The following is a 56,027-nucleotide window of genomic DNA, read 5'->3' on the forward strand; positions in this document are numbered from 1 at the left end:
TTTGGTCCTCTGCTTCGATGGATATGGTCCCCTGGTCTCTCCCGCCGCACCGGCAGATGCGGCGGGAATCCGGCGACATTGTTGCCTGATCCGGATCGCGGCGCGGCTTTAGAACTTCGCGGTCGTGATCAGGTAGAAGGCGCGGCCCGGCGCGACCGCCGTGAACGGCACGTTGCTGCGATAGAAGGTGTCGTAATAGAGCTGGTTGGTGAGGTTCTGGGCATAGACCTTCATGCTCCAGTTCTTGTCGATCTGCTTCTCGATGAAGGCGTCGAAGCGCCAGTAGCTCGGCAGCTCGTTGCCGGTGTTGGCCGCAAACGTGCCGCCGAACACCTTCGAGCGGTACACCGCCTGGCCGCCGATCTCCCAGCCGTTGTCGAGCTTGTATTTCGACAGCACGCTGAGCGACTGGTGCGCGATATTGGCGAGTTGCAGGCCGGCGTTGGCGGCGACGCCGCTCTGGGTGACCTTCGACTGCATCAGCACGAGGCCGCCGAAGATGCTCCAGCGATCGGTGATCTTGCCCTCGGCCTCGATGTCGATGCCCTGGATCCGGTAGGCAGCGCCGGAGGTCAGCAGGCCGTTGACGGTCTCGCGCGCATTCTCCTTGACGGTCTGGAACAGCGCGCCGGTCACCAGCAGGTGGCGGTCGAACAGCTCCCATTTGGTGCCGATCTCGGCGCCCTTGTTGCGCTCCGGCCCGAGGATGATGGTGCTGTTCGGCGGAATGCCGCCGTAGTCCGTCGCGGTGCCGTCGAGCTCCGAGCCAAACGGGTTGGCCGAGGTCGCATAGGCGGCATAGAGGCTGCCGATCGGCAGCGGCTTGTAGACCAGGCCGAGATTGTAGTTGATCAGGTCGGAATCCACCGTCGCCGACGCCGTGTTGTTGGATGAGCGCATCGCGTAGCCGTCATAGCGCAGACCGCCGGTGAAGATGATGGTGTCGCGCCAGTTCGCGGTGTCGATGACATAGGCGCTCTTGCTGTCGACGTCGTAGCGCGTCGGGTTGCCGGTCAGATATGGCACCGTCGTGAACGGCAGGTTGGTATAGCCCGGGCTGAACATGTTCTGGTTCGTCAACCCGCCGCCGGTGGTGCCCTGCGAGCCGAACGCCTCCGAGGTCAGGCCCGCATAGCGGTCGATCGAGATGTTCTCCTTGGAGAACTCCGTGCCCATCACCGTCGTGTGCTTGATCGCGCCGGTGTCGTACTTGAGCGTGAGGTCGTTCTGGTTGGTCCAGTTGTCGACGGTCTGATAGCGGCTTTGCGCACTGGCGTTGAAGAACCATTTGGTCGGATCGGCGCTTGCCGTGCCGGCCACGCTCGCATTGGGCAAGGTGCCGATGTAGTTCAGCTCGGAATGCTCGCCGCGCAGCTTGCTGGTGAAGGTCACGCTGTCGCTGAGCTTGAGCTCGGCCGCCAGCGTGCCGAAATCCTGCCGCGCCGCCTGGAAGTCGCGGTTGAGGAAGCCGTACCAATTGTTGCGCGGGATGCCGGCCGAGGTCGCCGGGATGTTGCCCTGCTTGTAGAACGGCACGCCGAAATCAGGATAGCCGGAGAGATCGGTGTGGACGTAGTTGGTCGTGACCTTCAGCGAATCGCTCGGCGTCCACTTCGTCGAGATGAAGCCGCCCCAGCGATCGTCGGTGACGTGGTCGCGGCCGGCGACATTGGCGTCCTGGAACAGGCCGCCGGTGCGCACCGAGAAGGTCGGCGAGATCGTCTGGTTGACGTCGAGCGTCACGCGCTTGGTCTGGTCGGTGCCGAGCGTCGACTCCGCGTTGTAGAAATTGCGGTCGCCGGCCTGCTTGGTGATGATGTTGATGGCGCCGCCGGCGGTGCCGCGTCCGGCATAGGCCGAGGCGGGGCCGCGCAGGATCTCGACCTGCTCGGTGAAGAAGTTCTCGCGCACCGAGACGGCGGGATCGCGGATGCCGTCGATGAAGATGTCGTTGCGCGCGTCGAAGCCGCGGATGAAGAAGCGGTCGCCGAAGGCGTTGCCGCCCTCGCCGGAGCCGAGCGTGACGCCTGCGGTCGAGCGCCCGACCTCCTTCAGGGTGGTGATGTGCTTGTCCTCCATCACCTCCTTGCTCATCACGGTGATGGTCTTCGGCGTGTTGACCAGTTTCTCGGTGAACTTGCCGGAGGCGACGCGGTCGACCTTATAGGGCGCGGCTGCGTCCGCGTAGGGATTGGCGTCCGGCGGAGTCTGCGGCCCGGTTGGCGCCGGCTGCTGCTGCGGCTGGCGGGCGGCGCGGCGCATCGCGCTGCGGGCGCGCACCTGGTCGGCCGTCGGCCGCGACGCCGCCGGCCTGGCCCGTGCCGCCGGGGCGTCGACGTTCACCGATGGCAGCGGCGCCTGCTGCGCCTCGGCGCTGGAGAACGACGCCACCGCGATCAGGCCGGCCACTGCCGACACCTTCATCCCGGTGATGTCCTTCCCCGCCATGTTGGAGGACGGATCCCCGCGATGCGCGACCCCCGCGCGCAGGCTTGCTGGAAAGACGGCTTGTCCCATATTCGACCACCCCATTGGCTACGCAAGAACTGAACTTTGGTTCTTTGGTTCGGCAACTGGCCCGTTCCAATTGCGAACGGCTCTCAACAAGTCGCCGAAATGGGACCAAAGCTGGTTCCACCCGTGGCCTGACTGGGAAGATCGTACCTAATGCATGTGATAATCAGTCGCATGTGGTATGAAGGTGACATCAAGAGGTTGTATGGCACCTCTTAACCTGCCCCATCGGTGGCGGCCCGCGTCCTTCCGCGACCGTCCGTTCGGTTTTCTCAGTCGCGCCGGGCGATGACGGCGACCGGGCCGCCGCCGTCCGGGCCCTGGTGCTCGGCACCGCCGGAGACGAACAGGTCGGTGAAGCCGAACAGCCCGGCCAGCGCGCCGCCGACGAAGGCCCGCGCATGCCGCGTCGAGGAGACGTCGCTGTCGTCGAGCATCGTGTGCCGGTGTCCGCGCACCCTGCCGCTTTGCGCCGCTTCCGCCTTGGCCAGCACCGCGGCGATGCGGCCGCGCTCGGCCGCGGGGACCTGGCCGGCCACGTTCAAGCCGAGCCGGGCCAAGGCGGCCCGCGCCGGCTCGGTGTCGATGCCATCGGCCATCACGGCGTGGTCGATGGCCAGCGGGCCGGTCCAGTCTGCGGACATGCCGGCCACCAGGATCTCGTGATCGAGCAGTTCGACGCCGCCCGAAGTGGCCGCGCGCTCGCTGTAGCGCGCGTAGTCCGCGCAGATCATCTGGTCGGACAGGTCGGACGAGGCCAGCTCGCCGAGCGCCACGGCAACTCCGAGCGCCGAGGCGCCGCGGGAAAATCCCATCGACTTCAGCGTATCGCGTACTGCGGTGCGCTGTCCCCGCGCCTCGGCCGCCTCGATCCGCTCCATCGTCAGCAGCGGGCATTTCACCTGGACGTAGTGGACGTCGGCAGGATCGGTGATGCCGGCATCGGCCATCGCCACCTGCACGCCGGCGGCGACCTGCTCGACCTGCGGCATCCGGCCGAGATGCTCGCTCGCGAGCTCCGGCGTCCGCGCCCGTCCCAGCGCCAGCGACTTTGCATGAGCGCGCGGCGTGTCATTGTCCGCCTCGCGCGCCTCGAACACGATCATGTGCGGCGACAGCGCGCCCTCGGTGCCGCCCGACATCACCATGGCGATCTGCCGGACGGCGTCGGATGCGAGATGCCTGCCGAGCAGCGCCTCGAGCGAGCGCACGGCAAAGGCGCGGGTGAAATCATTGACGCAGCCATTGCCCTCGGTCTTGCCGAGAATGGCGACGATGCCGGCCGGCGCGATCGTGCCTTGGGCGATCGCCGTCGCCAGCGCGCTGACGTCATCGGGGCTGCGCATCGGCAGGCGGTGGACGAAGGCGTGGCGCGAGGCGGTCGGCATGTCGTAAGCTCCTGTCGGTCTGTCGCGCCACACTAGGCAATCACGAAGCCGCGCGCGACGCTGTCGCGGGATGGGCGGCATGCTAATCTCATCATTCGCGACTTCCGACGGATGGTGATTCATGCCCCTCTGGACCTGCCTTCAATGCGGTGCGCAGTTCCCCGACACGCCGGCGCCCCCTGGCCACTGCGTGGTCTGCGAGGACGAGCGGCAGTATGTGAACTGGAGCGGCCAGAGCTTCCTCAGCCGTGACGAGCTTGCCGCGCGGCATCGGGTGGTCTGGCGCGAGGATGACGGCCTGACGGGTCTTGCCCTGGAGCCGGGCTTTGCAATCGGCCAGCGCGCGCTGCTCATTCCCCAGCCCGACGGCTGCGTGATGTGGGACTGCATCCCGTTGGCGACGGATGCGGCGATCGCCCATGTCCGCGCGCTCGGCGGATTGAAGGCGATCGCGGTGTCGCATCCGCACTACTATGGCGCGGTCGCCGATTGGAGCGCGGCGTTCGGCAACGCGCCGGTCTATCTGCATGGCGACGACGCGGCCTTCGTCACCCGGCCGCATCCCGCCATCGTGCCGTGGACCGGCGATCGCCTCGCCATCTCCGACGACGTCGTGCTGCTGCGGACCGGCGGGCACTTCGCCGGCGCCACCATCCTGCATTGGCGCAAGGGCGCTGAGGGCAGGGGCGCGCTGTTGACGGGTGACATCGCCATGGTCGCGATGGACCGCCGCCACGTCAGCTTCATGTATTCCTATCCGAACTACATCCCGCTGGGCGCCACCGCGGTGCGCCGCATCGCCGATGCCGTGGCGCCGCTCGCGTTCGACCGCATCTACGGCGCATGGTGGCAGAAGAACATCGCTGATGATGCGAAGCGCGCGTTCGACCGCTCGGTGACGCGCTATCTCGCGGCGATCGCCTGAGCTGGATGCTTTTCCTGACTGATCCCCATCGATGAGCCGCTCGTTATCTCAATGACGGCGGCCGAGCCGTCGCGCAGGAGAGATCACATGCAGCGCATCGCGCCGGGGCCGGGACAGGAATCGGTGTGGGACTATCCGCGGCCGCCACGGCTGGAGCGCTGCGCGGCGCGGCTGCGCGTCGTGTTCGCCGGCGTCACCATTGCCGACAGCCATGACGGCTACCGTGTGCTCGAGACCAGCCACCCGCCGGTCTACTACCTCCCGCCGCAGCATATTGCGATGCAGTGGCTGCGTCCTGCGCCGGGCCGGTCGTTCTGCGAGTTCAAGGGCGTCGCTGGCTATTGGACGCTGGAGGTCGACGGCCGCGTCTCCGAGCAGGCGGCCTGGAGCTACGAGCAGCCGACGCCGGCCTTCGCGCCGATCGCCGCGCATCTCGCCTTCTATGCCTCGCGTGTAGACGACTGCTTCGTCGGCGACGAGCGTGTCGCGGCGCAACAGGGCGACTTCTATGGCGGCTGGATCACCTCGGGCGTGGTCGGTCCCTTCAAGGGGGCGCCGGGCACGCGGCATTGGTAGATCGCAACATCGGCTGAACCGCGGCGGCGGGTTGATCGTATAGTACAGTGTGGCCGGCGCGTGCCGTTGCACCGCGGCCCATCATGGGTGGGACCGGCAGGACGCCGGACGCCCGTCCCGACTTCCACCTTCGCGACGCCCGGGGGGAATGCCATGCGACGGCTGATGAAGTTCCTGCACACGATGGGCGCGATCGGCATGATGGGAGCCATGGCGTGCCTCGTCGTGCTGCTTGGCCTCATTCCACAGCCTTCGGTGTCGCTGGCGCATTACGCCGAGATGCGGGCGGCCATGGGCGCGATCGTGCGCTACGTCTTCTTCCCCTCGCTCGGCCTGACCCTGATCGCCGGACTGCTCGCCATCGCCGTCAACCGCGCGCTGCACAGCGCGGGCTGGGCGCTCGCCAAGCTCGCCTCCGGCATCCTCGTGTTCGAATGGGGCTTCGCCGCCGTGCAGGGCCCAATGCAGGAAGCGGCCGAGGAGGCCGCCCGCGCCGTCGCCGGCCAGATCGATCCGGCGACGCTCGCCCCCAATTTCGGCACCGAGCAGGGCGCGATCTGGGTCATGCTCGGTGTCGCCACGGTGAACGTGATCCTGGGCGTGTGGCGGCCGCGGTTTACGAACTTGCCGGATTGAGGCGGGCCGGGCAGATATCTGTTGAGTAGTTCTGATGCCACAGCGGGGGCGGTGCTCGTGACTGCGCCCTCGCCCCTTGTGGGAGAGGGCATGTAGGACAGCGCAACGGGCGCGGTTGGGTGAGGGGTCTCCATCCACGCGCGTCGCTCGCGGAGAGAACCCCTCACCCAACCGCGCTTGAGGATCGGCCGGCGCTGCCCTCTCCCACAAGGGGCGAGGGCACTGTATTGAGCCCGGTGCGGAGGCGACAGCCGTTTTGACTGAGCGTTTTATCGGGCATCATCCGTGGTGGAGCAATGGCCATCGCCCCGTCGATATTCTGGAAAAAATAAACATCTTGCTCTTTTACAGAAATCATGCTTTCCTCCACCCATCCCGCCTCGAGCATGAGGGACGTACGCGTCGTCACGAACGTGGAGGTGGGCTGCGATGGACGTGACGGCGGCGCCCGACGAGCGCTTGGCCGGTGCGGACGGCGAAGTCGTGTGGTCCTGACCTCTCGGCGCTGAGGTCAAGCGCGCTGCGATGCTGTGACGGCTCGCGCGGGCGATGGGGGCAAGAAAGCCGATCCCCAGGGAGAGCACGAAGGACACCGTAAAACCATTGCGCGGGGGAGGCCGCTTGGTGGCCCGACCTGTGGTGACTGCCGCCTGCTTTCCTTGTTGCAGGCGGGCCATGGGCCGTGGTCAGCACCCGGCCTTCCCCGCGCCCTCTCGTTTCACGAGGGCTGACGACCGCATCACCCGGGCACGTCGTGCCGCGGGATCGCGAGCGCGCATGCCGATCACTCCCTCATCAACCGGATCTGCCGCCGCGGAAATCGACGACATGGATGCCATTCCATCACAGGCGACGGCAGCACCGGTGCGGGGCTGTCGTCGTCGCGATCGACGCGTTCAGAGCTGGGTTGCGCGCAGCTCGATCGTCACCGGCGTCGCGGTGCGCCTGGTCGCCGGATCGGCCGGCATCTGCAGCACGCGGGCGCGCTGCCCGGTCGCGAGGTCGGTGAGCTTGACGATGCGGCCGTTGGAGAATTCGAGCGCGTCGTGGTGCTCCATCGGCTTGTTGATGTCGACCTGGCGGAAGCGGGCGAGATGGGCGCCGACCTTGCGGCGGAAGAAGAAACCCTTGATGCGGACGTCGCCTTCGAAGGCGAGCTCGGTGCCCGGACGCAGGCACACGGCCGTCAACGGATCATCCTTGGTCGAGAAGCCGCGTGTTTCCGTGCCGGGAAAGCGACAGGAGACCAGCACGTCGTCGATCTTGGCATCACGGGAAGATACAGTATGGAGGCTGTAGTCACACATGGAAAGCTCCTGAAGGCCACCAGCACCGAGGCCGCAACGGCGCAGCAGAGAAGTCGTTCCATGATGTGGAAGGTGACGCTTGGTTCCACCGCCCGCCTGGCGGGCGGTGGCAGCGCGAGAGGCCCGTCAGGTGAGATGCGCGGCCTCCTCGGCGTCCTCATCGTCGGCGGTGGCGCCCCAATGCGCGGCGTCCTTGATGGTCGGGTCGATCAGCTCGCCGCGCAGCAGCGCCAGCGGAGATTTCCAGTACAGCGCGATGTTGTGCAGCGGGTCGGTCAGCACCTTGAACGCCCAGATCAGACCGGTCGCGACATCCTGCGTCGCAAACAGCTGGACGACGCGGAAGAGACCGCCGCCGATGCCGACCGCGAGCCAGAGCACGCCGACGTGACGGACGAACTCCATCCGGCTCGCTGGCGCATCGAACAGCCCGAACATGGTCGGGAAAACGAACAGCGCGACCGGCACCAGCCCCCATACCGTGAGCAGCACGATCTTGCGGGTCTGATTGTAGCCGACCTTCACCGCTTCCTTGTAGTCGTTGGTCACGTCATTGACGTGGTCATAGCCGCTCGGCTCGAAGAAGAAGTGCCCGGTCTGGCGAGTCAGCATCGCCAGCCAGCCGACGAGGCCGGCCATTGCCGCGTCCTTGAACAAGAGCGCGTAGCAGACGAGGAAGATCACGGCGCTGATCAGGTGCAGCGTCTGATTGATCCGGCTCTGATGATAGTAGCGATAGTCGTCGAAGCGCTGGGTCTGCAGGGTCTTGTAGTAGCGCGGCATGCGAATCCCCGTTCGTTTGTGGAACGAGGTGGAGACGTAGAGAGCCTCGGTGAAGGTGGCGTGACATTATGATGTTGTCACAATGAAACCGACCGGCTGCAATTCAGGTCACGCTGTGAACGCGAGCATGCTGCTCCTGTGCCGGCGCGCGGGTCGCCTGCGGGTCTCTCTCCCTGCCAGAGAAAGCGCGCGCGCGGCTTTGATCGGGATCAAAACCGCCGCGAATATCGAACAAGGACCGCCGCTTCGGTCAGCCGCCCGGCGCGCGCGCCAGCCGGATGGCCTCGCTCAGGACCGTGCGGTCGCCGATGTGGTTGGCGAGCAGCAGCACGAGTCTCGCATTCATGCGCAGGGCGTCGTCCTCGCTCAGCTCGCGCTGGCTGCCGATCAGTTCGGCATAGAAACCGTCGGGATCGCTGATGTTCGGCGTCAGGGTCAGACTCATGCGGCAAGCTCCTGCTGCACCGTGCCGGTCTTGCCGCAGGCGCGCCGGACCGCGGCGGCGATCGCGGCTTCGTCGAACTGCGGGAAGCGGGCGGTGACATATTGATCCGGTCGGAACACATAGGTCGTGCCTTCAGCGGCGCCGTAGCGCTCCGCGAGCAGACCCCTGGCGTCGGCGATATCGCGTCCGACGACGAGCACGCGCGCCGCGATGCCGTCGACGCTGAGCTCCTTGGCCGCAACGGCGTCGTCGAAGGTGAGCACCGTGAAGCCGCCGCCGAGGCCATTCAGCAACCAGCCGGGCTGCCCCGCCCTGGTCACGGGCGCATCGGCCGCATTTGTGCCGGGAGTCATGGCGCCGCTATCAGGCGCGCCATCGGGCGTATTCAGCGACGACGTGACATAGGGCGTCGGCGTCGACAGCCGGCCGCTGTTGACCAGCGGTCGCGCGAAGGCGTGATGCTGCGCGAGGTCGAGCACGGCATCGCGAAAATGCCGGCTGACTTGCGTCTTCGGCGTGATGAAGTCGGTGGCGCGCGTCGAGTTCAGGATGTTGTCGTCGGCGGCAAAGGCTCGCTCCTCGTGATAGCTGTCGATCAGGCTGTCGGGGGCCTCGCCATGCAGCACCAGCGAAAGTTTCCAGGCGAGATTGTCGATGTCCTGCACGCCGGTATTGGCGCCGCGGGCGCCGAACGGCGACACCTGATGTGCCGCGTCGCCGGCGAACAGCACGCGTCCATGACGGAATTGATCGATCCTCCGGCAGGCGAACTGATAGATCGACACCCATTCGAGCTCGAAATCGGCACTCTCGCCGAGCATCGCCCGGATGCGCGGGATCACACGCTCGGGCTTCTTCTCCTCGTCGGGATTGGCGTCCCAGCCGAGCTGGAAGTCGATGCGCCAGATGTTGTCGGACTGGCGATGCAGCAGCACCGATTGTCCCGGATGGAACGGCGGGTCGAACCAGAACCAGCGCTCGGTCGGGAAGTCGGCCTTCATTTTGACGTCGGCGATCAGGAAGCGGTCCTGGAAGAACTGGCCCTTGAACTCGGCGCCGACCATGCGGCGGGTGTCCGAATTGGCGCCGTCGCAGGCGATCACCCATTGCGCCTCCATGGTGAAGATGCCGTCCGGCGTCTCTACCGCGAGCTGCGCGTGGTCGTCGGTCTGCTTGAGGCTGACGAGGCGGTGCTTCCAGCGCAGGTCGACCAGCGGGCTCCTGCTGCAGGCGTCGACCAGGATCTCTTCGAGATGATATTGCTGCAGGTTGATCATCGCCGGCCAGCGATGGTCTGGCTCGGGCAAGAGGTCGAATTGATAGGACAGCTGGTCGCGGAAGAACACCTTGCCGATGTTCCAGCTGACCCCCTTGTCGACCATCGGCGCGGCGCAGCCGAGCCGGTCCCAGATTTCCAGCGGCCGCTTGGCGTAGCACACGGCGCGGGAGCCGATGCTGACGGTGTCGTTGTCGTCGAGCACGACCACCGGCTGGCCGCGGGCGGCGAGATCGAGCGCCGCGGTGAGGCCGATCGGTCCGGCGCCGATCACGACCACCGGGTGACGTCGGGTCTCGCCGCTGCGCTGCTCCGCCGAGCAGACATAGGGAAACCGCGGATAGACATAGTTGCTCATGGCTGCCTCGCTTGGCGCAACCTGACTTGGCGCGTTGCGGTCGGAACTTCGGGGACGAGCGGTGGCTCAGTCGGCGCCGGCGAATTCCTTTTCATGCATCCATGCGGTGTGGCGCGGCGGCTTCTTGGTCGTGGCCCATTCGTCGACCATGGCGTGGGCGACCGACTTCATCCGGGCGATCTGCTCGGGGGTGGCGGTCCAGGTCGCGATCTCCAGGCGGTGGCCACTCGGATCATGGAAATAGATCGACTTGAAGATGGTGTGGTCGGTGATCCCGACGACGTCGAGCCCGGCGGCCTCCGCGCGCGCCTTGGCCTCTTCCAGCTCCTCCATGTCCTTGACCTGAAAAGCGATGTGCTGGGTCCATTCCGGGGTGTTCGGATCCCGTCCCATCGGCGGCGAGTTCGGCAACTCGAAGAAGGCAAGAATGTTGCCGTTTCCGGCATCGAGGAAGATGTGCATGTAGGGATCGGGTGCCTTGGTCGAGGGCACGCGGTCTTCGGCAATCGCGCCGAGCAGGTCCATGTTCAGGACCTTCTTGTAGAATTCGACGGTGGCCTTGGCGTCGACGCAGCGATAGGCGACGTGATGGATCTTCTCGATCTGCATGATGGTCCTCCCATGATCGTTGTTGGCAAAATAGTAACGGATGATACGATCTTGGCTTTGATCCAGATCAACACGATCAGGATCGGATCGAGGCGCCGGGATCGTTGGAAGGGCGAGGGGCAGAGGACGCAATGACAAAGACGGTCACCGACATGCGCGATCGCAAGCAAGGGGAGGCGGCCACGGAGCGCGAGCTCCGGCTGCAGCATTATTTCCCTTACCGGCTGGCCCGCCTCGCCGAGCAGGTGTCGCTGGCCGTGGCGGAGGTCTATGCCGACCGGTTTGCGCTGTCGCGCCAGGAATGGCGGATCCTGGCGGCGCTCGGCGAGCAGCCGCGGCTGCCGACCAAGCAGATCGGCCGGCTGACGACGCTCGACAAGATGAACGTCAGCCGCGCCATGCAGAGCCTGGAGGCGCGCGGGATCGTCAGCCGCAGCCGCGATCCGGAGGACGGCCGCGAGCGGATCGTGACGCTGACGGCCGCCGGGCGGGCGCTGTATCGCAGGATCGTGCCCTATGCGCTGGCGCGCGAGGCCGATCTGCTGGGCGTGCTTTCGGCCGCCGAGATCGCCACCCTGGACGCGGCGATCGACAAGCTGCTCGCCGCCGCCGAACGATCGGCGGGTGATCCCCCCGCTCGGAAGGCTTGATCGGTGCCGCCGCCGCGCTATATCGACGGTCTCTCTCCACCCCTGATAGCATGGGCCAACGTCCGACGATGACCGACACCGCCACCGTTAGCCATTCCTTCCAGGCCGAAGTCTCCGAGCTGCTGCATCTGATGGTGCACTCGGTCTATTCCGAGACCGACATCTTCCTGCGCGAGTTGATTTCCAACGCCTCCGACGCCTGTGACAAGCTGCGTTATGAGGCGATCGCCAGGCCCGAGCTGATCGGCGACGGCGAGCCGCCGCAGATCCGCATCATTCCTGACAAGACCGCCAACACCCTGACCATTGCCGACAGCGGCATCGGCATGGACCGTCAGGAGCTGATCGACCATCTCGGCACCATCGCCCGCTCCGGGACCAAGGCGTTCGTGCAGAAGCTCGCCGAGGCGAAGGACGGCACCGGCCTGATCGGCCAGTTCGGTGTCGGCTTCTATTCCGCCTTCATGGTCGCCGACCGCATTACCGTGATCAGCCGCCGTGCCGGCGGCAGCGAGGTCTGGACCTGGACCTCGTCGGGCGGCGCCGGCTTCGAGGTCGCGCCGAGCTCGGAGGAGGATGCCAACCGGGTGACGCGCGGCACCGAGATCGTGCTGCATCTCAAGGACGACGCCAAGAAATATCTCGAAACCTACGAGATCGAGCGCATCGTCACGGCCTATTCCGACAACATCCAGTTCCCGATCATGCTGGTCCAGCCGGAAGGCGAGCCGCGCCAGATCAATTCGGCGAGCGCGCTGTGGCAGCGCTCGAAATCAGAGCTGTCGGCGGAGGACTACGCCAAGGCCTACAAGTCGATCGCCAACGCCTTCGACGAGCCGGCGATGACGCTGCACTACCGCGCCGAAGGCCGCTATTCCTACGCCGTGCTGCTGTTCGCGCCCTCGACCAAGCCGTTCGACCTGTTCGAGCCGGCGCGCAAGGGCAAGGTCAAGCTCTATGTCCGCCGCGTCTTCATCACCGATGATGCCGACCTGATGCCGGCGTACTTGCGCTTCATCCGCGGCGTGATCGACAGCGAGGATTTGCCGCTCAATCTGTCGCGCGAGATGCTGCAGAACAATCCGCAGCTGGCGCAGATCCGGAGAGCGGTGACGACCCGCGTGATCAGCGAGCTGGAGCAGCTCGCCGAGAAGGACGCCGAGAATTTCGACAAGATCTGGGAGTCGTTCGGCGCCGTCATCAAGGAAGGGCTCTACGAGGATTTCGAGCGCCGCGACAAGCTGCTGGCGCTGGCGCGGTTCACCACGACATCGGGCGAGAAGCGCTCGCTGAAGCAGTATGTCGAGGGCCTCAAGGAGAATCAGACCGAGATCTACTTCCTGGTCGGCGACAGCATCGAGCGGCTGAAGTCCAATCCGCGGCTCGAGGCGGCCAAGGCGCGCGGCGTCGAGGTGCTGCTGCTGACCGATCCGGTCGATGCGTTCTGGACCTCGGCGCGGCTCGAATTCGACGGCAAGCCGCTGAAGTCGCTGAGCCAGGGCGACATCAATTTCGACCCGATCCCGGTCACCGAGTCGACGCCAGCGGACGAGGCGCAGCCGGCGGCCGACGAGGCCAATACGATCGCGCTGATCAAGGCGAGCCTCGGCGACCACGTCACCGACGTGAAGGTCTCGACCCGGCTCACCACCAGCGCCTCGTGCCTCGTCGCCGGCAGCCATGGGCCCGATCGTGAGCTGGAGCGGATCCTGTCGCAGCAGGCGCGCGGCGCCCGCACCAAGCCGATCCTCGAGATCAACCTGCGCCATCCGCTGGTCGTGGCGGTCGCAAAGGCCGCGGCCGACAAGGCCAAGGTCGACGATCTGTCGTTCCTGCTGCTCGAGCAGGCGCAGATCCTCGATGGCGAATTGCCGGAAGACCCGGCGGGGTTTGCGGCGCGGCTCAACCGGCTGGTGCTGCAGGGCGTGGCGGGGGCCTGAGGCGCCGGGATGCGGGCGCGGAGATCAGTTCTTCGCGCTCGTCTGCGGGACCAGCTTGCGCCAATGCATGATCTCGGCGCGGTAGGTCGCGGCGTAGATGCCGGTATCGCCGGGGATCGGCGTGGCGCCGACCTCGGCGAACTGCTTGCTGATCTCGGGATCCAGCAGCGCCGCGTTGATCTCGCGATTGAGCAGCTCGACGATCGGCTGCGGGGTGCCGTGCGGTACGGCGACGCCGTAGAAGCCGGAGGTCTCGAACGCCGGCAGTACGTCGGCGACCGGCGGGATATCGGGGAAAGCTGCGGCGCGATCGCGTGTCGACACCGCCAGCGCCCTGACCTTGCCGCTGCGCAGCAGGTCGACGGCGGCCGCGGTGTTGTCGAACATCGCGTGGATGTGGCCGGAGGCGAGGTCGATCAGCGCCGGGCCCGAGCCGCGATACTGGACCACGGACCAGCTGATCCCGCCGAGCGTCCGGAACAGCTCGGCCGACAGCAACTGGACGGTGCCGGGACCGGCGGAGCCGACGCTGAGCTTGCCGGGGTTCGCCCTGGCATAAGCGAGGAACTCGGCCAGCGTCTTCACCGGCAGCTCCTTGTTGACCAGGAGCAGCAACGGCAGCCGCGCGATGCCCGCCACCGGCACGAGTTCGCCGGAGCTGTCGGGACCGGGCATGGACTCGCGCGAGGCGTTGATGACGTTGGCGGTCGACGTCGCCAGAATGGTGTAGCCGTCGGGAGCGGCGCCCGCGACGCTCTTGGTGGCGACGTTGCCGCCCGCACCCGGCCGGTGATCGAGCACGAAGGCCTGGCCGAGCCGGCGGGTCAGCCGGTCGCAGATCAGCACCGACAGGCGGCCGGTGGCGCCGCCCGGGGCGAACGGAATGACCCAGGTGACGGGCCGGGATGGATAGGGTGCGTCTGCTCCCGCCGCTGCCGCGGCGGCCGGATGGATCGCCGCGGCAGCACCGCTCCAGGCGGCGCATTGCAGCAGCGCACGTCGTGTAATCGTCGTGTCCTTGGGCATGCCGGCCTTCGCGTTGGCATGTTCTGGGAAATGCAACCTAGCCGATATTTGCAAGTACTTCGTAAAGGATCGCATTCGCATCAACCACGATCGACTTTCAGCAGGTTAACCGTGCCGGTTAACGGCCGGTCAGGCGCGGCCGCCTATAAGGTCGCCGAACTCGAAGCGGTGGCAGCCATGACATCCGAGCGCGCGGAGCGATCTGCGGACCCCATCACGCCCGGCCCGAAGCCGTCGGCGGCGAAGATCTGGCTCAAGGCGATCGAGCTGACCGCGCGCATCGAGGCCGAGCCTCAACGGCTGTTTGCCGACATCATCGACGACTGGGCCGCGAAGCAACCCGCGCGGCCGGCGCTGATCTCGGATGGCGACATGCTGAGCTATGCCGCCCTGTCCGCACGCGTGAACCAATATGCCCGCTGGGCGCTGACCATTGGTGTCGCTCCAGGCGACACGATCGCCCTGATCATGCCGAGCCAGCCGGACTATCTGGCGGCCTGGCTCGGGATCAGCCGCATCGGCGGCGTGGTCGCGCTCATCAATACCAATCTGGTCGGAGCGTCGCTGGCGCATTGCATCGGCGTCGCCAAGCCGGCTCATGTCATCCTGTCCCGAGAATTCGCCGAAGCCTACGCCGGCGCGGCATCGCTGATCGCGAGCGCCCCCCGTGTATGGATGCATGGCGGCGATCTCGACACCGCGGTCGCGGCCACCGACACGCGGGCGCTCGCAGCGGCCGAACGTCCCGCCGTGACCATCAACGACCGCGCGTTGCTGATCTACACGTCCGGTACGACCGGCCTGCCCAAGGCCGCCAGCATCAGCCATCGCCGCATCCTGAATTGGGGCGGCTGGTTTGCCGGCCTGACCAGCGCCGGTCCCGATGACCGGCTCTACGATTGCCTGCCGGTCTATCATTCCGTTGGCGGCATCGTCGCGCCCTGCAGCATGCTGCGCGCCGGCGGCACGGCGGTGCTGGCGGAGAAATTCTCGGCGCGCAACTTCTGGCGCGACATCGTTCGTCACGATTGCACGCTCGTCCAATATATCGGCGAGCTCTGCCGCTATCTGCTGGCGGCGCCACCCTCGGAACTCGATCGCACGCATCGGCTGCGGCTCGCCTGCGGCAACGGCTTGCGCGGCGACATCTGGGAGCCATTTCAGCTGCGCTTCGCGATCCCGCAGGTGCTCGAATTCTACGCGGCGACCGAAGGCAATTTCTCGCTCTACAATGTCGAGGGCCGGGTGGGATCGATCGGCCGGGTGCCGTCGCTGCTCGCGCATCGTTTTCCGGCTGCGATCATCCAGCTCGATGCGGATCAGCGCGCGCCGCTGCGCGGGCCCGACGGCTTTTGCCTGCCATGCGCGCGCGGCGAGACCGGCGAGGCGGTGGGCCGCATCGGCAAGGCCGACGAAGGCGGCGGTCGCTTCGAAGGCTATACGGATGCGGCCGAGACGGAGAAGAAGATCCTGCGCGATGTCTTCGCGAAGGGCGATGCCTGGTTTCGTACGGGCGACCTGATGCGCCAGGACGAGCAGGGCTTCTTCTATTTCGTGGACCGCGTCGGCGACACGTTTCGCTGGAAGGGCGAGAACGTCGCGACCAGCGAGGTGAACGACGCGATCTTGCAATGTGCGGGTGTCATGGAGGCGTCGACATATGGCGTCGTCGTGCCCAATGCCGACGGACGTGCCGGCATGGCTGCACTCGTCGTCAATGACGACTTCGACGTCGATGTGCTATCAGCAGCGCTTGCCCGGCGGCTCCCGGCCTATGCGCAGCCGGTGGCGCTGCGCATCACACCATCGCTGCAGTCGACCGAGACCTTCAAGCAAAAAAAGCAGGAACTCATGCGCGACGGATTCGATCCGGCGCTGGTGTCCGACCCCATCTATGTGAGAGAGGCGGTGAGCGGCGCCTATCGCGTGCTCGACCGCGAAGGCTATGCGCGGATCGTGGCGGGCGAGGTCCGTTTGTAGAGCATTTTAATCATAGGCGATGATGCGCATTTACCAACGCTCTCGAAACATCCGGGTAAACACCGGGTTCCTTCACCATCGCCCTCTATCGTTGGCTGCATCGTTTTGAACAGCAAGTGGATTGGCCCATGTCGGTACGGTTGAGGATCATTGCGGCGATCAAGCAGATTGCGGACGAGCAGAAGGTCAAGCTGCCGCAGCTGACGGATGAGCTGACGCTGCACGAGACCGGCTTCGATTCGCTTGCGTTCGCCATTCTGGTCGCCCGCCTCGAGGATGATCTCGGCGTCGATCCGTTCACCCTGTCCGAGGACGTGACGTTCCCCAACACGATCGGCGATTTCATCAGGGCCTATGAGAATGTCCCCGCGTGAGGTCTTCGCGCTGCGCGATCATCTCGGGACGGCGCTGACGGAGCGGACGATTTCCGATCCGCGTCACGCCGTGACGCTCGCGCAACTGACGACCGGCAGCTGCCTCGGCGGACGCGCCGGCGAGCTCGACGGACGCTCGGTGCTGCTCGCGACCTCCGGCCAGCTCCTGGCCGGCTTCGCGCTGATCGAGATCGACGGCGTTGCCCGGCGCATGCTGCTGTGCCCGCCGGACCTGAAAACCGAGCATCTCGCCAGCATCATCGCCGACGCGGAGATCGATGCCATCGTCACCGACGAGCCGGAGCGCTTCTCCGAGTGCGCGGTGAACCTCAGCGTTCCGGTTGGACTACCCGCGCTCTCGGCCCGGATGGCGCAGACCACGCGTGCCACCGAATGGCTGATGCTGACCTCGGGCACGTCGGGGGTACCGAAGATCGTCGGCCATACGCTGGAAGGCCTGTGCGGCGCCATCATCGGCGATCGACCGGTCCCGGGCGACGCTTTGCCGGTGTGGGCGACCTTCTACGACATCCGCCGCTACGGCGGGCTGCAGATCTTTCTGCGCGCGATCGTCGGCGGCGGCTCGATGGTGCTGTCCGACCCGGGCGAGGCGCTGGCCGATCATGTTGCGCGCCTCAACAAATGCGGCGTCACGCACATCTCGGGAACACCGTCACATTGGCGCAAGCTGCTGATGAGCGGATCGGCCGAACAGTTCGCACCGCGCTACGTGCGGCTTTCCGGCGAGATCGCGGATCAGGCGGTGCTGGATGGCTTGAAGCAGGCGTTTCCGCGGGCCTCGATCGGTCACGCCTATGCTTCGACCGAAGCCGGCGTCGGCTTCGCCGTCAATGACGGGCTGGAAGGCTTTCCCGCGACGCTGCTTGGCGAAGGCCGCGGTGCCGTCGACATGAAGGTGGTGGACGGTTCGCTGCGCATTCGCTCCAGGCGCGCGGCGCATGCCTATGTCGGACGCGCGGCGGCTGCGCTCACCGATGGCGATGGCTATGTCGACACCGGTGACATGGTCGAGCTGCGCGGCGAGCGCTACTACTTCGTCGGCCGGCGCAATGGCGTCATTAATGTCGGTGGCCTCAAGGTTCACCCCGAGGAGATCGAAGCCGTGATCAATGGCCACATCGAGGTGCGGATGTCACGCGCCAAGTCGAGGCGCAGCCCGATCACCGGCAGCATCGTCGTTGCGGAAGTCGTGCTGACGGCGGATGCAGATCCTGCACGCGCAGAGGCGGTACGCAACGAGATCCTCGCCGATTGTCGTGCACGTCTCGCGGCTCACAAGGTGCCGGCGATGATCCGCTTCGTCCCGGCGCTCGACGTCACCCCGGCCGGCAAGCTGGCGCGCAGCGATGCGTAATGTCCTGGTCACCGGCGGCAGCCGCGGCATCGGGCTCGCCATCGCGCGCCGGCTCGCGGGCGCTGGCTTCGACGTCGTCGCTGTGGCCCGCCGCGAGAGCGAAGATCTGCGCGCAGCGATCGCCGAGTTCAGCGCCAGCAGTGCCGGAATTCATTTCCGCGCCTGCGACCTCAGCGCCGTTGACGCGATCCCCGCTTTCGTGAAGTCGGTGCGCGACGAGTTCGGTCCGCTCTATGGTCTCGTCAACAATGCCGGCATCGGCACCGAGGGTCTGCTTGCGACCATGCACAATTCGGAGATCGAGGGCCTGGTGCGGCTCAACGTGCTGGCGCCGATGATCCTCACCAAATATGTCGTGCGGCACATGATGGCTGCGGGCGAGGGACGCATCGTCAACATCTCCTCGATCATCGCCAGCACCGGCTATAATGGCCTTTCGGTGTATGGTGCGACCAAGGCGGCTGCGAATGGCTTCACGCGCTCGCTGGCACGGGAGGTCGGCAAGGTCGGCATCACCGTGAATGCGATCGCGCCCGGCTTCATCGCCACCGAGCTGACCCAGAGCATGGACGCGGAGCAACAGCGGCGCATCGCCGGTCGCAGCGCGCTGCGGCGGTTGCCGGAGACTGACGACGTCGCCGCAATGGTCGAGTACCTGATGGGCGAGGGCGGCCGCAACGTCACGGGTACCGTGCTGACGGTCGACGCGGGCAACACGGCTTGAGGCCAATGCCTCCGGCTGGCACTGCGGCAACGTGCCTCGCGGTTGATTTCGCTCAAGCATGCGCCGGGTCGCAGCGGCGATAGTGCCGCCACAATCTGGAACCTTCGTGCCATGTTCGAGCGCATCCTGCGGTGGACCCTCGTAGCAATCGCCGTCGCGGGTCTCGCCGCCGGAGGCGTTGCGCATCTGGTCGGCCGGCCCGATCTCGCAGGATATGCCTTTACGGCATCGACGGTGCCGGTCATCCTGGGCCTGCTTGTCTCGATAGTGAGAGATTTTGTGGCCGGACGCATCGGCGTCGACGCCATCGCGCTGGTGTCGATGAGCGCGGCGATCGTCCTCGGCGAGCCGTTGGCGGGCGCCGTGGTGGCGCTGATGTATTCCGGCGGCAACGTGCTCGAGGATATTGCGGTCGCGCGTGCCGAGCACGATCTACGGGCGCTGGTCGACCGGGCGCCGCGCTTGGCGCATCGCTGGCGTGAGGATCGCATCGAGGATGTTCCGGTCGCCGATGTCACCGTGGGCGACCGCCTGATGGTACGGGCCGGGGAGATCGTTCCGGTGGACGGCGTGGTAGAAACGGCCGTCGCCGTGGTCGACGAGTCGGCACTCACGGGCGAGCCGATCCCGGTTTCGAAGACGCGCGGCATGGCGATTCTCTCGGGCTCGCTGAATGCCGGTGAGACCTTCGACCTGGCGGTCACCGCGACGGCGGGCGAAAGCACCTATGCCGGCATCGTCAAGCTGGTGACGACGGCCCAGACCGCCAAGGCGCCGTTCGTGCGGCTCGCCGACCGCTACGCCCTGATCTTCCTGCCGGTCAGCCTCGCCATCGCGGCGGCGGCCTATTTCGCCTCCGGCGATGTCATCCGCAGCCTGGCGGTCCTGGTCGCCGCGACGCCCTGTCCGCTGATCCTGGCGGCCCCGGTCGCTTTCATCGCCGGCGTGGCGCAGGCGGCGCGCAGCGGCATCCTGGTGAAGGGCGGCGGCAAGCTCGAGGCGCTGGCGCGGGCGCATACGGTGCTGTTCGACAAGACCGGCACGCTGACCGTCGGCGGCGCGCGGCTGCTCTCGGTCGAAGCGGCGCCCGGCGAGGAGGCCGATGCGGTGCTGCTGCTCGGCGCCTCGCTAGAGCAGGCCTCGCACCATGTGCTGGCGCACGCCATCGTCGAGGCCGGCCACGCCCGCGGGTTCAAGCTCAAGGTGCCGGAGCGGGTGCGGGAGACGATGGGCTCCGGCCTCGAAGGCGTCATCGACGGCCGCAGGATCAGCGCCGGCTCGCCGGACCTCATCCTCGGCAATCACGCGCCGCCACCTTGGGCGGCGCGTGCCATCCGACGCGCCTCCTGGCGCTCGGCGCTGATCGTCTTCGTGGCGGTCGAGGGCCGCCCGATCGGGGCGTTGCTGCTCGCCGACGAGTTGCGTGCAGACACGCCGCGCGCCATCCGCTGGCTGCGCGAGGCGGGCATCGCGCGGATGGTGATGGTGACCGGCGACCGCGCCGCGGCCGCGCAGGCGATCGGTGCCGCGCTTGACCTCGACGCCGTGCTCGCCGATCGCGTGCCCTCCGACAAGGTCGACGCGGTCAAGAGCGAGCAGCGCCTGCATCCGACGATCATGGTCGGCGACGGCATCAACGACGCGCCGGCGCTGGCGTCGGCCGATGTCGGCATCGCGCTCGGCGCCCGCGGTGCCAGCGCCTCGTCCGAGGCCGCCGACGTCGTCATCCTGGCGGACCGGCTCGACCGCGTCGGCGAGGCGATCGTGATCGCGCAGCGCGCCCGACGGATCGCGCTGGAGAGCATCATCGCCGGCATGGCGCTGTCCTTCATTGCCATGGGAGCTGCGGCCTTCGGCCTGCTGCAGCCGGTGCCCGCGGCCCTGGTGCAGGAGGCGATCGACGTCGCCGTCATCCTCAACGCGCTCAGGGCGCTGCTCCCGGCCGGCCGCGGCAAGGTCGGCCAGATCACGGCCGAGGACGGCCGCGGTCTCCGGCATGATCACCAGGCGCTGCTGCGCGGCCTCGACCGCCTGCGTGCCATCGTGGATGCGCTCGACGAGGCCGCGCCAGAGCGGGCGGTCGTCCTGATCGCCGAAGCCAATGCGCTGGTGCAGGACCAGGTCGTCGCGCATGAGCGCGATGACGAAGGCTCGGTCTATCCCAGGCTGGCGCGGTTGCTGCAGGATAGTCACGGCCTGTCCGCGATGAGCCGGGCGCACCGGGAAATCCTGCATCTGGCGCGGCTGCTCGGGCGGGTGGTCGAGGACCTACCGTCGGAAAAGGTCGACCGCTATCTGATCCGCGATGCCCAGCGGGTCATCGAGGCGATCGAGACCCTGGTGCGCATGCATACGGCGCAGGAGGACGACATCTACGAGGCTGTCGCGGCGCGTTCGGCCGCGTAGCTCAGCCCGAGTGCCTCGGCAGGTCAATGCGCTCGCCGGCAAATTCGGCCGGGCCTTCGACCAGGCGACGGATCCGCCGCTCGCGCTCGTCGGCGGGCAGGCTCGGATCGAGCATCTGATCGATCAGCTGGATCGCATTCTGCTCGATGGCAACCGGGTCCCGCAGTTTCGGCTGTGTCATGGCCGGCGGCCTGGACGCATGCAGGCCGATCGCGAGCAGCCGGCTGATCGCATCCGACCGCGTGATCTGGTGCGTCTCGGCCCAGGCATCGATGTCTGCGGTGAGCTGCTGCGACAGCTTTACCGCGCTCACTGCATCATGTCCCAGCCGGACAGCGGGACTGTGATCCCTGCGCGTGTCGGACAATGGCGTCATCGGCGTCATCTGCCTGTTGATCATATCAGCCTAAAATATGCGTGGGGGAATGGGATTTGATTTCGATCAAGGACGGCCTAAGAAAGCGGCGTTCTCGCGGCGGTTCCGCCGTCGGAGGCCAAACATCTGTCTGCCGCCTGGCGGCCGGCGCAGCGTGATCCCGAAGATCGTCATTGCCCATGCGATTCCTGCACACCTTTCAGCTCCATGATTTCCTCGACACGCTGGTCAGCCTGTTCGCCGCCTTTGTGTTGGGCACGCTGATCGGCGCCGAGCGGCAGTACCGGCAGCGCAGCGCCGGCCTGCGCACCAACGTGCTGGTCGCCGTCGGCGCGGCGGCCTTCGTCGACATCGGCAACCGCCTCACCGGCGCTGACGGCGCGGTGCGGATCATCGCCTATGTCGTGTCGGGCATCGGCTTTCTCGGCGCCGGCACGATCATGAAGGAAGGCATGAACGTCCGCGGCCTGAACACGGCGGCCACGTTGTGGGCCTCCGCCGCCGTCGGCGCCTGTGCGGGTGCCGACCTGCTCGCCCAGTCGGTTGCGCTGACCCTGTTCGTGCTCGCGGGCAACACGCTGCTGCGGCCATTGGTCAACGCCATCGACCGCATCCCGCTGAATGCGCGGGCCTCGGAGGCCAGCTACAAGATCGTCGTGACGACCGATGTCTTGCATGTCGCCGAGCTGCGCGAGGCGCTCGACGAGCGGCTGGAGGCCGCCAAATATCCGGTGCGGGAAACCGATGTCGCCTATCGCTCCGAGGACATCGTGGAGATCGTCGCGACCTTGGTGCCGCTTGCGGCCGAGACCGCCGAGCTCGATCGCGTCGTATCGGAGCTGATGAAGCTGTCCGGCGTGCGTCATGCGACCTGGAACGTCAGCACGCTGGAGTAGCGGCGCAACGAGACGCCCGCCCGAAACATTGCTGCCTCCGCCATGGTCCGACATTCCCCGCGACCAACTCCTCGAACATGGGCCGAATGTTCCATGTCGCCCGTGAACCATGGCTGAATGGGGCAGCCCGGCCGCCGGCCAGAAGCCGGCGGGTATCGCCGTGCGGGGGCTCCCTTTGCAGTCTGGCGCACCAGGATCGCCCGGCAGCTGAACCTGCTTGACAGGGATGATCGTAGCTCCCCATGGAAGGCGTACTCCGGACGGATGACAACGCGATGCCGATGACCAGCGCTGCGGACTATTATGCCTCGATCCCGGTGTTTCGCGGCTTTGCGCGGCTGATGGAGCCGCAGCTCTACAAGCCGGTGCCGGACGACTGGATGATCGGCACGGCCGACATCGTCGAGTCGACGAAGGCGATTGCCGACAAGCGCTACAAGGCGGTCAACATGGCCGGCGCCGCGGTCATCGCCGCGGTCACCAATGCGCTGGAGGGACGTGAATTCCCATTCGTGTTCGGCGGCGATGGTGCGAGCTTCGCGGTCGGACCGGACGATGTGGCCGCCGCGCGTGAGGCACTGGCGACGACGGCGACCTGGGTCCGCGAGGATCTCGGCCTCTCGATGCGCGTCGCGCTGGTGCCGGTGAGCGCGATCCGCGCAGAGGGGCTCGACGTGCGCGTGGCGCGCTACGGACCGTCGGCCAATCTGTCCTATGCGATGTTCGCCGGCGGCGGGCTGGGCTGGGCCGAGGCTGCGATGAAGCGCGGCAAGTTTGCGATCCCGCCGGCGCCGCCCGGCGCGCAGCCCGACCTGTCGGGGTTGTCATGCCGGTTCGAGGAAATGCCGTCCTCGCGCGGTCTGATCCTCTCGGTGCTGGTGCTGCCGGCTGCCGGGGCCGAGCCGAACGCGTTTCGCAAGGCGATCGAGGACATCATCGCGCTGACCGAGCGCAGCCCCGATGCCGGGCGGCCGGTGCCCGCCGGCGGTCCGGCGCTCAACTGGCCGCCGCAGGGCTTGGGCTACGAGGTGCGGGCGACGCGCGGCAGCTCGCTGCTCTCGCGCTGGGTCCGCGTGCTCGGGCGCACGCTGTTCGTCTATACGGTCATGCGCTTCGGCATCCGCATGGGCGGCTTCGTGCCGGAGCTCTACCGGCAGCAGGTCGTGGAAAATTCCGACTTTCGGAAGTATGACGACGCGCTGCGCATGATCCTCGACTGCACCGAGGAGCTTGCGCGGGAGCTGGAGCGGCGCCTCGGTGCTGCCGCGTCACGGGGCATCCTCCGCTATGGCCTGCACCGGCAGGGCGCCGCGATGATGACCTGCTTCACGCCCTCGGCGATTCGCCCCGATCACGTCCATTTCGTCGACGGCGCCCAGGGCGGCTACGCATCGGCGGCGACCGCGCTCAAGGCCGCGGCCGCCTGAGCGCGACGTCAGCGCGAGCGCGTCCAGGTCTCGCCGCCGCACAGCGTGCCGACGCAGCCTTCGACCTTCAGCGTATCGGGACCGGACACCGAGATGTGGCTGGTGTAGCTCTGGCCGTCATCGGCGTTGTAGATCTTGCCGGACCATTTGTTCGGCCCATCGGGGCGGACGCCTTCGAACAGCTGCAGGCCGATGATCGGGCGATTGGCCAGCGCGCGGTTGGGGTTCTTGTTGTCGACGGCCGGCTTGCCGGTGTCGGTGTCCATCGGCTCCTTCAGCCACACGACGGTGCCGCACAGATTGGCGCCGCACTTGGCGACCTTGATCCTGGCGTCGCCGGCCTGGGTCAGCCAGGTGCCGCTCGGATCGTCGGCAGCCAGGGCCGGCTGCGCGATCACCAGAGCAGCGAGTGTGAGACCAGCCAGACGCAATTTCCAAATCATCTTACCCCCCGTTCAAGCCGCGCTTCCTTAACAGCAAACGGCGCGGTTGCAATCGGGAGAGGTGCGGTTGTCCAAAGCGCCGTCATCACGATCGGGTGCAATGCTGGCGGGTTGTCTCAATTCCTTGCGCGGTTGTCTCATGGCCCCTCGGATCAGATCTGGCTGGCGCGACAATCACCGTCGTCGTCCCGGCCTTGAGCCGGAACCCATACCCACAGGGAGCGGTTTGAGGCAGGCTGGTCGTTGGCTTCTGTGCCCATCACGTCTGCTGAGGAGTCTGGATCCCGGATCGGCGCTATGCCGCGCTGGCGCGCGTCATGGCTTGTCCGGGACGACAGCAATGGGTGGAGCGGATTTTACGAGTCAAACAGCGATCGACTTGAAGACATGAAGGCGTGGTCTCGCGGCGAAACTCGCCCGAGTGGTGCATCGAACACGTCCCTCGCAATCATGCAGAGGGCGCAGGGAATGCCGGGTGAGGGCCTCACCCATGGCCCGCCTGCTGAAAAAAATGCAGGCGGCAGGTACCACAGGCAAAGCCGAACACGCCGGCATTCCCTGCGCGATGGTCTTCACGCTTATACGCAGTCTCCCTGGTGCGCCGGCTTGTTGGCCACCATGCCGCGACAAGGCTTGCGCCTTGCGCCGTCGACACCAGCTTCGGGGTGTCAGGACGCTGCGACTCCACGTCCGCGATCGATCGTTCGTCCGCGCCTTCGTGAGAAGACGCTGCGATCCCTCGCGGCCACCGCATCCCCGCCTCGCGTGTCGTGACGATCGCGCGCTACGCCCCTGCTGCATGAGGCGGGATGCGCGGGAGATAATCATGTTTTACGGAAATACGCAAGAGGATTATTTTTTTCGGAAGTTGTATTGTCGGAGATGGCGGGTAGAGAGAGCCCGGCGGGCAGTGCCCGTGCCGCGCGCTCCGCTGTCGTCCCGGCCTTGAGCCGGGACCCAGACGCCGCGGCGGACGTGTTGGGCGAAGAGCCAATTGCAGGCGTGCGTCAAACTGCTCCCTGGGGGTATGGGTCCCGGATCGGCGCGCGCGTTGCGCGCTTGTCCGGGACGACGCGAGAGAGGCCTTGTGCTGTCACCACGGCAGTCCGCACAGATCGATCGTTCCGCGGGTCGGCGCGGTGCGTTTGACGTCGTGGACCATCGCCGACAGCGTGTCGAAGCGGATGCGGCCCTTCTCCGGCTGCTCGGCATAGACGTCGCCGTCGAACGGGATGAAGCCGCGCGCGCCGTAGAAGGCGACGCGATCCGGCGCGCAGAACAGGACAGCGTAATTGATCGAGTCCTCGTGGCGCAACGTCTGGATCGCCGCGTTCAGTCCGACCGTCGCCAGGCCGCGATTGCGCCTGTCGGCGCGCGTCAAAACGCCGCCGATGCCGGCGATGTTGACGTTCTGCCCGTTCCATTTCACCAGGCGGCGATAGATCCCGACATGGCACAGCACCTCGCCCTTTTCGTCCTGCACCAGTACGCGCAGGTCGGCATGCGCAAATCTGATACCGGCCCAGGGTAGGCTCGTGACCACCTCCGGCGGCCAAATCGCGTCATAGAGCGGCTTGGCCAGCGGCCAGGAGGCGTCTCCATTGAGGACGTCGATCTCGATGCTCATCAAAACGGCTCGCTTTTTCCAGAATCACGGTGTTTTACGGCTTCGGAACCTTCTATAAGGAGGTCCCGTTAAATCCCGTCTTCTCACAAGTTGCGGAACCGACCCCATGACCTTTACGCTTCCCCCCCTGCCTTACGCCTATGACGCCCTCGGCGCCTACATGTCCAAGGAGACGCTGGAGTATCATCACGACAAGCATCACCAGGCCTATGTGACCAACGGCAACAATCTGATCAAGGGGACCGAATTCGAAGGCAAGTCCCTCGAGGAGATCGTCAAGGGCTCGTTCGGCAAGAACGCCCCGATCTTCAACAATGCCGGCCAGCACTACAATCACATCCACTTCTGGTCCTGGATGAAGCCGAATGGCGGTGGCACCAAGTTGCCGGGCGCGCTGGAGAAGAAGATCGACGAGGACCTCGGCGGCTACGAGAAGTTCAAGGCGGACTTCATTGCCGCCGGCGTCGGCCAGTTCGGCTCGGGCTGGGCCTGGCTGTCGGTCAAGAACGGCAAGCTCGAGATCTCCAAGACCGCCAATGGCGAGAGCCCGCTGGTGCATGGCGCGACTCCGATCCTCGGCGTCGACGTCTGGGAGCACTCCTACTACATCGACTATCGCAACCGCCGTCCCGACTATCTCAAGGCGTTCGTCGAGAACCTCATCAACTGGGAATATGTCGAACAGCTCTACAGCAAGGCTGTCTGATCTCTCGTGATCGACAGAGGAGGGCGGCGAGCTCGGGCTCGCCGCCCTTTTTCTTTGACGCGCCTGTTGTTTGACGCTGATGTGACGTCGGCCGTTCTTGCCAGCATGAGATGGCTGCGGCAAAAGTTTTGTCTGTTGCCGGGATGAGGGCAGGGCATCCGTTCTCTCGATGCCGTGCGGGGGTGAGGGTCTGTGAATCAGCTGTTCGGCTATCTGCTCGTGTTCGTCGGCGGCGGCTGCGGCGCCTCGCTGCGGCATATGATCAACATGGCTGCGGCCCGCGGGCTCGGCACAGACTTCCCCTGGGGCACCTTCATCATCAACATCACCGGCTCGACCGTAATGGGCCTGATCGCCGGCTATCTCACCTTCAAGGGCGGCGCCACCCAGCACTGGCGGCTGTTCCTGATGACGGGCATCCTCGGCGGCTACACGACGTTCTCGGCGTTCTCGCTGGATACGGCGCTGCTGTATGAGCGCGGCGCACTGGGGCTGGCGGCGCTTTATGTGCTCGGCTCCGTCGGCATCTCGATCGCGGGACTGTTCGCAGGGCTGGCGCTGGTACGGGTTCTGAGCTGAGGCAAATCCAGCGATGGCCCCGATGCCGGCCGCGCAGACGGTGCGCCCCCTCTCCCAGTTCTTCACGGGGAGAGGGCTGGGGTGAGGGGCAGCAGCACGGGCGGTATTCGCGCCATGCCGTCCGCACTTGCGCATGCACCACGAAGAGAGCCTGCCATGGAAGGCGTTGCTTCGAAGAGAAGGGCCCTTCGCAGCGCCAGATGCCTCCGTTCGAGAGCTGCAGCCCTGTTTGATAACGCTGCCCGTGTGGCTGCCCCTCACCCCAAACCCTCTCCCCGTGAAGAACGGGGAGAGGGAGCGCACCGCGGGCGCGGCTCGATCTCGGATCCCATAGCCAGTCAACCACCGTCCAACAGGGAAAACGTCCCTCCGGTGCCGTGGACAGGCGTGACGTTATAATGTAACATTATGACGAAATGACCCAGTCCGCCCTCCAGAGTCATGGCCACAGCCATGCGCATGACGCGCATGGGCATGGGCATGCGCATGGCCACAACCACACGCACGCTCACAGCCATGACCCCGCCGCGCCGCATCCGGCGCAGCCGGCGCCGTGGTCGATCCTGCGGATGCCGGTGACGGTGCGGCTTGGCGCTGCCCTCGCCGCCAGCGCGGTGCTGTGGGTGATCGTCATTCTGGCGATGCGGTGAGCTCGGCCATGGCGCAACTGCAGTTCCGCGATGTCACCCTGGGCTATGATCGCCATCCGGCCGTGCATCACCTCTCCGGCGAGGTGAGTGAGGGGGCGCTGTTGGCCGTCATCGGCCCGAACGGCGCCGGCAAGTCGACGCTGTTTCGCGGCATCGTCGGCCTCTTGAAGCCGCTTGCCGGCAGCATCTCAGCCGCCGGCCTCAAGCCGCGGGAGATCGCCTATCTGCCGCAGATCGCGGACATCGACCGCACCTTCCCGATCTCGGTGTTCGATTTCGTTAGCACCGGTCTCTGGCGTTCGGTCGGCATCTTCGGCGGCATCGGCGCTGCGGCGCGTGAGAAGATCGCGCAGGCCATTGCGGCCGTCGGCCTCACCGGCTTCGAGGGTCGCGGCATCGGCACCCTCTCAGGCGGGCAAATGCAGCGCCTGCTGTTCGCGCGCGTGCTGCTGCAGGATGCCCGCGTGATCGTGCTCGACGAGCCGTTCAACGCGATGGATTCCAAGACCTCGTCCGACCTGCTGCAACTGATCGAGCACTGGCATGGCGAGCGGCGCACCGTGATGGCGGCGCTGCACGACATGGACATGGTGCGCGCGCATTTCCCGCAGACCCTGCTGCTCGCGCGCGAAGCGGTGGCGTGGGGGCCGACCGCCGAGGTGCTGACGTCGGACAATCTCGCGCAGGCGCGCCGGATGTGCGAGGCGTTCGACGATGCCGCCGCACCCTGCGCGCCGGCTCAATCCTCGAAGGCGGCGTGATGCTGCGCGAGGTGCTGTTCGCTCCGTTCTCGGATTTCGAGTTCATGCGCCGCGCGCTCGCGGCCGTCATCGCGCTGTCGCTCGGCTCCGGGCCGATCGGCGTCTTCCTGATGCTCCGGCGCATGAGCCTGGTCGGCGACGCCATGGCGCACGCCATCCTGCCGGGCGCCGCGATCGGCTTCCTGCTGTCCGGGCTCAATCTCTTCGCGATGACGACCGGCGGACTGGTCGCCGGTTTCGCCGTGGCGCTACTCTCCGGCCTGGTGTCGCGCTCGACCGGGCTCAAGGAGGACGCCTCGCTCGCGACCTTCTATCTCGCTTCGCTGGCGCTGGGCGTCACCATCGTCTCGGTGAAGGGCACCAACATCGACCTGCTGCACGTGCTGTTCGGCAACATCCTGGCGATGGATGACCCGACGCTCCTGATGGTCGCGACCAACGCCACCATCACGCTGGTCGTGCTCGCGGTGATCTATCGTCCGCTGGTGGTCGAGAGCGTGGATCCGTTGTTCCTGCGGACCGTGAGCCGGGCCGGCGCACCGGCGCATCTCATTTTCCTCGGCCTGATCGTGGTCAATCTCGTCAACGGCTTCCAGGCACTGGGCACCTTGCTTGCGGTCGGGCTGATGATCCTCCCCGCGGGCATTGCGCGGTTCTGGTCGCGCGACGTGACGCCGATGATCTGCATCGCGGTCGGATCGGCGATCGTCTCCGGCTACATCGGCCTGGTGCTGTCGTTCCAGACCCGCATTCCCTCCGGCCCCGCGATCATCCTGGTCGCATCGCTGATCTATCTCGGCTCGGTTCTGTTCGGACGCGTGGGCGGCGTGCTTCCGCAACTGTTTCCGGGACGCCACCTCGAAGCTTGAGCCTCATGATGAAACGTTTGCTTCCCGCCCTCGGCCTGCTGCTGTCGCTCGTTGTCCCCGCATCCGCCGATACCAAGCTCAGCGTCATCACCAGCTTCTCGATTCCCGCCGACTTCGTCCGCCAGGTCGGCGGCGACAAGGTCACGGTCACCTCGCTGGTCGGGCCGGACAGCGACGTGCACGTCTACACGCCGACGCCGCACGACGCGAAGGAGGTCGGCGCGGCGAAGCTCCTCGTCGTCAACGGCCTCGGCCTGGAAGGCTGGCTGCCGCGGCTGCAGCAGGCGTCCGGCAGCAAGGCGCCGATCATCGTGGCGACGGCCGGCATCGCGCCGCGCAAGCGCGGCGCGGATGCCGACCCGCATGCCTGGCAGTCGGTCGGCAATGCCAAGGTCTATGTGAAGAACATCCGCGACGCGCTGATGGCAGCAGATCCGGCCGATGCCGAGACGTTCAAGGCCAATGCCGAGCGCTATCTCGGCGAGCTCGATGCGCTCGACCGCGAGGTCCGGACCGAGATCGACAAGATCCCGGCCGAGCGGCGCAAGGTGATCTCCACCCATGACGCCTTCGGCTATTTCGCCGACGCCTATGGCATTGCCTTCATCGCCCCGCTCGGCGTCTCCACCGAGACCGAGCCGTCGGCCCGCGACGTCGCCGAGATCATCCGCCAGGTGAAAAAAGCCGGCATTCCGGCGGTCTTCCTGGAGAATTTCAACGACGACCGGCTGGTCGGCCGGATCGCGGCGGAGACCGGCGCCAAGATCGGCGGCACGTTGTATTCGGACGCCCTGAGCGCGGAAAACGGCCCCGTTCCCACTTACATTGCCATGGTCAGGCACAATATAAGGGCCCTGACGAGCGCGCTTGTCCGCTAGGGTTTTACCCTCGCGGCTTTCGGCGCTTTTTGAGCCATTTTCGACGCGATCCCCAAGTTTCCGGAGTGCGCATGTCCGACGCGAGCAAGACCCCCGTAACGGTGCTGACCGGCTATCTCGGCGCCGGCAAGACCACGCTTCTCAACCGCATCCTCTCCGAAGACCACGGCAAGAAGTACGCCGTCATCGTCAACGAGTTCGGCGAGATCGGCATCGACAATGACCTCATCGTCGGGGCCGACGAGGAAGTGTTCGAGATGAACAATGGCTGCATCTGCTGCACCGTGCGCGGCGATCTCGTGCGCATCATCTCCGGCCTGATGCGCCGCAAGGGCAAGTTCGACGCGATCATCGTCGAGACCACGGGGCTCGCCGATCCGGCGCCGGTGGCGCAGACCTTCTTCGTCGACGAGGACGTGCAGAAGAATGCGCGGCTCGACGCGGTCGTGACGGTGGCCGACGCGAAGTGGCTCTCGGACCGGCTCAAGGATGCGCCGGAAGCGAAGAACCAGATCGCGTTTGCCGACGTCATCGTGCTCAACAAGACCGACCTCGTCACCAAGCCGGAGCTCGCCGAGGTCGAGGCGCGCATCCGCGCCATCAACCCCTACGCAAAGCTGCATCGCACCGAGCGCTGCCAGATCGCGATCGCGGATGTGCTGGAGCGCGGCGCGTTCGATCTCGACCGCATCCTGGAGATCGAGCCGCAATTCCTCAATGCCGGCGACGATCACGATCATCACCATCATGATCACGACCACGGCCATGATCATCACCACCATCATGACCACGGGCTGAAGCACTATCACGACGAGGAGATGCAGTCGCTGTCGCTGCGCTCCGACAAGCCGCTCGATCCGTCGAAGTTCATGCCGTGGCTGCAGAATCTGGTGCAGACCGAGGGCGGCAAGATCCTGCGCTCCAAGGGCATCCTGGCGTTCCAGGACGATGACGATCGCTACGTCTTCCAGGGCGTGCACATGATGCTCGAGGGCGATCATCAGCGGAAGTGGAAGCCGGACGAGGCGCGGCAGAGCCGCGTCGTCTTCATCGGCCGCGAGCTGCCGGAAGACGCCATCCGCGAAGGCTTTGAACGCTGCATCGTGACCTGATGACCAACTTCGATACGGGCGGCGAGGCCGCATCCATCGTCTCCGTCACCGACAAGGTGAAGCCGGTCTCGCTCGGCATGGCCGTGACGGCCGTGCACTATCTTGGCGACCACGCTGCCTTCGTCGGCACCGAGGAGAGCGTCGCCGTCGTCGATACCGAGGGCGAGATCAGCAAGGTCGACGTTACCGGCGGCGGCATCCTGTCGGCGGTGTCGGACGGCTCGCGCATCCTGTTCGGCGGCGATGACGGCAAGGTCTCATCCCTGGACAAGTCCGGCACGGTGAGCGTGCTGGCGACCGATCCGAAACGGCGCTGGATCGACAACGTCGCCGTCCATCCGGATGGCGCGATCGCGTGGTCGGTCGGCAAGACCGCGTTCGTGCGCGCGCCCAAGGGCGAGGAGAAATCGCTCGAAGTGCCCTCGACCGCGGGCGGGCTGGCGTTCGCGCCGAAGGGCCTGCGGCTCGCGATCGCGCATTATAACGGCGCGACCTTGTGGTTTCCGAACATGGCGGGCGAGCCGGAATTTCTCGGCTGGGCCGGCTCGCATCACGCCGTCACCTTCAGCCCGGACAACAAGTTCCTGGTCACCGCGATGCACGAGCCGGCGCTGCACGGCTGGCGGCTCGCGGATTCCAGGCACATGCGCATGACCGGCTATCCGTCACGCGTGAAGTCGATGTCCTGGGGCAGCGGCGGGCGTTTCCTCGCCACCTCGGGCGCCGACATGGTCATCCTCTGGCCGTTCGTCGGCAAGGACGGCCCGATGGGCAAGGAGCCGGCGATGCTGGCGCCGATGAAGGCCAAAGTCACGGCCGTCGCCTGCCATCCCAAGCAGGACATCCTGGCCTGCGGCTACGAGGACGGCACCGTGCTGATGGTGCGGATGCAGGACGGCGCGGAGATCCTGGTGCGCCGGAACGAGACCCCGCCGGTCGTGGCGTTGGGCTGGAATGCCGCGGGAACGTGGCTGGCGTTCTCCGACGAGAGCGGAGAGGCGGGGCTGCTGCGGCTGTAATGGAACGTTTCCAAGCCGTGATGGGGCATAGCGGCGCAGGACCGAATGGGAACCTCGCCGCTATCAGTCCGTTGTTCCCCCGCATGATCTGATGCGAGCGCCACATGAGGTGGTGTGATGCGCGTCAGAGGATGCGGAGGACAACCGATGGCTCCGATCAACAGCAAACGCACCTTGCGCCGCGACCTGTGGCTCGCCGTCGGTCTGCTCGGCTTGGGCATGCTCGTTGCGATCATTTCGTTTACCGAGATCAAGGCCGGCCATCTTGATCAGATGGCCCAGGCGACGCCGTCTGCCTCGCCCGAGCCGTCGGCGACCCCGGCCGAAGCCAAGCCCGGCGGCACCCGCCCGACCACGCCCGCGCCCGAGCCCGCGCGTCCCGACATCGAGGCCCAGAAGGAAGGCGCCAAGCCCGCGCTGCCGCCGGCCCCGGCCGAAAAGGTCGCGCCTCCGATGGACAAGAAGTAGTCGGTCGCCACGAGCGAAGTGCTCGATTGGGCGCATTCTGTCTCAACGTCGTCATGGCCGGGCTTGACCCGGGCATCCACGTCTTTCGTTGGGTGCGGCTACGTGGATGGCCGGGTCAAGCCCGGCCATGACGGAGGTGAGGGTGTGGATGAACGCGGCCGGAATCCCCGTCGTCGTCCCGGCGAACGCCGGGACCCATAACCACCGTTCGTGGTTTGAGGCAGGCTGTTAGCTCCACCTCCCGCCTCATAGGCGTCACGGAGTCTGGGTCCCGGCTCAAGGCCGGGACGACAGCGGCGGCTTACCGCACCAGGATGTTGCGGAACTGCCAGGGATCGGACGTGTCGATGTCCTCCGGGAACAGGCCTGGGCGGTCGTTCAGCGGCGTCCAATCCGTGTAGTAGCCCTTGACCGGGCCGAGATAGGGCGTCTGGATCTCGAGGCAACGGCGGAAGTCCATTTCGTCCGCTTCGACGATGCCGGCGGTCGGGTTTTCCAGCGCCCAGACCATGCCGGCGAGGACCGCTGACGACACCTGCAGGCCGGTCGCGTTCTGATAGGGCGCGATGCGGCGGGTTTCCTCGATCGAGAGCTGCGAGCCGTACCAATAGGCGTTCTTGCCGTGGCCGTAGAGCAGCACGCCGAGCTCGTCGATGCCGTCGACGATCTCGTTCTCGTCGAGGATGTGCCACTTCTCCTGCATCTTGCCGGTGGCGCCGAAGATCTCGTGCAGCGACAGCACCGCGTCGTTCGCCGGGTGATAGGCGTAGTGGCAGGTCGGGCGGTAGACGACCTTGTCGCCGTCGCGAACCGTGTAGTAGTCGGCGATCGAGATCGACTCGTTGTGCGTCACCAGGAAGCCGTATTGCGCGCCCGGCGTCGGACACCAGGAGCGGACGCGCGTGTTGGCGCCCGGCTGCAGCAGATAGATCGCGGCACCGCAGCCCTCGCCGTGGCGGCGGCCGTTCTCCGGCATCCACGTCTCATGCGTGCCCCAGCCGAGCTCGGCCGGCTGCATGCCCTCGGACACGAAGCCCTCGACCGACCAGGTGTTGACGAACACGTCCATCGGCTTCGGGTTCTTGGAGCGCTGGGTGTCGCGCTCGGCGATGTGCACGCCCTTGACGCCGAGCTTCTGCATCAGCTGCGCCCAGCCTTCGCGGCTCTTCGGCTCGACGATCTCGGTCTTGGTATCCTTGGCGATGTCGAGCAGCGCCTGCTTGACGAACCAGGAAACCATGCCGGGATTGGCACCGCAGGTCGAGACCGCGGTGGTGCCGCCCGGGCTCTTGCGGCGCGCGGCCAGCAGCGTCTCGCGCAGCGCGTAGTTCGAGCGCTGCTCGACGCCCACCTGCTTGTCGAAATAGAAGCCGGCCCACGGCTCGACGACGGTGTCGATGTAGAGCGCGCCGATCTCGCGGCACATCGTCATGATGTCGACCGAGGAGGTGTCGACCGACAGGTTGACACAGAAACCCTGGCCGCCGCCTTCGGTGAGCAGCGGCACCAAGAGCTCGCGGTAATTGTCGCGGGTCACGCCCTGCTGGATGAAGCGCACGCCGTGATTCTTGGCCAGAGCGCCGTCGTCATGCGGATCGATGATGACGAAGCGGCTCTTGTCGTAGTCGAAATGGCGTTCGATCAGGGGCAGGGTGCCCTTGCCGATCGAGCCGAAGCCGATCATGACGATGGGGCCGGTGATCTTGGCGTGGATCTGCGAGCTCATGATGGGTCTCTCTTCTCGGACGGTGGCTGCGCCGGGGGCGCAAGCACAGGAAAGGGCAGCAATCAGGCGCTGCGCCGTTTGGCGGTGACTTCGATCTCGACCTTCATCTCGGGCTTGAGCAGCGCCGCGACGACCACCATGGTGGCGGCGGGGCGGATGTCGCCGAGGACCTCGCCGCAGACCGCAAAATGCGCATCGGCGTCGGCGACGTCGGTCAGGTAGTAGGTCGCGCGAACGATGTCGGCCATCTCGAATCCGCCCTCCTGCAGGGCGGCCGCGATGGTCTTGAAGCAGTTGCGTGACTGGCTCGTGACATCGGCCGGCATCGTCATGGTGGTGTAGTCGTAGCCGGTTGTCCCGGCGACGAAGGCGAAATCGCCGTCGATCACCGCCCGGCTGTAGCCGGCGGTCTTCTCGAACGGTGATCCGGTAGAGATCAGACGGCGGGGCATTTTGGGACCTCGTCGGGGGATTTTCGGGGGTTAAAGAGCTTTTGCTGCACCTGCGCAACCCCCGGCGGGGCGGGCCGGGCGCGGCTTGCCGGAATGCCTAACGCAGGCGCGTCACGTCGGATCCGGCCGGCGGCGCGCCGTTCCAGCGCCGCACCACGATGTCGCGGACGATCATGATGCCGAGCAGGATCAGCACCAGCGTCGGCAGCCACGTCCGCCGCGGCGGCTGAGCTGCCGCCTCGGCCCTCACGCCGCGCATGGCAGCCGCCGCTCCTTGCGGCGGCGGACTTTGCGCTCGGGCGCACCGGTGGCGACGATCATGCCGGCGGCACCGTCCAGCGCGCCCTCGACCAGCTCGAGGCCGAGCAGGCGGGCGCGCTCGAACGCGCCGGGCAGCTCCAGCTCGGCCGCCTTGGCCGCCTCAAAGCCGAAGCGGGCGTAGTAGGGCGCATCGCCGAGCAGGACGACCGCTCCATGGCCGCGCGACGCCGCGATCATCAGCGCGGCATTCATCAGCGCAGCGCCGACGCCGAGGCTGCGCGCCTCGGGGGCGACCGCCAGCGGCCCGAGCATCAGCGCGTCGCGTCCGCCGGCGCTGACGTGCCACAACCGCAGCGTTCCCACGAGGACGCCGCTGCGCACCGCCGTCAGGGCGAGGCCTGCGGCAGGCGCGCGTCCGTCGCGCAGGCGCTGGCAGGTGCGCTCATGGCGATTGTCGCCGAAGCACAGGTCGAGCAGCGTCTCGCGCGCCGCGACGTCGGAGGCACGCTCAGCTCGGATCACGAACGGAGCGGCAGTCCGAAAGGGCGCAGTCATCTGGGAGCGAAAAGCGGTCATGGCACGTCAGTCCCCGGCCTGCGCCGCGGGCTGTCGCCCGCGCGCAAACACGTGATGTCAGGTTGATGGTGACGGTCTGTCGCTCCCTCCCCCGCTTGCGGGGGAGGGTCGGGGTGGGGGACAGCCCCACCCGGGCTTTTTACCGCCTCACCGCGCGGGTGAGGCAGCAAGCCAAATCAGATGTGATACGTCTTCAGCGGCGGGATGCCGTTGAAGGCGACCGACGAGTAGGTCGACGTATAGGCCCCAGTTCCCTCGATCAGCACCTTGTCGCCGATCGAGAGCGTCACCGGCAGCGGATACGGCAGCTTCTCGTACATCACGTCGGCCGAATCGCAGGTCGGGCCGGCGAGCACGCACGGGGTCATCTCCGCGCCCTCATGCGGGGTACGGATGGCGTAGCGGATCGACTCGTCCATCGTCTCGGCGAGACCGCCGAACTTGCCGATGTCGAGATAGACCCAGCGCAGTTCGTCCTCGTCGCTCTTCTTCGAGATCAGCACCACTTCCGACTCGATGATCCCGGCATTTCCGACCATGCCGCGGCCCGGCTCGATGATCGTCTCCGGGATCTGGTTGCCGAAATGCTTGCGCAGCGCACGGAAGATCGAGCGGCCGTACTGCACGACCGGCGGCACGTCCTTCAGGTACTTGGTCGGGAAGCCCCCGCCCATGTTCACCATGGTCAGGTTGATGCCGCGCTCGGCGCAGTCACGGAACACCGTCGAGGCCATCGCCAGCGCGCGGTCCCACGCCTTCACCTTGCGCTGCTGCGAGCCGACATGGAACGAGATGCCGCACGGCTCCAGGCCCAGGCGCTTCGCCAGGTCCAGCACTTCCACAGCCATCTCCGGATCGCAGCCGAACTTGCGCGACAGCGGCCACTCGGCGCCGGCGCAATCGTACAGGATGCGGCAGAACACCTTCGCGCCGGGAGCGGCGCGCGAGATCTTCTCGACCTCGGCGGCGCAGTCGACGGCGAACAGGCGGATGCCGAGCGCGTAGGCGCGCGCGATATCCCGCTCCTTCTTGATGGTGTTGCCATAGGAGATGCGGTCCGGCGTCGCACCGGCGGCCAGCGCCATCTCGATCTCGGCGACGGTCGCCGTATCGAAGGACGAGCCGAGCGAGGCGAGCAGCGACAGCACTTCAGGCGCCGGGTTGGCCTTGACCGCGTAGAACACGCGGCTGTCCGGCAACGCCCGAGCGAAGTTCATGTAGTTGTCGCGCACGATCTCGAGGTCGACGACGAGACAGGGCTCGTGGTCCAGACCTTCCTCGCGGCGGTTGCGCAGGAATTCCCGGATACGTTCGGTCATAGCACCCTCCAAACGGCCCCAGCGACGAGGCCCGTTCAAAATGATCCCGACACGGGTGCCTTGGCGTTGCCGCCCGATGGAAAGGCGACAAAACCTCGAACCCGTAGCCGAATTGTGCTGCCGTGGATTGGTTGGGAATTTCCCGCCCGCACACCTGGCAATGAAGGACAAGCCTTTTCAGTAGCCCGCGCCGGCGTTGGACTGCCGGTAGAGACCAAAAAAGCCCGATCCGTCGTTGCTTTAAGTCGCGTCCCCCGTTGAGAGCGGGGTGCGCCGGTTCGCCTCCGGCTGCCAGTCACGGTTGCAAAAGACGAGGTGACCTTCAGCGGCATCTCTTGAGAGAGATGCTGGGCTCCTGGAGCATGCCGATCTCGATCATGATGATCTTTGATCGCAACGATCCGAGAACCCCTCGGTTCCTCATCCCTTGGCGGCTGTCCGGCCTCTTGTCCGGATACCTACCGACTGACACACGACCACAGGCACGTGCGAAATTGGGCAGAAGCGGAAATAGGGGTTTTGAATTTCGTTCGCAAGGGATTTTTCAGCGCCGGGAAAGATTTCCCTAATCTGTGCTTACGCGACACAGTCAGCGACGCCGGTGTCTGAACGAACGTTAAGCGAGCTTAAACTTTCGTAACGCGTTCACGCTTGCAGGACAGTGTTTTTACGCTGCTCACGCGCGCTTGGTGAAGGGCTCGATGCGCTGCGCGCCGCGGATGAAGCCGATCATCACGAACACGCCGATCGCGAACAGCACCGCCTGCAGGATGCGCGCGCCCTGGTCGCCGAGCCCGAACAGAATCGCGAGCGCCCAGCCGCCGGCAAAGGCCGCGCCGAACACCTCGGCGCCGATCAGGATCGCCGCCGAGATGACGGTGATCACGCTCGGCCAGGCGATCTGGCGGGCGGGCTTGGCGGTGTTGTCTGCGCTCATGGTCGGGGTCCTTTTGAGGGGCGCAATCTCTCCGAAAAGGCCCCGGCCTTCAAGGGGAAATGACCCAAAAAGGACCGTCTCCGTGGTAAGAGAGGCGACTGTTTGATCCGGGGAGCAAGAGCCGATGTCCGACACGACCGCCACGATCGACGCCCAGAGCAATCCGCTGCTCGTGGCCTGGGAGACCCCGCACCAGACACCGCCCTTCGACGCGATCAGGCCCGAGCATTTCCTGCCGGCCTTCGAGCGCGCCTTCGCTGATCACAGCGCTGAAATCACCGCGATTACGCATGATCCGGCCGAGCCGGATTTCGCCAACACCATCACGGCGCTGGAGCGCTCGGGCAAGCTGCTCTCGAAGGTTGCCGCGGTGTTCTACGATCTGGTTTCCGCCAACTCCAACCCGGCCATTCTGGAGATCGACAAGGATGTGTCGCTGCGGATGGCGCGGCACTGGAACCCGATCATGATGAACGCCGTGCTGTTTGGCCGCATCGCGCTGCTCTACGACAACCGCAAGGACCTCCACATCACGAGCGAGGAGCAGCGGCTGCTGGAGCGCACCTACACCCGCTTCCGCCGCGCCGGCGCCGGTCTTTCCGATGACGACAAGGTCCGAATGGCCGAGATCAACGAGAAGCTCGCGCAGCTCGGCACCACCTTCAGCCATCACGTGCTCGGCGACGAGCAGGACTGGTTCCTCGAGCTCGGCGAGGATGACCGCGCCGGCCTCTCCGAAAGCTTCGTCGCCGCCGCCAAGGCAGCCGCCGAGGAGCGCGGCAGGCCCGGCAAGGCGATCGTGACGCTGTCGCGCTCCTCGGTCGAGCCGTTCCTGCAGAGCTCCGCCCGCCGTGACCTGCGCGAGAAGGTGTTCAAGGCTTTCACCGCGCGCGGTGACAATGCCAATTCCAACGACAACAACGCCGTCATCGGCGAGATCCTGGCGCTGCGCGAGCAGGCCGCCAAGATCATGGGCTTTGCGAACTTTGCCGCCTATCGCCTGGAGGATTCCATGGCGAAGACGCCGGAGGCGGTGCGCGGCCTCTTGGAGCGGGTGTGGAAACCTGCTCGCGCCAAGGCGCTGGCCGATCGCGACCAGCTGCAGGCGATGATCACGGCCGAGGGCGGCAATTTCAAGCTCGAGGCCTGGGACTGGCGCTATTACGCCGAGAAGCTGCGCCAGGCGAAGGCGAATTTCGACGACGCCGCGATCAAGCCGTATCTCGCGCTCGACAACATGATCGCGGCGGCCTTCGACTGCGCCACGCGGCTGTTCGGCATCACCTTCGCCGAGCGCAAGGACGTTCCGGTCTGGCACCCGGACGTGCGCGTCTGGGAGATCTCGGACTCGCAGGGCCGCCACAAGGCGCTGTTCTATGGCGATTACTTCGCGCGGCCCTCGAAGCGCTCCGGCGCCTGGATGACCTCGCTGCGCGACCAGCAGAAGCTCGACGGCGATACCGCGCCCTTGATCATCAACGTCTGCAACTTTGCCAAGGGTGCCGACGGGCAGCCCTCGCTGCTGTCGCCGGATGACGCCCGCACGCTGTTCCACGAGTTCGGCCACGGCCTGCATGGCATCCTCTCCAACGTGACCTATCCCTCGCTGTCGGGCACCGCTGTCTTCACCGACTTCGTCGAGCTGCCGTCGCAGCTCTACGAGCATTGGCAGGAGCGCCCCGAGGTGCTGCAGACCTTCGCGCGCCACTACCAGACCGGCGAGCCGCTGCCGCAGGACCTGCTCGAGCGCTTCCTCGCGGCGCGCCGCTTCAATCAGGGCTTCGCCACCGTCGAGTTCGTCTCCTCGGCGCTGATCGATCTGGAGTTCCACACTCAGCCGGCCGCGGCCTCGAAGGACGTACGCGCCTTCGAGAAGGCCGAGATGGAGAAGATCGGCATGCCGCCCGAGATCGCGCTGCGTCACCGGCCGACCCAATTCGGCCACATCTTCTCGGGAGACCATTATGCGGCGGGCTACTACAGCTACATGTGGTCGGAGGTGATGGATGCGGATGCCTTCGGTGCCTTCGAGGAAGCCGGCAACATCTTCGATCCCGCGGTCGCCAAGCGGCTGCATGACAATGTCTACGCGTCGGGTGGCTCGGTCGATCCGGAAGCGGCTTACGTGGCGTTCCGCGGTCGCGAGCCGGAGCCTGACGCGCTGCTCCGCCGGCGCGGACTGCTCGATGTTCCCAAGGCGGCTTGAGGTGACGGTGATGGCGGTGTTTCGTGTCGTTCTCGCTGCGCTGACACTCGTGCTCGGCGCGAGCGCCGCGAGTGCTCATCCGCATGTCTGGGTCACCGCAACGAGCGAGCTGCTCTACGCGGCCGATGGCACGGTGACCGGCGTGCGCCACGCCTGGACGTTCGACGACATGTTCGCGACCTACGCGCTGCAGGGGCTCGAGACCAAGCAGAAGGGGGTCTACACCCGCGAGGAGCTGGCGCCGCTGGCGCAGACCAACGCCGAGTCGCTGAAGGAATATGCCTACTTCACCTTCATCAAGGCCGACGGCCGCAAGCAGAAGCTCGTGGACCCCGTCGACTACTATCTCGAATACAAGGACACCAAGCTGACCCTGCACTTCACGTTGCCGCTGAAAGCGCCGGTGAAGTCCAGCCAGCTCCAGGTCGAGGTGTACGATCCAAGCTATTTCATCGATTTCCAGATGGCGGAGAAGGATCCCGTCAAGCTGGTCAGCGCTCCCGCAGGCTGCAAGCTCGGCCTGGTGAGACCGAGCGACGGCGGCACCGTCGCGCAGACCATGAACGAACAGACATTCCTGAGCGGCGGGGCGAACGCCAATTTCGGAATGAACTTCGCCAACAAGATCTCAGTGGAATGTCCATGAACTCACTTCGCCCCAGTTCCCGACCGCTCCTGACCTGCGCCGCGATTCTCGTTGCGCTTCTCGCCGCCGACGCGGCTTCCCACGCGCTGCTCGCCAAGCCGCCGTTCGGCGCGCCGGCCGAGCCGCAGGTCGGCGGCATCGTCGGCTGGATCCTGGCGAAGCAGTCGGAGTTCTACCGCCAGATGTCCGGGGCGATCCGCTCGGCCAAGGAGGACGGCTCGGCGGTGTGGTGGCTGCTCGCGATCTCCTTCGCCTACGGCATCTTCCATGCGGCGGGCCCCGGCCACGGCAAGGCGGTCATCGCCTCCTATCTCGTCGCCAACCAGGAGACGGCGAAGCGCGGCATCGTGCTGTCGTTCGCCTCCGGTCTGATGCAGGCGCTGGTCGCGGTCGCCATCGTCGGTGTCGGCGCGGTGCTGCTCAACGCCACCGCGGCTAGCATGTGCAGCGCCGAGAAGGTGGTGGAGATCGCGAGCTACGGCCTGATCGCGCTGCTCGGTGCGCGGTTGGTATGGGTCAAGGGCGCGGCGTTCCTGCGCACGTGGCAGCCACCGGCTCCGGCGCTGGCGCTGGCTGGCGCGCCCGCGGGCGCGGTGCAGACGGGTCATGATCACGGCCATGCGCATGACCATCAGCATCGTGCGCCTCAGCATGATCATCACGGCCATGATCACCACGGCCACGACCGTCATGGCCATGATCATCACCACGGTCATGGTCATGCTCACACGCATGCCGCCGCGGCGCATGGTCACGCCGCGCATGATCACGTCCACCACGATCATGTTCATGGTGACGATTGCGGCTGCGGCCATTCGCATGGCCCGGCACCGAGCGAGCTCGCCGGGCCCGGGGGGTGGCAACGCGGCTTCCAGGCGATCTTCGCCGCCGGCATCCGACCCTGCTCGGGTGCGATCCTGGTGCTTGTGTTCGCGCTGGCGCAGGGCATGTTCTGGGCCGGCGTCGCCGCCACCATCGTGATGGGCATGGGCACGGCGATCACCGTCGCCACCATCGCGGTGCTCGCCGTCGCTGCCAAGGACATCGCCCGCCGCCTCAGCGCCGGCCGTGACGGCGGCGGCGCCCTGATCATGCGCGGCCTGGAATTCGGCGCGGCGGGTCTGGTGCTGTTGTTTGGCGTCGGATTGCTGTTCGGCTACATGGCGGCGGAACGGACGACCTGCTTCTGAGCGGGGTGCGCTCAGCCACTCCGCTTATGTCCAACACGCCCGCCGCGGCGTACTGGATGCCCCGCCTGCGCGGGGCATGACAGCGGAGTTTATGGCGCCGCTTGCGCAACACCTAACAGTGTCGTCCCGGCCTTGAGCCGGGACCCATACTCCGCGGCGGTTCTGATGCGCGAGCTAGGATTGACCCGCCTGCCTCAAACTGCTCCCTGTGACTATGGGTCCCGGCTCAAGGCCGGGACGACACCGAGAGGGAGGATGCAGCATCCAGGATGGCGGAGAGCTAATAGCGCCTACCCATGCCCCTGCGGCCGCAGCGCCCGGCCCAGCGCCATCAGCGGGAAGTAGTGGCGGTACATGCCGTAGCGAAGCATGAAGGCGCGGGAGAGCTCGGGGCCCTGCATCAGGCGCTCCTGCAAAGCCGGATCGTTCAGCTTGATGGTCTGGCCGACGCCGTAGCCGGGGAAGCCGGTGCCGGTGAATTCGGGCTCGTCCCAGGTACCGGCGGACTGGCGCTCGACCAGCCACATGCAGCCGCGCTCGATCGCCTCCTTGTCCTGGGGACGGTTGGCGGCGAGCAGGGCCATCAGCGCCCACGCCGTCTGCGACGCCGTCGTCGTGCCGCGGCCGACGGCGCTGACGTCCATGTAGGAGGCGCAGCTCTCGCCCCAGCCGCCATCAGCCTGTTGATTGGCGACCAGCCAGTCGCAGGCGCGGCCGATATAAGGCTGGGTCATGTCTTCGCCGATCGCGGCCAGCGCCGGCAGCACCGCGCCGGTGCCGTAGACGTAGTTGACGCCCCAGCGGCCGAACCATGGGCCGCTCGGCTCCTGCTCCCGTCGGATATAGTCCAGCGCCTGCACCATCGACGGATGGCTGCGCGAGATGCCGAGCTTGCCGAACGCCTCGACGATATGCGCGGTGACGTCCACCGAGGGCGGATCGAGCGCCTCGCCGTAATCGCAGAACGGAATCTTGGTCAGGATCTGCTGGTTGTTGTCCTTGTCGAACGCGCCCCAGCCGCCGCCCCGGCTCTGCATGCCGATCAGCCAGTCGACGCCGAGCTGGATCGCCTCGTCGATGCCCTTGGCCTTCCACTTGGGATCATGGCGCAGCGGGGCCAACGCAATCAGCGCCACGGCGGTGTCGTCCGTGTCGGGATAGGAGTTGTTGGCGTATTCGAAGGCCCAGCCGCCGGGCTTGACGTGCGGCAGCTTCATCGACCAGTCGCCGGGCACGCGCACCTGGCGGTCGAGCACCCAGTTGACCGCCTTGTCGACGGCCTCGGGATAGTCGCCGAGCACGCCGGCATCGTCGAAGGCCAGCAAAGTGAGGATCGTGTCCCACACCGGGCTGTTCGTCGCCTGGATAAAGGTTGCGTCGCCGACGTCGACGCGCCAGCCCGGGTCGTTCAGCGCATCGAGCCCCTTGGCGAGCACGGGATGATTGAGCGGATAGCCTTCCGTGTACAGCGCCATCAGGCCGTAGATCCAGGGCGGCTGGATGCCGCCCCAGGCGCCGTCGAAATCCTGGTGGCGGATCATCCATTCCAGCACGCGGCTGGTCGCGGCGGGGCGGAACAGACCCAGATTCAGTTTATTGCCGAGGTTCTGCAGCGCATGCAGCACCTTGTCAGCGCCGCGGAAGAACTTGTCCCAGCCGCCGGCATTGGCCTTGACCGGCAGCTCGTAGTCGAAGGCGTGGCGGCCGCGCGGAAACAGCGCGTCGAGCCGGTTCTCCGGCGGCAGCGGCCGGCTCGGCCGCTTGGCCGAGAGCACGGCGATCGGCATCAAAGTGGCGCGCGCCCATTGTGCGAAATTGTAGATCGAGAACGGAAACCAGAGCGGAAACCAGATCACCTCGGGCGGGATATTCGGCGTCTTCTCCCACGGCCATTCGCCGATCAGCGCCAGCCAGTAGCGCGTGAAGACGCGGATGTTGCGCAAGCCGCCCTTGGCCTCGATCCACTCACGGGCCCGGCGCACCGGCGGCTCGTCATCGCGGAAGCCGAGCGAGCGGAGCGCGGCATAGGCCTCGACCGTCGCATTGATGTCGCCATTCGGCGCGCCGAAATAGACCTGCCAGGCGCCATCCGGTCGCTGGGTGTCGAGCAGCGACTGGCCCAGGCGCTTGCGCAGGGGATGGTCCTCGAGCCCCAGGAACCACAGCGCCAGGCACCATTGCGCCTCCATGCAGGCGTTGGACTCGGCGCGGCCGACCCAATGGCCGTCCGGCTTCTGGTTGGCGATCAGCCAGTCCGACGCCGCCCGCACCGTGGATTGCAGGGCGGTCTGGTAGTTTCCCGGGTCGCGCGGCGCGCGCGCGGAGGCCGAGCTGGTCAAAGTCATCACAAGTCCTCTGGCGGCCTCACAGCGCCGCGGCAGCAGTCGAATTCATCCCGCCCTATAGGGAATTTCGCCGCCAAATCCAATCAACTGGCCGTAGCCTGCGGATCAAACAAGAAACGAAAGGCGTACAGACGGCGGTCTTCCGCGGTCGTGGTTAGCACCCCCGCGGGGATGAGGATGTGACGACCCTCACGTCCGGCGGCGGGCTCAGCCCGGCAGGTAGGTGCGCAGCAAAGGGAGAAAAAAGATCCCGGTCGTGATCAGGAAGCCGATCGCCCACAGGATCGAGCGCAGCGAGGGCCGGTCGCCGATATAGGTCAGCACGTAGGCCACCCGCACGATCACGAACAGCACCGACAGCTCGTCGGTCAGGTTCTGCGGCGCGGCGCGGAACTCCGCCAGCAGCACGGCGGCGGCGAAGAACGGGAACGCCTCGATGCCGTTCTGGTGGGCGCCCAGCGCCCGCTCGCGGATGCCGCCGGCATAAAAGGCGGGATTCCTGGGCCGCGCATTGTCATAGCGTCCGGCGCCGTCGACGCTGATCCATTTCGCCGGCACGATCGTTACGAGGTAGAGCATTACGCTGGCGAAAATGCATAGCTCAGCAATCGTCATGGCTCCTCCAGCCCGATGACATCGGTGAAATGGCCCTTATCTTGACAATGTCGAAACAAGCCGCCAAGCCACGCCCTTCACCAGTTACGGGCATCATGACCGCCGCCATCTCTCTCGACAATGCCAGGCCTGTCGAAGTCAGGCCCGTCGATGCGAAGCCGTCGCCCGCCGCGAGCACGGCGCGGGTCGGCGTGCTGCTCGTCAATCTCGGCACGCCCGATACGGCCGACGCCGCCGGCGTGCGGGTATATCTCAAGGAGTTTCTGTCCGACCGGCGCGTGATCGAGGACCAGGGGCTGTTGTGGAAGATCATCCTCAACGGCATCATCCTCAATGTCCGGCCGCGCAAGAAGGCGAAAGACTACCAGTCGATCTGGAACACCGAGAAGAACGAATCGCCGCTGAAGACGATCACGCGCGCGCAGAGCGAGAAGCTCGCGGCAAGCATGGCCGAGCGCAGCCATGTCATCGTCGACTGGGCGATGCGTTACGGCAATCCGTCGATCAAGGCCGGCGTCGACGGCCTGATGGCCAAAGGATGTGACCGAATCCTGGTGGTGCCGCTGTATCCGCAATACTCGGCCGCGACCTCGGCGACCGTCTGCGACGAGGCGTTCCGCGTGCTGACCGAGCTGCGGGCGCAGCCGACGCTGCGGGTGACGCCGCCCTATTACAACGACGATTTCTACATCGAGGCGCTGGCGGTCTCGATCGAGGAGCACCTCAAGACGCTGTCGTACACGCCCGAGCTCATCGTGGCCTCGTTCCACGGCATGCCCAAGGAATATGTCGACAAGGGCGATCCCTATCGCGAGCAGTGCGTCGCGACCACCGAACTGCTGCGCAAGCGGCTCGGCATGGACGACACCAAGCTGCTCCTGACCTTCCAGTCGCGCTTCGGCTTCTCGGAGTGGCTGCAGCCCTACACCGACAAGACCATCGAGAAGCTCGCCAAGGACGGCGTCAAGCGCATCGCCGTGGTCATGCCGGGCTTCTCGGCGGACTGCCTGGAGACGCTGGAGGAGATCTCCGGCGAGAACTGCGAGATCTTCAAGCACAATGGCGGCGAGGAATTCTCCGCGGTGCCGTGCCTGAACGACAGCGCGCCGGGCATGGAGGTGCTGCGGCAACTGGTGCTGCGCGAGCTGCAGGGTTGGCTGTGACCCGCGGCCGGTATTGCCGGCCCTCTAGGTAAGCTGCGCGTCCGGACAAGGTTAACGGCCGCGCGGCCGTCGAAAATATCTTCCTGAACCGCGCCCATCGGACCCCCGACAAAATCATGCGGCAATCCCTAGATGGTGATGGCTGCAGAGGCTGGTGAGGAGACCACGTCTCCTCCCTTGGAGGATCCATGAGCGGTTTCGACATTTTCGCCATAGCGCTGGTGCTTCTGGTCATCTTCACCCTGTATTCCGGCGTGAAGACGGTGCCGCAGGGCTTCGACTGGACCGTGGAGCGGTTCGGCAAATACACCCGCACCCTGTCGCCGGGCCTCAACATCATCGTGCCGTTCTTCGACCGCATCGGGCGCAAGATCAACATGATGGAGCAGGTGATCGACATCCCCGAGCAGGAGGTGATCACCAAGGACAACGCCACCGTGACGGTGGACGGCGTCGCCTTCTACCAGGTGTTCGACGCCGCCAAGGCGAGCTACGAGGTCTCGAACCTCAACCAGGCGATCATCACGCTGACGATGACCAACATCCGCTCGGTGATGGGCTCGATGGACCTCGACCAGGTGCTGTCGCATCGCGACGAGATCAACGAGCGGCTGCTGCGCGTCGTCGACGCCGCGGTGTCGCCATGGGGTCTCAAGGTCAACCGCATCGAGATCAAGGACATCGTGCCGCCGGCCGATCTCGTCGAGGCGATGGGCCGGCAGATGAAGGCCGAGCGCGTCAAGCGCGCCGACATCCTGCAGGCCGAGGGCCAGCGCCAGTCGGAGATTTTGCGCGCGGAAGGCGCCAAGCAGAGCCAGATCCTGCAGGCGGAAGGCCGGCGGCAGTCGGCTTTCCTCGACGCGGAGGCGCGCGAACGCGCGGCGGAGGCCGAGGCCAAGGCGACGCAGATGGTGTCGGACGCGATCGGCAAGGGCGACGTCGCGGCGCTGAACTACTTCATCGCCGACAAATACATCAAGGCGTTCGGCCAGCTCGCGGACTCGCCGAACCAGAAGGTGATCATGCTGCCGCTGGAGGCGACGGGCATGCTGGCCTCGCTCGCCGGCATCGGCGAGATCGCCAAGGCGACGTTCGGCGAGAGCTCAGCCACGGCGGTCGCTGCCGCGCGCCGCGGCGGATCGGTGCCATCGGCGGGAACGCCGCCGAAGCCGCCCGTGCCGCCGCAGGCCTGAGGCGGGGGAGGTCATCATGAGCGAGATGTTCGTGACGCTCGGTACCTGGAACTGGCTGATCTTCGGCGTCATCCTGATGGCGCTGGAGCTGCTCGCGCCGGGCATCTTCCTGATCTGGCTCGGGCTCGCCGCACTGCTGGTCGGCCTGCTGTCATTTGCGTTTGCGCCGGGATGGCAGCTGCAGATCCTACTGTTCGCGCTGTTCTCGATCGCTGCCGTACCGTTGTGGCGGCGCCTCGCACGCGCCAACGCCGCGCCGTCGCGGGACAACCCGTTCCTCAACCGCCGCTCGGCGGCGCTGGTCGGGCGTGAGTTCACGCTGGAGAAGCCGATCATCGACGGCAACGGCACGGTACGCATCGACGACACGGTGTGGCGCGTCGCCGGACCGGACACGCCCGCCGGCAGCCGCGTGCGGATCGTGCAGGCGGATGGTGCGCATCTGACTGTGACGGCGGCGTAGGTGTGCGGGCGGTGTTGCTTGATTGAAGCGACGCTCCAACCGCGTCATTGCGAGCGTAGCGAAGCAATCCAGGGCGTCACGTGCGGCCCTGGATTGCTTCGTCGCTTCGCTCCTCGCAATGACGGGGAGAGAGAGGGCGGGGGCTCAGTTCTGCAGCCTCACACCCAGCATCACCACCGTCCCCGACGACGCCGCACCTGAAATGTTCGAATCCAGCTTGTCGTAGCGCAGCGTGCCCTTGACCCACAGGCTGCGCGTCATCTTGTAGACGAGGTTGCCCTCGGCCGAATACGTCCGGTCGTTGCGGCCGTAGCCTTGATAGTCGAGCGTGCCGAAGGTGAACTTGCCGATGCCGGTCAGCCAGCGGCGGAAGTCGTGGTCGACCTGCACGGTGTAGGTGCGGATCAGCACGCCGGAGGCGCCGGCGACGGTGGTCTCGGCGACCTGGGTATCGGAGAAGAACCGCGCCGTCGTCAGCGGCGTCGCCGACCACACCAGCGAGGCCGTGGTGAGGAAGCCCTGCAGCCGGTTGAGCCGCGGGTCGGTGTAGCTGCGCGTGGCGTAGCCGAGCGAGAGCTCACCGGTCAGAAGCCGGGTGAACTCGAATGAGGTGCCGGCCTTGGCATAGCCGCCAGCGGAATCGCGCTGATAGAAGGAGCGGTCGAACTGCTGGTCGTAGGTGCGGGTGTTGCCCTGGACCTCCGCAAACGGCTTGAGGCCGGGCGTGACCTCGTAGGACACCCGGCCGATGCCGCCGAACTGGTTGTAGTTGCGGTCGTCGTTCGACGTCATCGTGCCGTCGGTCAGCTTGCTCTGCTGATAGCTGGTGCGGTCGGCGGTGGCGCCGGCCGAGATCTGCAGCCGGTTGAAGCGCTGGTCGAAGCCCACGGTGGTGCCGAGTGTGGTGTAGACCGGATAACGGGCCAGCCCGGCTTGCACGCTCGGGCTGCCGGGATTGTCGGTCGCGGCACGCAAGCGAAGCTGGGCTCCGACCGAGGTGTCGCGCGTCACGTCGAGGCGGCCGTCGACATGACCGGTGAAGTCGGGGCGGTCGAGCGTGGTCGGCGCCGAATTGATGCCGCCATCCATCGTGGCCGGCAGGGTGCTGCCATAGCCGGTGAATGAGCCGCGCAAATCGGCGACGAGGGCATGGCGCTCCCAGTTCGATACCGCCAGGAACTCCGGCGCGATCATCCACGCCGGCATGCCGCGCGGTTTGGCGAGCCGGGCCGGATTGCTGTCGTAGCCGGCCGACAGCTCGACGGCGCCCTTGATGAGGAACGGGCCGGCATAGTCGCCGACCGCGCCGAACGGATCGTCATCGATCCTGAGCCGCTTGCGCGGTGGCTGGCCGGGCACCGTGCCCGCGATGGCGGCGGGGACCGGCTGCCGGTTGGCGAAGGCCGAGGGCGGTAAAGTCGGGCGCAACTGCCCGGTCAGCTCGCCCGACGGCCGGGTGCCAGGGCCCGGGGCCGGCTTCGGCCGCGCCTGGGCGGGATAGTATTTTGGCTTCCTGCGGGTGCGGTTCAGCGAATCATAGCCCACATCGGCGGCGCCGCTGGCGGCGGGCACGTCAGGCAGAGGAACCCGTGTCTGGCGCGCTGGAGAGCTCACGGGAGGAGGCGTGGCCGGCAGACCCGGCGTCGGAACGGCATCCGACAGGCCGCTCACGGCCGTCCGCCGCAGCGGCGAGTCCTGGGGGGCCAGAAAGCCGTCGCGCACCGGGCGGAACGCATCGATGGTCTGGGCTCCGGCCGTTTCGGTACCGACAGCGCCGAGCAGCAGGCAGGCGGCGGAGGCGCCGCGCCACATCGCGCGCCTCGCGCGGCCGCTGTCAGGCCTCCACCCCACGATGAAAATACTCCAACAAAATCAATTGCGTCGTCGGGACGTCCCGCGCCGCCGGCAAACCGCGTCGTTAAGGGAGTAAAAACAAATATGGTTAATGGGCTGTTGATGACGCCTTGCCGCCTTACCCATGCTAAAGAGCGGCGCCTGACTGTCTCAGCCTTGGAAGCGCGAATGCCGAGATCGAAGCCGTTGACCGATACGTCTCCCGCCAACGCGGACATTCAATCGGCGCTGCGAACGCTGGACGCCGGCAGCAACGGCATTGCCGCAATCTCCGCAGCCTTGCGCGGGCCTCTCGGGCCAGCCTTCGCCGCCGCCGTCGAGCTGATCCGCCAGGCCAAGGGCCGCGCGATCCTCACCGGGCTCGGCAAGTCCGGCCACGTGGCGCGCAAGATGGCCGCGACCCTGGCCTCGACCGGCACGCCGGCCTTCTTCGTCCATTCCGCCGAGGCCGGCCATGGCGACCTCGGCATGATCACCTCGGACGATGTCGTCATCGCGCTGTCCTGGTCCGGCGAGCAGCCGGAGATGAAGACGCTGGTCAACTACACCAAGCGCTTCGCCATCCCGATGATCGCGATCACCTCCAACGCGCAGTCGTCGCTCGGGCAGGCCGCCCGCATCGTGCTGGAGCTGCCGAAGGCGCGCGAGGCCTGTCCGCATAATCTGGCGCCGACCACCTCCACGCTGATGCAGGCGGCGATCGGTGATGCGCTGGCGATCGCGCTGCTCGAGGGCCGCGGCTTCACCGCGCTCGAATTCGCCAACTTCCATCCGGGCGGCAAGCTTGGCGCCATGCTCAAGCACATCTCGGATCTGATGCGCTCCGGCGACGCCGTGCCGCTGAAACCGTTGGGCACCGGCATGGCCGATGCGCTGGAGGAGATGTCGGCCAAGGGGCTGGGCTGCGTTATCATCGTCGATGGCCGCGGCCATGTCGCTGGCATCATCACCGACGGCGATCTGCGCCGGAAGATGCGGTCCGACCTATTGTCCGTTTCGGTCGACGAGATCATGACCGCCAACCCGCGCACCGTGCGCCGCGAGGCGCTGGCCTCCGAGGCGCTGGAGATCCTGAACTCCGCCAAGATCACGACCCTGATCGTGACCGACGGCGCCAAGCCCGTCGGCATCCTGCACATGCACGACCTGCTGCGCGCCGGGGTGGCGTGATCGTCTCAGCCGGTCCCGGCCGCGCGCGGAAAGCGTGCCGCGCCTGACTCCAGCGGCAATCCGAGCGCGTTGGCGAGACAGGAGACCGTGCGGTAGAAGCCGCAGAGCAGGATGATCTCCAGCACCTGGTCTTCCGCGTAGCAGGCTCTCAAACCGGCAAACTCGATCTCGCTCAGGGTCGCGCGCGCATGCAGCGCGTCCACCGCTGCGATCAGCGTCTGCTCCTGCTCCGACCAGCATGGCGCGTCCGCCGCGCTCAGCACAGTGGCTTCGATCTGTTGCGGCGATAGCTGCGCCGCGGCGGCAAAGGTTGCGACGTGGACGCCCCATTCGTATTCGCAGGCATTGAGTGCGCAGGTCCGGTCGATGACGATCTCGCGGTCGCGCAGCGACAGCGGCCCGCGATCCAGCAGGCTGCCGCCGCGAAATTTGCTCCACGCGCGCGCATGGCCGGCCATGACCCGGAACAGCATCAAGGGCGGCGCGCCACGCATGATCTGGTCGAACTGCGTCTGGATATCGGCCGGGTAGGGCGGCTGCAGGGCGCCGAGGCGTGGCATGGTGGCGTCTCTCCGGATCACATGCTACAGATTCTGTAGCGCAATGCTACGCTTTCTGTAGCGATTGGCAAGACCCCGGGAGGATCACGGAATGACTGGCGTCACCAAGCCGCGTCGCGTGCGCGGCTCGCGCACGGGCCGACCGATCATGGCGCTGCTCGATCTGCTCGGCCGCCGCTGGTCGCTGCGCATCCTGTGGGAGCTCCGGCAGGGCGAGCTCACGTCGCGCGCGCTGCGGGCGGCCTGCGATGATGCGTCTCCGACCGTGCTGCAGAGCCGGCTGGACGAGCTGCGCGATGCCGGCTTTCTCCAACTGGGGGGCGACGGCTATGGGCTGACGCCGCTCGGGCGGGAGCTCCTCGAGACTTTCCTGCCGCTGCATCGCTTCTCCGAACGCTGGCGCAAACAGGTGGATGAGCGGTAGGCAGGGCCACCATGCTCGTGTCCGGCTGTCTGCCCGCGGCGGCCCGTGCTATGGCTCCGGCGACGATGGAAAGACGGGGCGATGCCTGACCAATTCGATCTCGACAAATACCTCGCGCGCATCGGCTATCGCGGGCCGCTGACGCCGAGCTTCGACACGCTGGCCGGATTGCAGGCGGCGCATGTCGATGCGATCGCGTTCGAAGGCATTGATCCGCTGCTCGGCCGGCCCGTGAACATCGATCTCACCTCGGTGCAGGCCAAGATCGTCGACGGCCGCCGCGGCGGCTATTGCTTCGAGCAGAATACGTTGCTCAAGGCGGCGCTGGAGGCGATCGGCTTTGCGGTGACGCCGCTGTCGGCGCGGGTGCGCTGGCGGCTCGATGCCGATGCGCCGCTGACGCCGCGCACGCATATGATGCTGAAGGTCGACCTGCCGGACGGCCCCTATCTCGCCGATGTCGGTTTCGGCTCCTGCCTGCTCGACACGCCGCTGCGGATGGTGCCGGACGTGGAGCAGGCCACGGCCATGGGCACGTTCCGCCTGACGATCTCCGACGGCCTTCATTGGCTCGCGGCGAAGCAGCCGGCCGGCTGGCGCATGATGTACGTCTTCGACCTCATCCCGCAGATCCATGCCGATTATGTGCTCGGCAACTGGTTCACCTCGACCAGCCCACTGACGCCGTTCACCTCGATGCTGATCCTGGAGCGGCTCACGCGCGACGTACGCTACAAGCTGGTCAACCGCCGCCTGGTGACCGAGGCGCGCGACGGCGAGATCGTCAGCGAACGCATCATCGAAACGCCGGACGCGCTGGGCAGCGTCGTCGAGGATCTGTTTGGTGTCTCGCTCCCGGTGCCGGTCAACGAGGTCTGGGCGCGGATCGAGAGCTGAGCATGGAAAATGGCTTTGAGCTGGACTCCTATCTCGCCCGCATCGGCTATTCCGGTCCGCTGACACCGGATCTCGCGACGCTCACGGCGCTCCAGGCGGCGCATGTCGACGCAATCCCGTTCGAGGCGCTCGATCCGCTGCTGGGTCGTCCGGTCCACGTCGATCTGCCGTCGGTGCAGCAGAAGCTCGTTCTCAGCCGGCGCGGTGGCTACTGCTTCGAGCAGAGCGTGCTGTTCCAGGCCGTGCTGCAGGCGATCGGGTTCAGCGTCACGGGGCTGACCGGCCGGGTGCGGTGGCGCTCGGCGCCAACCGATCCTCTCGGGCCACGGCAGCACATGATGCTGCTGGTCGAGCTCGATGGCCGCCCCTACATCGCCGATGTCGGCTTCGGCATCTGCATGATGGACGCGCCGATCCGGCTCGAGGTCGGCCACGAGCAGCAGACTGGGATGGGCACCTTTCGTATCGGCCAATGGAACGGGCTCACCACGATCAGCGCGAAGCAGCCGACGGGGTGGCGCATGATGTACGCGTTCGACCTGGTGCCGCAGATCCATGCCGACTACGTGCTCGGCAGCTGGTACACCTCGACCAATCCGACCGTGCCGATCACGACGACCTTGATGATGGAGCGGGTGACGCGCGATGTGCGGCACAAGCTGGTCAACCGCCGCTGCACCGTCGAGGCGCGCAACGGCGAAGTGATCGCGGAGCACATGATCGAGAGCGCCGAAGAGCTCGGCCGGCATATCGATGAGGTCTTCCGGATCACGCCACCCGTGTCGGCTGAAGAGCTCTGGGCGCGGACGACGAGCTGATCGCGCGGCATCGTGCGCGATGTTCGGACGTGCCTCCCAATCGCTCGCGCGCGCCAAGCCGAGTATGGAACTTTTCGCATGGATGTACCGCATTTGAGGGGAATGCCGAGCCGGGCATTTGGCTTATCTTAAGAGTCGCACCCTTAGGTTGCGGGAACCTGAGGGGCTCGCGGCGTCCAGCCGTCTATCGATGGGGAACGTCCAGCATGACTGACATCGGAATGCACGCGACGCGATCAATCCTGCTGAACACCTCGGAGCAGAGCTGTCACCGCCGCGCGCGGCCTCACCCCTCCTGACATCAGAGCCGCGATGCGGCTCATCCGAGCTGGCCTCCCGGCCAGGACGGGTGGGGGCTTCACGGTGAAACGTCGACTCTGACGCTTCGACGCTCATCCGAATCGATCATGAGACCACGGCCCGACCTGCCACTTCGGGCTGCGCGGAGACTCATGTCGAGCAAGCCCCCACCCATTTTTGCTTCGCCGTCTTAAGTAGATCCGGACTCAGCCGCGAAGACACTGCGCCCCCCTCTCCGCAAGGTGGAGGGGAGCGCAGCGCGAGTGCGGTCAGCAGCTGGATTTCAACTGGCGGAGTTGACTGCCGCTCAGCGCGGCAGCTCGGTCTTGCCCATCAGGAACTTGTCCACGGCCTGAGCACACAGGCGGCCTTCGCGGATCGCCCAGACCACCAGCGACTGGCCGCGGCGCATGTCGCCGGCGGAGAACACCTTCGGCAGCGAGGTCTGGTAGTCCGAGAGGTTGGCCTTGACGTTGCCGCGCGGGTCGAGGTCGACGCCGAGGCTCTTCAGCAGGCCCTCGTGCACCGGATGCACGAAGCCCATCGCCAGCAGCACGAGGTCGGCATCGAGCACGAACTCGGTGCCGGGGATCGGCTTGAACTGGCCGTCGACGCGCACGCAGTGCAGCTTCTTCACCGCGCCGTTCTCGCCTTCGAACTTCTGCGTCAGCACCGCGAATTCGCGCACCGCGCCTTCGGCTTGGCTCGACGACGTCCGCATCTTCAAGGGCCAGTTCGGCCAGGTCAGCTCCTTGTTCTCACGCTCCGGCGGGGCCGGCATGATCTCGAGCTGGGTCACGGACAGCGCGCCCTGGCGCAGCGAGGTGCCGATGCAGTCAGAGCCGGTGTCGCCGCCGCCGATCACGACGACATGCTTGCCGCCGGCGAGGATGTCGGTGGCGTTGACGGCTTCGTTGCCGACGCGGCGGTTCTGCTGCGGCAGGAAGTCCATCGCGTAGTGCACGCCGGAGAGATCGCGACCGGGGATCGGCAGGTCGCGCGGCGCTTCCGCGCCGCCGGTGAGCGCCACGGCGTCGTAATCCTTCAGCAGCGACTTCGCATCGATGCCGTCCTTGCCGCCGACATGGGCGCCGTAATGGAAGGTGACGCCTTCGCCTTCCATCTGCGAGATGCGGCGGTCGATGATGCCCTTCTCCATTTTGAAGTCGGGAATGCCGTAGCGGAGCAGGCCGCCGGCCTTGGCGTTCTTCTCATAGACATGGACATCGTGACCGGCGCGGGCGAGCTGCTGCGCGGCAGCGAGGCCAGCAGGGCCGGCGCCGACGATGGCGACCTTCTTGCCGGTCCTGACCGCGGCCGGCTCCGGCTTGAGCCAGCCGTTCTCCCAGGCCTTGTCGACGATGGCGCATTCGATCGTCTTGATGGTCACCGGATTGTCGTCGATGTTCAGGGTGCACGACGCCTCGCACGGGGCGGGGCAGATGCGGCCGGTGAACTCCGGGAAGTTGTTGGTCGAGTGCAGGTTGCGCGACGCCTCTTCCCAGTTGCCGTTGTAGATCAGGTCGTTCCAGTCCGGAATCTGGTTGTTGACCGGGCAGCCGGGTGTGCCCGGCGCGGCCGAGCCGGTGCCGTGGCAATAGGGAATGCCGCAATTCATGCAGCGCGCCGCCTGGTCGCGCAGCTCCTTCTCGGAGAGCGGCACCACGAATTCCTGGAAATGCTTCAGCCGCTCGGCAACCGGCGCGTACTTGCGATCGTGCCGCTCGATTTCGAGAAAACCTGTGACCTTGCCCATGACCTGTGACGTCCCTGACTGCTCGGGCCTCATGGTTCGAGACGACGCTTGCG

Annotated in this window: 53 protein-coding genes; 31 read left to right on the forward strand and 22 right to left on the reverse strand. The window is 66.4% G+C overall.

The window, feature by feature from the left end:
• Positions 1-108: 108 nt before the first annotated feature.
• Entirely contained in the window at positions 109-2,517 is a 2,409-nt protein-coding gene (locus HL666_RS09490; RefSeq protein WP_172113162.1) for a TonB-dependent receptor, read from the reverse strand.
• A gap of 269 nt (positions 2,518-2,786) precedes the next feature.
• Positions 2,787-3,902 (reverse strand): cyanuric acid amidohydrolase, encoded by a 1,116-nt coding sequence (gene atzD, locus HL666_RS09495; RefSeq protein ID WP_172113163.1) that lies wholly within the window; start codon positions 3,900-3,902, stop codon positions 2,787-2,789.
• Positions 3,903-4,023: 121 nt separating this feature from the next.
• Between atzD and HL666_RS09500 the strand changes: the two genes are divergently transcribed.
• From HL666_RS09500 to HL666_RS09510, 3 genes are all read left to right on the forward strand, one after another.
• Positions 4,024-4,827, forward strand: a complete 804-nt coding sequence (locus HL666_RS09500; protein WP_172181111.1) for an MBL fold metallo-hydrolase — start codon at positions 4,024-4,026, stop codon at positions 4,825-4,827.
• An 87-nt stretch (positions 4,828-4,914) separates the two neighbouring features.
• Positions 4,915-5,403, forward strand: a complete 489-nt coding sequence (locus tag HL666_RS09505; RefSeq protein ID WP_172113165.1) for a DUF427 domain-containing protein — start codon at positions 4,915-4,917, stop codon at positions 5,401-5,403.
• 153 nt (positions 5,404-5,556) lie between these two features.
• On the forward strand, positions 5,557-6,039 hold the full coding sequence (locus tag HL666_RS09510; protein WP_012029842.1) for a hypothetical protein: 483 nt from the start codon (positions 5,557-5,559) through the stop codon (positions 6,037-6,039).
• An 896-nt stretch (positions 6,040-6,935) separates the two neighbouring features.
• Here the strand turns inward: HL666_RS09510 and HL666_RS09515 are convergent.
• The 5 genes from HL666_RS09515 to HL666_RS09535 form a co-directional block, all read right to left on the reverse strand.
• Positions 6,936-7,346, reverse strand: coding sequence for a hypothetical protein (locus HL666_RS09515; protein ID WP_172113168.1), 411 nt, complete (start codon positions 7,344-7,346; stop codon positions 6,936-6,938).
• Between the two features lie 126 nt (positions 7,347-7,472).
• Positions 7,473-8,129, reverse strand: coding sequence for a hypothetical protein (locus HL666_RS09520; RefSeq protein WP_172113169.1), 657 nt, complete (start codon positions 8,127-8,129; stop codon positions 7,473-7,475).
• 250 nt (positions 8,130-8,379) lie between these two features.
• On the reverse strand, positions 8,380-8,574 hold the full coding sequence (locus HL666_RS09525) for a DUF2783 domain-containing protein (RefSeq protein ID WP_172113170.1): 195 nt from the start codon (positions 8,572-8,574) through the stop codon (positions 8,380-8,382).
• Positions 8,571-10,208: an FAD-dependent oxidoreductase gene (locus HL666_RS09530; protein WP_172181113.1), complete on the reverse strand. Its 1,638-nt coding sequence runs from the start codon at positions 10,206-10,208 to the stop codon at positions 8,571-8,573. The genes HL666_RS09525 and HL666_RS09530 overlap by 4 nt, the downstream gene beginning before the upstream one ends.
• Positions 10,209-10,274: 66 nt before the next feature.
• The gene (locus tag HL666_RS09535) at positions 10,275-10,817 is read right to left on the reverse strand and encodes a VOC family protein (RefSeq protein ID WP_172132187.1); all 543 of its coding nucleotides are present in this window, start codon (positions 10,815-10,817) and stop codon (positions 10,275-10,277) included.
• Between the two features lie 131 nt (positions 10,818-10,948).
• Between HL666_RS09535 and HL666_RS09540 the strand changes: the two genes are divergently transcribed.
• Complete coding sequence (locus tag HL666_RS09540) at positions 10,949-11,467, forward strand: MarR family winged helix-turn-helix transcriptional regulator (protein ID WP_172181115.1); 519 nt, start codon at positions 10,949-10,951, stop codon at positions 11,465-11,467.
• 68 nt (positions 11,468-11,535) lie between these two features.
• Positions 11,536-13,407, forward strand: a complete 1,872-nt coding sequence (gene htpG, locus HL666_RS09545; RefSeq protein WP_172181117.1) for a molecular chaperone HtpG — start codon at positions 11,536-11,538, stop codon at positions 13,405-13,407.
• Between the two features lie 24 nt (positions 13,408-13,431).
• Here htpG and HL666_RS09550 read toward each other — a convergent pair whose 3' ends face one another.
• Positions 13,432-14,433, reverse strand: coding sequence for a tripartite tricarboxylate transporter substrate binding protein (locus HL666_RS09550; RefSeq protein WP_172113175.1), 1,002 nt, complete (start codon positions 14,431-14,433; stop codon positions 13,432-13,434).
• 177 nt (positions 14,434-14,610) lie between these two features.
• On the opposite strand from HL666_RS09550, the gene HL666_RS09555 reads away from it, so the two are divergent.
• The 5 genes from HL666_RS09555 (at position 14,611) to HL666_RS09575 (ending at position 21,292) form a co-directional block, all read left to right on the forward strand.
• A complete protein-coding gene (locus HL666_RS09555) occupies positions 14,611-16,413 on the forward strand; it encodes a long-chain-acyl-CoA synthetase (RefSeq protein WP_172181119.1) in 1,803 nt (600 codons plus the stop codon).
• 128 nt (positions 16,414-16,541) lie between these two features.
• On the forward strand, positions 16,542-16,787 hold the full coding sequence (locus tag HL666_RS09560; RefSeq protein WP_172132190.1) for an acyl carrier protein: 246 nt from the start codon (positions 16,542-16,544) through the stop codon (positions 16,785-16,787).
• Positions 16,774-18,162 (forward strand): class I adenylate-forming enzyme family protein, encoded by a 1,389-nt coding sequence (locus tag HL666_RS09565; protein WP_172181121.1) that lies wholly within the window; start codon positions 16,774-16,776, stop codon positions 18,160-18,162. The genes HL666_RS09560 and HL666_RS09565 overlap by 14 nt, the downstream gene beginning before the upstream one ends.
• Positions 18,155-18,886 (forward strand): SDR family NAD(P)-dependent oxidoreductase, encoded by a 732-nt coding sequence (locus tag HL666_RS09570; protein WP_172113178.1) that lies wholly within the window; start codon positions 18,155-18,157, stop codon positions 18,884-18,886. Before HL666_RS09565 ends, HL666_RS09570 begins: the two co-directional genes overlap by 8 nt.
• A gap of 111 nt (positions 18,887-18,997) precedes the next feature.
• On the forward strand, positions 18,998-21,292 hold the full coding sequence (locus HL666_RS09575) for a heavy metal translocating P-type ATPase (RefSeq protein WP_172181123.1): 2,295 nt from the start codon (positions 18,998-19,000) through the stop codon (positions 21,290-21,292).
• A gap of 1 nt (position 21,293) precedes the next feature.
• Here the strand turns inward: HL666_RS09575 and HL666_RS09580 are convergent, their stop codons facing one another.
• Entirely contained in the window at positions 21,294-21,692 is a 399-nt protein-coding gene (locus HL666_RS09580) for a hypothetical protein (RefSeq protein ID WP_172132192.1), read from the reverse strand.
• A 155-nt stretch (positions 21,693-21,847) separates the two neighbouring features.
• On the opposite strand from HL666_RS09580, the gene HL666_RS09585 reads away from it, so the two are divergent.
• On the forward strand, positions 21,848-22,564 hold the full coding sequence (locus tag HL666_RS09585) for an MgtC/SapB family protein (protein WP_172181125.1): 717 nt from the start codon (positions 21,848-21,850) through the stop codon (positions 22,562-22,564).
• Between the two features lie 275 nt (positions 22,565-22,839).
• Positions 22,840-23,991, forward strand: coding sequence for a DUF3095 domain-containing protein (locus tag HL666_RS09590; RefSeq protein WP_172113183.1), 1,152 nt, complete (start codon positions 22,840-22,842; stop codon positions 23,989-23,991).
• 8 nt (positions 23,992-23,999) lie between these two features.
• Here HL666_RS09590 and HL666_RS09595 read toward each other — a convergent pair whose 3' ends face one another.
• Together HL666_RS09595 and HL666_RS09600 are read right to left on the reverse strand one after the other, a co-directional pair.
• Entirely contained in the window at positions 24,000-24,434 is a 435-nt protein-coding gene (locus tag HL666_RS09595; protein WP_172113184.1) for a DUF2147 domain-containing protein, read from the reverse strand.
• Between the two features lie 1,093 nt (positions 24,435-25,527).
• Positions 25,528-26,061, reverse strand: coding sequence for a GNAT family N-acetyltransferase (locus HL666_RS09600; RefSeq protein ID WP_172181127.1), 534 nt, complete (start codon positions 26,059-26,061; stop codon positions 25,528-25,530).
• Between the two features lie 106 nt (positions 26,062-26,167).
• Between HL666_RS09600 and HL666_RS09605 the strand changes: the two genes are divergently transcribed.
• The 9 genes from HL666_RS09605 (at position 26,168) to HL666_RS09645 (ending at position 33,103) form a co-directional block, all read left to right on the forward strand.
• Entirely contained in the window at positions 26,168-26,767 is a 600-nt protein-coding gene (locus HL666_RS09605) for a superoxide dismutase (RefSeq protein ID WP_172181129.1), read from the forward strand.
• A gap of 192 nt (positions 26,768-26,959) precedes the next feature.
• The gene (gene crcB / locus HL666_RS09610; protein WP_172181131.1) at positions 26,960-27,346 is read left to right on the forward strand and encodes a fluoride efflux transporter CrcB; all 387 of its coding nucleotides are present in this window, start codon (positions 26,960-26,962) and stop codon (positions 27,344-27,346) included.
• 416 nt (positions 27,347-27,762) lie between these two features.
• A complete protein-coding gene (locus HL666_RS09615; RefSeq protein WP_172181133.1) occupies positions 27,763-27,996 on the forward strand; it encodes a hypothetical protein in 234 nt (77 codons plus the stop codon).
• Between the two features lie 8 nt (positions 27,997-28,004).
• The gene (locus HL666_RS09620) at positions 28,005-28,757 is read left to right on the forward strand and encodes a metal ABC transporter ATP-binding protein (protein WP_172113189.1); all 753 of its coding nucleotides are present in this window, start codon (positions 28,005-28,007) and stop codon (positions 28,755-28,757) included.
• The gene (locus HL666_RS09625; protein WP_172113190.1) at positions 28,757-29,626 is read left to right on the forward strand and encodes a metal ABC transporter permease; all 870 of its coding nucleotides are present in this window, start codon (positions 28,757-28,759) and stop codon (positions 29,624-29,626) included. The genes HL666_RS09620 and HL666_RS09625 overlap by 1 nt, the downstream gene beginning before the upstream one ends.
• 8 nt (positions 29,627-29,634) lie before the next feature.
• Complete coding sequence (locus HL666_RS09630; RefSeq protein WP_172113191.1) at positions 29,635-30,504, forward strand: metal ABC transporter substrate-binding protein; 870 nt, start codon at positions 29,635-29,637, stop codon at positions 30,502-30,504.
• 71 nt (positions 30,505-30,575) lie between these two features.
• On the forward strand, positions 30,576-31,616 hold the full coding sequence (locus tag HL666_RS09635) for a CobW family GTP-binding protein (RefSeq protein ID WP_172113192.1): 1,041 nt from the start codon (positions 30,576-30,578) through the stop codon (positions 31,614-31,616).
• Positions 31,616-32,635: a WD40 repeat domain-containing protein gene (locus tag HL666_RS09640; protein WP_172181135.1), complete on the forward strand. Its 1,020-nt coding sequence runs from the start codon at positions 31,616-31,618 to the stop codon at positions 32,633-32,635. The genes HL666_RS09635 and HL666_RS09640 overlap by 1 nt, the downstream gene beginning before the upstream one ends.
• A 147-nt stretch (positions 32,636-32,782) precedes the next feature.
• A complete protein-coding gene (locus tag HL666_RS09645; protein WP_172113194.1) occupies positions 32,783-33,103 on the forward strand; it encodes a hypothetical protein in 321 nt (106 codons plus the stop codon).
• Positions 33,104-33,404: 301 nt separating this feature from the next.
• Here HL666_RS09645 and HL666_RS09650 read toward each other — a convergent pair whose 3' ends face one another.
• From HL666_RS09650 to HL666_RS09675, 6 genes are all read right to left on the reverse strand, one after another.
• The gene (locus tag HL666_RS09650; RefSeq protein ID WP_172181137.1) at positions 33,405-34,829 is read right to left on the reverse strand and encodes a homospermidine synthase; all 1,425 of its coding nucleotides are present in this window, start codon (positions 34,827-34,829) and stop codon (positions 33,405-33,407) included.
• Positions 34,830-34,891: 62 nt separating this feature from the next.
• Positions 34,892-35,281 (reverse strand): RidA family protein, encoded by a 390-nt coding sequence (locus HL666_RS09655; RefSeq protein WP_172113196.1) that lies wholly within the window; start codon positions 35,279-35,281, stop codon positions 34,892-34,894.
• A 97-nt stretch (positions 35,282-35,378) separates the two neighbouring features.
• Positions 35,379-35,540 carry a hypothetical protein gene (locus HL666_RS09660; RefSeq protein ID WP_172113197.1) on the reverse strand — a complete coding sequence of 54 codons (162 nt, stop codon included), beginning with the start codon at positions 35,538-35,540 and terminating at the stop codon, positions 35,379-35,381.
• Positions 35,528-36,118 (reverse strand): GNAT family N-acetyltransferase, encoded by a 591-nt coding sequence (locus HL666_RS09665; RefSeq protein ID WP_172181139.1) that lies wholly within the window; start codon positions 36,116-36,118, stop codon positions 35,528-35,530. Before HL666_RS09665 ends, HL666_RS09660 begins: the two co-directional genes overlap by 13 nt.
• Positions 36,119-36,294: 176 nt before the next feature.
• Positions 36,295-37,437 carry a type III PLP-dependent enzyme gene (locus HL666_RS09670; protein ID WP_172113199.1) on the reverse strand — a complete coding sequence of 381 codons (1,143 nt, stop codon included), beginning with the start codon at positions 37,435-37,437 and terminating at the stop codon, positions 36,295-36,297.
• Between the two features lie 676 nt (positions 37,438-38,113).
• On the reverse strand, positions 38,114-38,374 hold the full coding sequence (locus HL666_RS09675; RefSeq protein ID WP_172113200.1) for a hypothetical protein: 261 nt from the start codon (positions 38,372-38,374) through the stop codon (positions 38,114-38,116).
• Positions 38,375-38,498: 124 nt separating this feature from the next.
• Between HL666_RS09675 and HL666_RS09680 the strand changes: the two genes are divergently transcribed.
• The 3 genes from HL666_RS09680 to HL666_RS09690 are packed head-to-tail and all read left to right on the forward strand — an operon-like array spanning position 38,499 to position 42,416.
• Positions 38,499-40,580 (forward strand): M3 family metallopeptidase, encoded by a 2,082-nt coding sequence (locus tag HL666_RS09680; protein WP_172181141.1) that lies wholly within the window; start codon positions 38,499-38,501, stop codon positions 40,578-40,580.
• Between the two features lie 10 nt (positions 40,581-40,590).
• Positions 40,591-41,226, forward strand: coding sequence for a DUF1007 family protein (locus tag HL666_RS09685; RefSeq protein WP_172113202.1), 636 nt, complete (start codon positions 40,591-40,593; stop codon positions 41,224-41,226).
• Entirely contained in the window at positions 41,223-42,416 is a 1,194-nt protein-coding gene (locus tag HL666_RS09690; RefSeq protein WP_172181143.1) for a nickel/cobalt transporter, read from the forward strand. Before HL666_RS09685 ends, HL666_RS09690 begins: the two co-directional genes overlap by 4 nt.
• 290 nt (positions 42,417-42,706) lie before the next feature.
• Here HL666_RS09690 and shc read toward each other — a convergent pair whose 3' ends face one another.
• Both shc and HL666_RS09700 read right to left on the reverse strand, forming a co-directional pair.
• Complete coding sequence (gene shc, locus HL666_RS09695) at positions 42,707-44,761, reverse strand: squalene--hopene cyclase (protein ID WP_172132203.1); 2,055 nt, start codon at positions 44,759-44,761, stop codon at positions 42,707-42,709.
• Positions 44,762-44,968: 207 nt separating this feature from the next.
• The gene (locus HL666_RS09700) at positions 44,969-45,376 is read right to left on the reverse strand and encodes an MAPEG family protein (RefSeq protein ID WP_172113205.1); all 408 of its coding nucleotides are present in this window, start codon (positions 45,374-45,376) and stop codon (positions 44,969-44,971) included.
• Positions 45,377-45,471: 95 nt separating this feature from the next.
• Here HL666_RS09700 and hemH point away from each other — a divergent pair, with 95 nt between their 5' ends.
• The 3 genes from hemH to HL666_RS09715 all read left to right on the forward strand — a co-directional run bounded on the left by hemH (position 45,472) and on the right by HL666_RS09715 (position 48,195).
• On the forward strand, positions 45,472-46,539 hold the full coding sequence (hemH, locus tag HL666_RS09705) for a ferrochelatase (RefSeq protein WP_172113206.1): 1,068 nt from the start codon (positions 45,472-45,474) through the stop codon (positions 46,537-46,539).
• A gap of 188 nt (positions 46,540-46,727) precedes the next feature.
• Positions 46,728-47,732, forward strand: coding sequence for an SPFH domain-containing protein (locus tag HL666_RS09710; RefSeq protein WP_172181145.1), 1,005 nt, complete (start codon positions 46,728-46,730; stop codon positions 47,730-47,732).
• Positions 47,733-47,748: 16 nt separating this feature from the next.
• The gene (locus HL666_RS09715) at positions 47,749-48,195 is read left to right on the forward strand and encodes an NfeD family protein (RefSeq protein ID WP_172113208.1); all 447 of its coding nucleotides are present in this window, start codon (positions 47,749-47,751) and stop codon (positions 48,193-48,195) included.
• A gap of 144 nt (positions 48,196-48,339) precedes the next feature.
• On the opposite strand, the gene HL666_RS09720 is transcribed toward HL666_RS09715, so the two are convergent.
• Positions 48,340-50,046: an outer membrane beta-barrel protein gene (locus HL666_RS09720; protein WP_172132206.1), complete on the reverse strand. Its 1,707-nt coding sequence runs from the start codon at positions 50,044-50,046 to the stop codon at positions 48,340-48,342.
• A gap of 171 nt (positions 50,047-50,217) precedes the next feature.
• On the opposite strand from HL666_RS09720, the gene HL666_RS09725 reads away from it, so the two are divergent.
• Entirely contained in the window at positions 50,218-51,219 is a 1,002-nt protein-coding gene (locus HL666_RS09725) for a KpsF/GutQ family sugar-phosphate isomerase (protein ID WP_172181147.1), read from the forward strand.
• Between the two features lie 5 nt (positions 51,220-51,224).
• Here HL666_RS09725 and HL666_RS09730 read toward each other — a convergent pair whose 3' ends face one another.
• Positions 51,225-51,779 carry a carboxymuconolactone decarboxylase family protein gene (locus HL666_RS09730; protein ID WP_172181149.1) on the reverse strand — a complete coding sequence of 185 codons (555 nt, stop codon included), beginning with the start codon at positions 51,777-51,779 and terminating at the stop codon, positions 51,225-51,227.
• Positions 51,780-51,870: 91 nt separating this feature from the next.
• On the opposite strand from HL666_RS09730, the gene HL666_RS09735 reads away from it, so the two are divergent.
• The 3 genes from HL666_RS09735 (at position 51,871) to HL666_RS09745 (ending at position 53,918) form a co-directional block, all read left to right on the forward strand.
• Positions 51,871-52,203, forward strand: coding sequence for a winged helix-turn-helix transcriptional regulator (locus HL666_RS09735; protein WP_172181151.1), 333 nt, complete (start codon positions 51,871-51,873; stop codon positions 52,201-52,203).
• Positions 52,204-52,284: 81 nt separating this feature from the next.
• Positions 52,285-53,100 carry an arylamine N-acetyltransferase family protein gene (locus HL666_RS09740; protein WP_172181153.1) on the forward strand — a complete coding sequence of 272 codons (816 nt, stop codon included), beginning with the start codon at positions 52,285-52,287 and terminating at the stop codon, positions 53,098-53,100.
• Between the two features lie 2 nt (positions 53,101-53,102).
• A complete protein-coding gene (locus HL666_RS09745; protein ID WP_172113214.1) occupies positions 53,103-53,918 on the forward strand; it encodes an arylamine N-acetyltransferase family protein in 816 nt (271 codons plus the stop codon).
• A gap of 607 nt (positions 53,919-54,525) precedes the next feature.
• Here the strand turns inward: HL666_RS09745 and HL666_RS09750 are convergent.
• Positions 54,526-55,974 carry a glutamate synthase subunit beta gene (locus tag HL666_RS09750; protein WP_172181155.1) on the reverse strand — a complete coding sequence of 483 codons (1,449 nt, stop codon included), beginning with the start codon at positions 55,972-55,974 and terminating at the stop codon, positions 54,526-54,528.
• Positions 55,975-56,027: the final 53 nt, after the last annotated feature.

Source organism: Bradyrhizobium aeschynomenes, assembly GCF_013178945.1.
Lineage (GTDB): Bacteria > Pseudomonadota > Alphaproteobacteria > Rhizobiales > Xanthobacteraceae > Bradyrhizobium > Bradyrhizobium aeschynomenes.

Excerpts from the sequence above, each read along its gene's own strand:
- HL666_RS09490 (WP_172113162.1), bottom strand. The coding sequence starts at position 2,517 with ATGGGACAAGCCGTCTTTCCAGCAAGCCTGCGCGCGGGGGTCGCGCAT.
- atzD (WP_172113163.1), bottom strand. The coding sequence starts at position 3,902 with ATGCCGACCGCCTCGCGCCACGCCTTCGTCCACCGCCTGCCGATGCGC.
- HL666_RS09500 (WP_172181111.1), top strand. The coding sequence starts at position 4,024 with ATGCCCCTCTGGACCTGCCTTCAATGCGGTGCGCAGTTCCCCGACACG.
- HL666_RS09505 (WP_172113165.1), top strand. The coding sequence starts at position 4,915 with ATGCAGCGCATCGCGCCGGGGCCGGGACAGGAATCGGTGTGGGACTAT.
- HL666_RS09510 (WP_012029842.1), top strand. The coding sequence starts at position 5,557 with ATGCGACGGCTGATGAAGTTCCTGCACACGATGGGCGCGATCGGCATG.
- HL666_RS09515 (WP_172113168.1), bottom strand. The coding sequence starts at position 7,346 with ATGTGTGACTACAGCCTCCATACTGTATCTTCCCGTGATGCCAAGATC.
- HL666_RS09520 (WP_172113169.1), bottom strand. The coding sequence starts at position 8,129 with ATGCCGCGCTACTACAAGACCCTGCAGACCCAGCGCTTCGACGACTAT.
- HL666_RS09525 (WP_172113170.1), bottom strand. The coding sequence starts at position 8,574 with ATGAGTCTGACCCTGACGCCGAACATCAGCGATCCCGACGGTTTCTAT.
- HL666_RS09530 (WP_172181113.1), bottom strand. The coding sequence starts at position 10,208 with ATGAGCAACTATGTCTATCCGCGGTTTCCCTATGTCTGCTCGGCGGAG.
- HL666_RS09535 (WP_172132187.1), bottom strand. The coding sequence starts at position 10,817 with ATGCAGATCGAGAAGATCCATCACGTCGCCTATCGCTGCGTCGACGCC.
- HL666_RS09540 (WP_172181115.1), top strand. The coding sequence starts at position 10,949 with ATGACAAAGACGGTCACCGACATGCGCGATCGCAAGCAAGGGGAGGCG.
- htpG (WP_172181117.1), top strand. The coding sequence starts at position 11,536 with ATGACCGACACCGCCACCGTTAGCCATTCCTTCCAGGCCGAAGTCTCC.
- HL666_RS09550 (WP_172113175.1), bottom strand. The coding sequence starts at position 14,433 with ATGCCCAAGGACACGACGATTACACGACGTGCGCTGCTGCAATGCGCC.
- HL666_RS09555 (WP_172181119.1), top strand. The coding sequence starts at position 14,611 with ATGACATCCGAGCGCGCGGAGCGATCTGCGGACCCCATCACGCCCGGC.
- HL666_RS09560 (WP_172132190.1), top strand. The coding sequence starts at position 16,542 with ATGTCGGTACGGTTGAGGATCATTGCGGCGATCAAGCAGATTGCGGAC.
- HL666_RS09565 (WP_172181121.1), top strand. The coding sequence starts at position 16,774 with ATGTCCCCGCGTGAGGTCTTCGCGCTGCGCGATCATCTCGGGACGGCG.
- HL666_RS09570 (WP_172113178.1), top strand. The coding sequence starts at position 18,155 with ATGCGTAATGTCCTGGTCACCGGCGGCAGCCGCGGCATCGGGCTCGCC.
- HL666_RS09575 (WP_172181123.1), top strand. The coding sequence starts at position 18,998 with ATGTTCGAGCGCATCCTGCGGTGGACCCTCGTAGCAATCGCCGTCGCG.
- HL666_RS09580 (WP_172132192.1), bottom strand. The coding sequence starts at position 21,692 with ATGATCAACAGGCAGATGACGCCGATGACGCCATTGTCCGACACGCGC.
- HL666_RS09585 (WP_172181125.1), top strand. The coding sequence starts at position 21,848 with ATGCGATTCCTGCACACCTTTCAGCTCCATGATTTCCTCGACACGCTG.
- HL666_RS09590 (WP_172113183.1), top strand. The coding sequence starts at position 22,840 with ATGCCGATGACCAGCGCTGCGGACTATTATGCCTCGATCCCGGTGTTT.
- HL666_RS09595 (WP_172113184.1), bottom strand. The coding sequence starts at position 24,434 with ATGATTTGGAAATTGCGTCTGGCTGGTCTCACACTCGCTGCTCTGGTG.
- HL666_RS09600 (WP_172181127.1), bottom strand. The coding sequence starts at position 26,061 with ATGAGCATCGAGATCGACGTCCTCAATGGAGACGCCTCCTGGCCGCTG.
- HL666_RS09605 (WP_172181129.1), top strand. The coding sequence starts at position 26,168 with ATGACCTTTACGCTTCCCCCCCTGCCTTACGCCTATGACGCCCTCGGC.
- HL666_RS09615 (WP_172181133.1), top strand. The coding sequence starts at position 27,763 with ATGACCCAGTCCGCCCTCCAGAGTCATGGCCACAGCCATGCGCATGAC.
- HL666_RS09620 (WP_172113189.1), top strand. The coding sequence starts at position 28,005 with ATGGCGCAACTGCAGTTCCGCGATGTCACCCTGGGCTATGATCGCCAT.
- HL666_RS09625 (WP_172113190.1), top strand. The coding sequence starts at position 28,757 with ATGCTGCGCGAGGTGCTGTTCGCTCCGTTCTCGGATTTCGAGTTCATG.
- HL666_RS09630 (WP_172113191.1), top strand. The coding sequence starts at position 29,635 with ATGAAACGTTTGCTTCCCGCCCTCGGCCTGCTGCTGTCGCTCGTTGTC.
- HL666_RS09635 (WP_172113192.1), top strand. The coding sequence starts at position 30,576 with ATGTCCGACGCGAGCAAGACCCCCGTAACGGTGCTGACCGGCTATCTC.
- HL666_RS09640 (WP_172181135.1), top strand. The coding sequence starts at position 31,616 with ATGACCAACTTCGATACGGGCGGCGAGGCCGCATCCATCGTCTCCGTC.
- HL666_RS09645 (WP_172113194.1), top strand. The coding sequence starts at position 32,783 with ATGGCTCCGATCAACAGCAAACGCACCTTGCGCCGCGACCTGTGGCTC.
- HL666_RS09650 (WP_172181137.1), bottom strand. The coding sequence starts at position 34,829 with ATGAGCTCGCAGATCCACGCCAAGATCACCGGCCCCATCGTCATGATC.
- HL666_RS09655 (WP_172113196.1), bottom strand. The coding sequence starts at position 35,281 with ATGCCCCGCCGTCTGATCTCTACCGGATCACCGTTCGAGAAGACCGCC.
- HL666_RS09660 (WP_172113197.1), bottom strand. The coding sequence starts at position 35,540 with ATGCGCGGCGTGAGGGCCGAGGCGGCAGCTCAGCCGCCGCGGCGGACG.
- HL666_RS09665 (WP_172181139.1), bottom strand. The coding sequence starts at position 36,118 with ATGACCGCTTTTCGCTCCCAGATGACTGCGCCCTTTCGGACTGCCGCT.
- HL666_RS09670 (WP_172113199.1), bottom strand. The coding sequence starts at position 37,437 with ATGACCGAACGTATCCGGGAATTCCTGCGCAACCGCCGCGAGGAAGGT.
- HL666_RS09675 (WP_172113200.1), bottom strand. The coding sequence starts at position 38,374 with ATGAGCGCAGACAACACCGCCAAGCCCGCCCGCCAGATCGCCTGGCCG.
- HL666_RS09680 (WP_172181141.1), top strand. The coding sequence starts at position 38,499 with ATGTCCGACACGACCGCCACGATCGACGCCCAGAGCAATCCGCTGCTC.
- HL666_RS09685 (WP_172113202.1), top strand. The coding sequence starts at position 40,591 with ATGGCGGTGTTTCGTGTCGTTCTCGCTGCGCTGACACTCGTGCTCGGC.
- HL666_RS09690 (WP_172181143.1), top strand. The coding sequence starts at position 41,223 with ATGAACTCACTTCGCCCCAGTTCCCGACCGCTCCTGACCTGCGCCGCG.
- shc (WP_172132203.1), bottom strand. The coding sequence starts at position 44,761 with ATGACTTTGACCAGCTCGGCCTCCGCGCGCGCGCCGCGCGACCCGGGA.
- HL666_RS09700 (WP_172113205.1), bottom strand. The coding sequence starts at position 45,376 with ATGACGATTGCTGAGCTATGCATTTTCGCCAGCGTAATGCTCTACCTC.
- hemH (WP_172113206.1), top strand. The coding sequence starts at position 45,472 with ATGACCGCCGCCATCTCTCTCGACAATGCCAGGCCTGTCGAAGTCAGG.
- HL666_RS09710 (WP_172181145.1), top strand. The coding sequence starts at position 46,728 with ATGAGCGGTTTCGACATTTTCGCCATAGCGCTGGTGCTTCTGGTCATC.
- HL666_RS09715 (WP_172113208.1), top strand. The coding sequence starts at position 47,749 with ATGAGCGAGATGTTCGTGACGCTCGGTACCTGGAACTGGCTGATCTTC.
- HL666_RS09725 (WP_172181147.1), top strand. The coding sequence starts at position 50,218 with ATGCCGAGATCGAAGCCGTTGACCGATACGTCTCCCGCCAACGCGGAC.
- HL666_RS09730 (WP_172181149.1), bottom strand. The coding sequence starts at position 51,779 with ATGCCACGCCTCGGCGCCCTGCAGCCGCCCTACCCGGCCGATATCCAG.
- HL666_RS09735 (WP_172181151.1), top strand. The coding sequence starts at position 51,871 with ATGACTGGCGTCACCAAGCCGCGTCGCGTGCGCGGCTCGCGCACGGGC.
- HL666_RS09740 (WP_172181153.1), top strand. The coding sequence starts at position 52,285 with ATGCCTGACCAATTCGATCTCGACAAATACCTCGCGCGCATCGGCTAT.
- HL666_RS09745 (WP_172113214.1), top strand. The coding sequence starts at position 53,103 with ATGGAAAATGGCTTTGAGCTGGACTCCTATCTCGCCCGCATCGGCTAT.
- HL666_RS09750 (WP_172181155.1), bottom strand. The coding sequence starts at position 55,974 with ATGGGCAAGGTCACAGGTTTTCTCGAAATCGAGCGGCACGATCGCAAG.